Below are 55,888 nucleotides of genomic sequence, written 5' to 3'. Positions count from 1 at the left end.
ACGACGGGGCGGAAGCGGAACGCAAGCGGTCGCCGCTCGACTACGTCGCCTCCCATCCGGACACGCTGGAGCGCAAGCGCGTCATCGAGGCCGCCGCCGGGCCGCGGTCCGGCGACGCTGCCCCCTTGCTGACGCCCGCCGAATTCGCGGCGCTGAAGGCGGTGTGCGGCGCGAATCCGTCGAAGGACGACGACGCGTGAGCCTCGGCGCCATCGGCGTGCGGACGCCGCCGCCCCGCCGCTCCCGGCTGGCGCGATTCGCGCTCCATCTGGCGGTCTTCGCCGTGCTGGTCTGTCTCTATGCGATCGCGCTGATCCGGGCGGAGGCGCTCGAGCCGCTGCCGGGACTCGCGGCGTTCGGGGCCGGGCTGGCGCTGTCCGGGCTCGCCGCCCTGCTCTCGCTCATCGCCATGGCTGTGGTCTGGCGCACCGGCCTGCGCGGCGGCGTGCGCGCGCTGTTCGCGCTCGTCATCGCGGCGCTGACGCTGGCCGGACCAGCCTATATGCTCAGCCGCGCCGGGCTGACGCCCTCCCTCGACGACGTGGCGACCGATCCCTCCGACCCGCCGACCTTCGCCGGCGCCCCGAGCGCGCCTCTCGACGCCGCCCGCCAGCGCGCGGCCTATCCCGACCTCGCGCCCTTGAGGCTCTCGGTCCCTCCGGAAGAGGCGATCAACCTCGCCCTCGGCCTGATGGAGCAGCGAGGATGGCGCACGATCGGCCCCACGGCCTTTCCGCGCGGCGGCCCTCCCCGGCTGAGGATCGAAGCGGTGGCGCGCTCGGCCGTGCTCGGCCTGCCGGCCGACGTGGCGCTGCGGGCGCGGCCCGACGGCGACGGCGCGGTGGTGGACATGCGCTCGGCGTCCCGGCTCGGCGGTCTGGACCTCGGCGCCAACGCCGAACGGGTGCAGGCTTTCCTGGCCGATCTCGGCGCGGCGGCGCCCTGACGCCCGGCTACAGCGGCCCCAGGGCGCGGATCACGTCGTCTCTCGAAAAGCCTTCCGCCCGGAGCGCGCGCAGCGACGGCGCGCCGCGGGACTTGGACAGCTTCGCGCCGTCCGCGGCCGGGATCAGCCAGTGGTGGCGGTAGCGCGGCGCAGGCAGGCCGAGCAGCTCCTGCAGCAGCCGATGCACGTCGGTGGCGCGGCGCAGGTCCCGCCCCCGCACCACATGGCTCACCCCTTGGGCGGCGTCGTCCACCACCACGGCGAGGTGATAGCTGGTGGGCGTCTCCTTGCGCGCCAGCACCACGTCGCCCCAGTCCTCGGGACGGGCATGGACCGCCCCCTCGCCCTCCTCCTCGAAGGTCAGCGGCGCGCGCCCGAGCGCCGCGAGCGCCCGCGCCATGTCCAGCCGCCGCGCCGCCGGACCGGCGGGATCGCTTGGGTTCGCGCCCGGAACCGGCAGGCGCGGCGCGCCGTCCGGGTCGCGGGGCGCGTTCTCCCCGAGCGCCGCGGCGATGTCGGCCCGGGAGAGCCGGCAGTCGTAGAGCAGCCCACGCGCGTCGAGCCGGGCCAGCGCCTCGGCGTAGAACGCCATGCGCTCCGACTGGCGCGTCACCGGCCCGTCCCAGGCGAGGCCGAGCCAGGCCAGATCCTCCTCGATCGCGGCGGCGTAGTCGGGCTTCGAGCGGATGGGGTCGATGTCCTCGATCCTGAGCAGCACCCGGCCGCCGGCGGCCTCCGCCGCGCGCCAGACGCTGAGCGCCGACAGCGCGTGGCCGAGGTGGAGATGGCCGGTGGGCGACGGCGCGAAGCGGAAGGTCGGGATCATGCGGCTTCCTCAATCCCGCCCGGCGGTCTAAGCGTCAAGCATGACGGCGTGCGAGCGCATCCTCACCGAAGCCGACCTCGCCGCCGCGCTCGACCGGCTAACGGCGCTCGATCCCAAGATGGGCGAGGTGCGCGCGGCGTCCGTCACGCCGCCGCTGCGCACGATCGCGCCGGATCTTTCGGGCCTCGTCTGGGTGGTGAACTCCCAGATGATCTCCACCGCCGCCGCCCGCGCCATCCACGGCCGGCTGGAGGCGGCGCTCGGGCGCATCGACGCCGAAGCCCTCGCCGCCGCCTCCGACGACGCGATCCGCGCCGCCGGGGTGTCGCGGCCGAAGCTGAGGACGCTGCGCGCCATCGCGGGAGCCGTCGCGGACGGGCTCGACCTTCCCGGCCTCGCCGCGCTGCCGGAGCCGGAAGCCCGCGCCCGCCTCCTCGCCATCTCCGGCGTCGGCCCCTGGACGGCGGACGTGTTCCTGCTGTTCGCCCATGGCCGCGCCGACGCCTTTCCGGCCGGCGACATCGCGGTGCAGGAGGCGCTGAAGCGCGTGTTCGGTCTGGAGACCCGGCCCGACGCCCGGACCGCCGAACGCATGGCGGACGGCTGGCGGCCGTTGCGCGGAGTGGCGGCGCAGCTGCTCTGGGCCTATTACCTCACGAAGCGGGGCGGCCGCGACGCGGCTCCCGCCCCCAACCGTCCCGCCAGCCCGCAGGAGACCGCATGACCGCCATAGACGGCCCCCGCCTCGCGCCCGCTTCGGGCGTCGCCCGATCGCTCGTCGTGTTCCTGCACGGCTACGGCGCGGACGGGAACGACCTGATCGCCATCGGCCGCGAATGGCGGAACGCCCTGCCCGACGCGGCCTTCGTGGCGCCGAACGCGCCGGAGCGGCTGCCCGGCGCGCCCATGGGCCGGCAGTGGTTCCCGCTCACCTTCCGCGATCCGGACGAGCGCCGCCGGGGCGTGGTCGCCGCCCGTCCGGGCCTCGACGCCTTTCTGGACGCCGAACTCGCCAGCCACGGGCTGGGACCGGACCGGCTGGCGCTGGTGGGCTTCAGCCAGGGCACCATGATGGCGCTGCACGTGGGGCTGCGCCGCGCGATACCGCCGGCCGCGATCCTCGGCTATTCGGGCATGCTGGTGTCGCCGGAGGCGCTGAAGGCCGAGGCCACGGGCAAGCCGCCGATTCTGCTGATCCACGGCGACCGGGACGAGATCCTGCCCGTGGACGAGCTGTTCGCGGCCATCGACGGCCTCGGAGCGGCGGAGATTCCGGTGCAATGGCACCTGTCGCCGGGGCTCGGCCACGGCATCGACGGCGAGGGCCTGCGCCAGGGAGCGGCGTTCCTGACCTCGGCGCTGCGGGTTAAGAAAACTTAACGGGGCAGTCTTCACAAGGCTGACACAAGCTATGTAGAGTATCCCCCGGCGTCGGCTGATGGCCGACGCTGATGCAGGGAGTGCTCGGTGACGCTTGCCGTCTCACCAGATGCGTGTCCGGCCTTGGTGTTGAATGCGGATTACCGTCCGCTGAGCTATTACCCGTTGTCGTTGTGGTCCTGGCAGGACGCCATCAAGGCGATCTTCCTCGACCGGGTGAACGTGCTCTCCCATTACGACCGCCGGGTGAAGAGCCCCAGCTTCGAGATGACGCTGCCGTCGGTCGTCTGCCTCAAGACCTACGTCAAGCCGGCCCGCAACCCCGCCTTCACCCGCTTCAACGTGTTCCTGCGCGACCGGTTCTCGTGCCAGTACTGCGGCGCGCGGGAGGAGCTGACCTTCGACCACGTGGTTCCGCGCTCCCGGGGCGGCCAGACCACCTGGGACAACATCGTGGCCGCCTGCTCGCCCTGCAACCTGAAGAAGGGCGGACAGATGCCCGTGGATTGCGGCATGTGGCCGGCGCAGCCGCCGTTCCAGCCGTCGATCCAGGACCTGCACCGCAACGGCCGCGCGTTCCCGCCGAACTACCTGCACGACAGCTGGCTCGACTATCTCTACTGGGACACCGAGCTGGAGCCGTAAGCGCCCGTTTGGGAATGGCCGCAGCGCGCGATCGAAACTCCCGTCATGCCCGCCGCATGGCGGGAAACCACCACCTGAACGCTGAAGCCTTCGCCTCGCGAAACGTTCTCGAAATAGACGCGTCGCGGATCTCCTGACGCGTCGTCGAGCGCCAGCGACGGCCCGGTCGCATGGACAAGGCGTCCGGCGCCGCAACGGCCCGGACGCGGCGACGCCGCCGAGCCGCTTGGGCTTCAACGTCGGCGCCGCCCCGTCAGACCACCCGCACGCCCGGCGCGCCCTCGCGCAGTTCGCCGACGACGGCGACCTGCGCGAAGCCTGCGGCGCGGCAGCGCGCCAGCACGTCGGCCTCCGCGCCCGGATCGACGGCGATCAGCAGGCCGCCGCTGGTCTGGGGATCGCACAGCAGCGCCTGGCGCCAGGGGTCGAACGCGTCCGGCAGGCTCACCGCCGCGCCGTAGCTCGCCCAGTTGCGGGTCGCGGCGCCGGTGGAGAACCCCGCCTGCGCCAGCTCCGCCGCATGGGGGAGAATCGGCGCGCGATCGAAGGCGATCTCCGCGGCGAGGCCCGCGCCGCGGCACATCTCCAGAAGATGCCCGAGCAGGCCGAAGCCGGTGACGTCGGTCATGGCGCGCACGCCGTCGAGCCCGGCGAGCTCCGGGCCGACGGCGTTCAGCCAGGTGGTGGAGGCGATCATCGCGGCGTAAGCGTCCGCGCTGAGTTCGCCCTTCTTCAGCGCGGCGGAGAACACGCCGACGCCGAGGCCCTTGGTCAGGATCAGCCGGTCGCCGGGCCGCGCGGTGGCGTTCCTGAGCGCCCGGCCGGGATGGACGAGACCGATGGCGACGAGCCCGTAGATCGGCTCGGGCGTGTCGATGGAATGCCCGCCCGCCACGGGTATCCCCGCCTCCGCGCAGATGGAGGCCCCGCCGGCCAGGATGTCCTGGATCGCCTCCACCGGCAGGGCTCCGACCGGCATGCCCACCAGCGCCAGCGCGAACAGCGGCCGGCCGCCCATGGCGTAGACGTCGGAGAGCGCGTTCGCGGCGGCGATGCGGCCGAAGTCGTAGGGGTCGTCCACCACGGGCGTGAAGAAATCGGTGGTGGCGACGATCGCCTGATCGTCGTTCAGCCGGTAGACGGCGGCGTCGTCCGAGGTCTCGGCCCCGACCAGCAGATCGGGCGCCGGGAACGGAACCGGCATCTTCTTCAGGATGTCCTGCAGGACGGCCGGGGCGAGCTTGCAGCCGCAGCCGCCGCCATGGGCCATCGCAGTGAGGCGAATGGGCGTGTCTGACATGGCGCCATTGTCCATGGCGGCCATGTCCGGCGCAACCGCCGGCGCGCGGCTACTTGGGCAGCTCGGTGGCGATGCGCCCGTAATATTTCGAGAGCACCACGTCGCCGAGCTGGTAGACCGTGACCGCGATCGCGACCGCGATCCCCACCGCGATCATGGCGTATTCGATCGCTGTCGCCCCGCTGTCGTCCCGCGCGAACCGCGCCAGCCGCCGCAGCGCCGTCTCCCACGTCATGCCCATTCCCGCCCCCCTTCTCCGACGCCGCCTCGCGCCGGGGACGGATCAGAGCAGGGCGACGAGGTGCGCGATGAGCGGTTCGTCGGCGGGCGGCATCGGGTGGTCGCGGAGCGCGTTGGGACGGACCCAGCGCGTCGCCTGCCCTTCCCGGCCCGTCACGATCCCCGTCCAGCGCCGGCACACGTACAGCGGCATCAGCAGATGGAAGGTCTCGTAGCGGTGGCTCGCGAAGGTGAGCGGCGCAAGACACGGCTCCTCGACCACGACGCCGAGCTCTTCAGCCAGTTCGCGGATCAAGGTCTGTTCCGGCCGCTCGCCGGGCTCGACCTTGCCGCCGGGAAACTCCCACAGGCCCGCCAGAGACTTGCCTTCCGGCCGCTGCGCGAGGAGCACGCGGCCGTCGGCGTCGATGAGCGCGCAGGCGACGACAAGAACGAGTTTCAGTTGAGCGTCCGCCGACATCCCAGCACGTCACATCTTAAGAGCGGGTTGAGCCGATCGCCGAAATCAGGAACGGTAATCGGCGTTGATCGAGATGTAGACTTCGGTCAGGTCGCAGGTCCACACCCGCGCCCGGCCCTGGCCGAGCCCGAGTTCGACGCCGATCGTGATCTCCTCCCGCTTCATGTAGGCGGAGGTCACGGCCTCGTCATAGGCGGGATCGCGCTCGCCCTCATGGGCGACGCGGATGTCGCCGAAGCGGATCGACAGACGGTCGCGGTCGGCGGGCTCGCCGGCCTTGCCCACCGCCATCACCACCCGGCCCCAGTTGGCGTCCTCGCCCGCGACCGCGGTCTTCACCAGCGGCGAGTTGGCGATCGACAGCGCGATCTTCCGCGCCGAGGCGTCGCTGGCGGCGCCCTCGACCTCCACGGTGACGAACTTGCGCGCGCCCTCGCCGTCGCGGGCCACGAGCTGCGCCAGCTCCGCCAGCAGGTCTTCGAGCGCCGCGGCGAAGCCCTTGAGCGCCGGGTCGGCGGCGTCGGTCGCGGGCGCGTTGCCGGCCTTGGCCGTGGCGAAGGCGAGCAGCGTGTCGGAGGTGGAGGTGTCGCCGTCGATGGTGACGCAGTTGAAGGTGCGGTCCACCGCCGCGGCCAGCAGCCCCTGCAGGGCGGCGGGCGCGAGGGCGGCGTCGGTCGCGACGAAGGACAGCATGGTCGCCATGTCCGGCGCGATCATGCCGGCGCCCTTGGCGATCCCGTTGATCGTCACCGTGACGCCGCCGATCTCGGCGGTCCGGGTGGCGAGCTTGGGGAAAGTGTCGGTGGTCATGATGGCGCGGGCGGCGGCCTCCCAGCCGTCCGGCCCGGCCTCGGCGACCAGGCCCGCCATCACGTCGCCGAACCTCTCGGCCGGCAGCGGCTCGCCGATCACGCCGGTGGAGGCGAGAAAAATCTCGTCCTCGGAGCAGTTCAGCGCCGGCGCCGCGATTTCGGCGGTGAGCTTGGTCGCGGCGCGGCCCTTCTTTCCGGTGAAGGCGTTGGCGTTGCCGGAGTTCACCACCAGCGCGCGGATGCGCCCGCCCGCCAGCCGGTCGCGGCACCACTCCACCGGCGCGGAGGGGCAGAGCGAGCGCGTGAACACGCCGGCGACCGAGGTTCCCTCGTCGAAGGCCATGAGCAGCACGTCGGTCCGGCCCTTGTAGCGGATGCCGGCGGCGGCGGTGGCGAGGCGCACGCCGGCGATGGGCGGCAGGACGGGGTAAGACGTGGGCGCGAGCGGGGAGATGACGGAGGACATAGGGCGTCTCGGACGGCGGAGGATGCGGAACGCGCGCCGGGCCGCCAACGGGCCGCCCGCGCCGGCGTCCTATCCGCCAGCGTCACGACAGCCGTGCGACAGGCCGGCCCGGTCCGCGCCGCAAGCGTTCAGAGCGGCGCGGACCGGCGCGACGTGACGAGCCTTACTTCGGCGCGTCGGGCTTGGGCGCGTCGGGAGCGGCTGGAGCCGCGGGCGCGGGAACGACGGCGGGGGCGGCGGGCGCCTCCGCCGGCTTGCCGGCCTCGGTGCGCTCCACCTTGGACTGGCCGCGCAGCTTCAGCACCAGATCCTGCTGGGCGGTGCGCACGACGTACTGCTCGATCTGCGGCTTGACCTGCTCGAAGGTCGGGACCGGCCGCTCGCGCTTCTCCGTCACCTTGATGACGTGGAAGCCGAACTGGGTCTTCACCGGCTCGGAGACGACGTTCGGCTCCAGCTTGAAGGCGGCCTCGTCGAAGGCCGGCACCATCTGGCCCTTGCCGAAGAAGCCGAGGTCGCCGCCCTGCTTGGCGGAGCCGGGATCGGTGGAGACCTCGGTCGCGATCTTGGCGAAGTCCTCGCCCTTGGCGAGCCGCTCCTTGACCGACTTGGCCTCGTCCTCGGTCTTCACCAGGATGTGGCTGGCGCGCACCTCGGGCTCGGGCTTCAGGTTCTTGACGGTGTCGTCATAGAGCTTGCGCATGGCCTCGTCGGTGACGGCGGCCTTGGCGGTGCGCTGAAGCAGCTCCTCCATCAGCGCGCGGTCGTGCAGATAGGCCATGCGGCGCTTGAAGTCGTCGCTGTCGCCGACCTTCTCCTTCTCGGCGGCGTTGGCCGCGATCTTGAGGTCGATCAGGTAGTTGAGCGCGTAGTCGCGGCGCTGGACGTCGGTCATGGAGGCGGTGGACTGCTGCAGGTCCTCCTGCGCGATCTCCACCTCCCCGGCCGTCACCTCCTCGCCGTCCACCGTCGCGAGCACCGTCTTGGGATCGACCGCGGCCGGCGCGGCGGCGGTCGCCGGAGCGGGCTGCGCGAGGGCCGACGTGGCGAGCAGAGCCAGCGCAAGGGAGGCGCCGAGCGCGGCCGTCCGGCGGCCCGACGAAATGCAAAAAGCCATGAGAACCTTCCGATTTGAGCGTCGTTCCGCCCCGAGGCGCGGGAGAGTGTCCGAAAGGGCTCACATTGACAACCCTCGGGGTCCCTCTTATCTCGACCGCTGCCGCTGAAGACACGCGAAGCGTCTCGAAATCGAGGGAGTTTCGGGTCTTCGGGCCGGTCGACCGGGGAGGTTCGAGGCCGGGCGGCCACAAGACGCGCGCCAAAGCGCCAGAAGAAAGGTTCGCCCATGTTCGGCGGTCTCGCCCGACGCCTTTTCGGTTCGTCCAACGATCGCCGCGTCAAGGCGCTGCGGCCCCGCGTCGCCGCGATCAACGCGCTGGAGCCGGAGATCTCGGCGCTGACCGACGATCAGCTCCGCGCCAAGACCGCCGAGTTCCGCGCCGAGCTCGCCGCCGGCAAGACGCTGGACGACCTTCTGGTCCCCGCCTTCGCCGTGGTGCGGGAGGCGGCCAAGCGCGTGCTCGGCCAGCGCCACTTCGACGTCCAGCTCATGGGCGGCATGACGCTGCACGAAGGCCGCATCGCCGAGATGAAGACCGGCGAGGGCAAGACCCTGGTCTCGACGCTCGCCGCCTATCTCAACGCCCTCGCCGGCAAGGGCGTCCACGTGGTCACTGTGAACGACTACCTGGCCCAGCGCGACAGCGGCATGATGGGCCGGGTGCACGGCTTCCTCGGCCTCACCGTCGGCGTGATCGTCCACGGCCTCGACGACGACCAGCGCCGCGACGCCTACGCCTGCGACATCACCTACGCCACCAACAACGAGCTCGGCTTCGACTACCTGCGCGACAACATGAAGTACGACGTCGAGTCGATGGTGCAGCGCGGGCACTACTTCGCCATCGTCGACGAGGTGGACTCGATCCTGGTGGACGAGGCCCGCACGCCGCTGATCATCTCCGGTCCCATGGAGGACCGCTCCGACCTCTACGTGGCGGTGGACGCCCTCGTGCCGCAGCTCGTGGCGGAGGATTACGAGGTCGACGAGAAGCAGCGCACCGCGACCCTGACCGAGGCCGGCAACGAGCACATCGAGCGCCTGCTGGCCGAGGCCGGGCTGCTGAAGGGCGAGAACCTCTACGACGTGGAGAACGTCACCGTCGTCCACCACGTCAACCAGGCGCTGCGCGCCCACAAGCTGTTCTCGAAGGACAAGGACTACATCGTCCGCAACGACGAGGTGGTGATCATCGACGAGTTCACCGGCCGCATGATGCCGGGCCGGCGCTTCTCGGAGGGCCTGCACCAGGCGCTGGAGGCCAAGGAGCGGACCAAGATCCAGCCCGAGAACCAGACGCTGGCCTCGATCACGTTCCAGAACTACTTCCGCATGTACCACAAGCTCTCCGGCATGACCGGCACGGCGCTGACCGAAGCCGAGGAGCTGCTGGACATCTACGGCCTCGAGGTGGTCGAGATCCCGACCAACCTGCCGGTGGCCCGCAAGGACGACCACGACGAGGTCTACCGCACCGCCCGCGAGAAGGAGGGCGCCATCATCGCCCTGATCCGCGACTGCGCGGAGCGCGGCCAGCCGGTGCTGGTGGGCACCACCTCGATCGAGAAGTCGGAACAGCTCTCCGAGGCGCTCAAGCGCGAGAACGTGCCCCACCAGGTGCTCAACGCCCGCTACCACGAGCAGGAGGCCTACATCATCGCCCAGGCCGGCGTGCCGGGCTCGGTGACGATCGCCACCAACATGGCGGGCCGCGGCACCGACATCCAGCTCGGCGGCAATCTGGACATGCGGATCGAGAGCGAGCTCGCCGACGCGCCCGAAGGGCCGGAGCGCGAGGCGCGGATCGCCGCGATCAAGGCCGACATCGCCGAGAAGAAGCAGCAGGCGCTCGCCGCCGGCGGCCTGTTCGTCATGGGCACCGAGCGCCACGAGAGCCGCCGCATCGACAACCAGCTCCGCGGCCGCTCCGGCCGTCAGGGCGACCCCGGCCGCAGCCACTTCTTCCTGTCGCTGGACGACGACCTGATGCGCATCTTCGGCTCCCAGCGCATCGACGGCATGCTGCAGAAGCTCGGCATCCAGGACGGCGAGGCCATCGTCCACCCCTGGGTGAACAAGGCGCTGGAGAAGGCGCAGAAGAAGGTGGAGGCGCGGAACTTCGACATCCGCAAGAACCTCCTCAAGTACGACAACGTCATGAACGACCAGCGCAAGGCGGTGTTCGAGCAGCGGCTCGAATTCCTGTCCTCGCCGTCGATCTCGCCCCAGATCGCCGAGATGCGCCATGACGTGATCGACGACGTCGTCTCCAAGCACATCCCCGAAAACGCCTATCCCGAGCAGTGGAGCTCCGCCGAGCTGGAGGAGGAGGTGCGCGAGGTGCTGAACCTCGACCTGCCCATCGTCGCCTGGGCGGCGGAGGAAGGCATCGCCGACGACGAGATCCGCGAGCGCATCACCAAGGCGGCGGACGCCGCGGCGGAGGAGCGCGCCGAGCGCTTCGGGCCGGACATCACCAAACAGATCGAGAAGGCGGTGCTGCTGCAGACGCTGGATCATCTGTGGCGCGAGCATCTGGCGACCCTCGACCACCTGCGCCAGGTCATCGGCCTGCGCGGCTACGCCCAGCGCGACCCGCTGAACGAGTACAAGTCCGAGGCGTTCGAGCTGTTCCAGGCCATGCTGGCCCGGCTGCGCGAGACCGTCACGGCGCAGCTGATGCGGGTGGAGCTGGTGCAGTCGCCCCCGCCGCTCGCCGACGAGGCGCTGCCCGAGATGCACGCCATCCATCAGGACCCGCTCACCGGCGAGAACGAGATGGCCTACGCCGAACCGGCCTATGCGGACGAGGCGAACGGCCAGTGGCCGTCGGGCGTGAACCCGAACGATCCGACCACCTGGGCCGGCGTCGGTCGCAACGCCCCCTGCCCCTGCGGCTCCGGCCGCAAGTTCAAGCACTGCCACGGCAGCTTCGCCTGACGGTAGCTTTCGCGCCGCGCCCGGATGAGGGACGCGGCGCGGCCGGCCGTTTCGATCAGAGGGGGATTTCACAATCCACTCACGGAGATCGAAATGGATGTGACGGTCCGGGCCATGCGCGGCGAAGACGCCGCCGATGTTTTCGAGATTTACCGCCAGAGGTCGTTCCGCGAGGGCACGCTGGCGCTGCCTTACGAATCCTTCGAGGCGGTGCGGGCGTGGCTCGAGCCCAAGTCGCCCCGCGACCTGCAGTTTTCAGCGGAATGCGACGGCCGCGTCGTCGGCGCCTCGGCGCTGAAGCCCTTCTACGGGCGGCGCGCCCATGCGGCGGAGTTCTGGATCGGCGTGCGCGACGACGCCATGGGCAAGGGCGTCGGCTCCAAGCTGATGGCGGCCATGCTCGACACCGCCGACAACTGGCTGAACATCCTGCGGGTCGAGATGACCGTGTTCGTCGACAACGAGAGCGCCATCGCGCTCTACCGCAAGTTCGGCTTCGAGGTGGAGGGCACGCACAAGGCCGCGTCCTTCCGGGACGGCCGTTACGTGGACGCCCACTGCATGGCCCGGCTGCGCCCCTCCATCGCCTGAAACGGCGGGCCGCATGAAAACCCGGCGTCCGGGGGCGGAGCGCCGGGTTTTTCGCGTCTGCGGCTGGAGTTAGGGCGTCAGAACCCGTTTGAACGTCGCCTACGCGCGCAATCCAAGCTTCCGTCATGCCCGCCGCAGGCGGGTATCCGCGACTTTCCCTCGGTCGAAAGCTTGCGCATTCAAGTCGTGGATGCCCGAGACAAGCTCGGGCATGACGATGTGGGGGAAGCGCTCCGATCGTCTGTCAGCGGACGCCGAGCAGCTCCACGTCGAAGATCAGCGTGGCGTTCGGCGGGATGACGCCGCCGGCGCCCCGGGCGCCGTAGCCGAGTTCGGCCGGAATGATCAGCGTGCGCTTGCCGCCCACCTTCATGCCGGCGACGCCCTCGTCCCAGCCCTGGATGACCTGGCCGGCGCCGAGGCGGAAGTCGAACGGATCGCCGCGGTCGCGCGAGGAGTCGAACTTGGCGCCCTTCTCGCCGCCCTTGTCGAGCCAGCCGGTGTAGTGCACCTGCACGGTCTTGCCCGGCGCGGCTTCGGCCCCGGTTCCGACCGTCTCCTCCTGATACTTGAGGCCCGAAGGCAGGGTCTTGGTCTCGGCGGCGGCTGCGGACAGGGTCATGGCGAGGGTCAGGGCTCCGGTGAGTGCGCTCAAAGTGCGGATCATGGGTCGTGTCCTCCGGGAACGCGCCGGCCGTTCCCGGCGCGCCTTGGGGCCGGGGTTATAGCGCGGGACAGGCGCCGGGCCTATCCGCCGATCGCCCGCAGCACCGCATCGGACACCGTCTCGACGTGGGCCGACAGCGGCGCCCGCAGGCGGCCATAGATGCGGAACACCGCCGGCTGCAGCACCAGCCCGAGCGCGAGCGCGGTCGCGAGCTCCGGATCGCCCTCGGGCAGGTCGCCCCGCGCCATGGCGCCGGCGAACAGCGCGGCGAGCGCCGCCACCGCGTTCTCCGCCGGATCGGGCGGCACATCGCGCAGGTGGTCGTGCTGGCCGATCAGCACATAGACGAAGCCGTCCGGGTCCTGATCGAAGGCGGCGTAGAACATGGCCACCAGCCGCCGCGCCTTGTCCGCGAAGGGCGCCTCGCGGGCGTCGATCGCCGCGACCTCCCGGGCGAAGCGGGCGTAACGGTTCTGGAACAGCGCCCGCGCCAGCTCGTCCTTGGAGGCGAAATGGCGGTAGAGCGCGCCTTCGGTGACGCCGACCGCCTTCGCGATCTCGCGGGTGGAGGTCCCCTCCACCCCCTTCTCCGCGAACAGCTTCAGCGCCGCCGCCTCGATGCGGCCGCGGGTGTCGGCGGCTCTGGGCGCGCTCACGACGCGCCCTCCCCCGCCGCAGGCTCCGCCGCCAGCCGCTTCACGGCCACATAGTCGGTCTTGCCCGTGCCGAGCAGCGGCAGCCTGTCCACCACCTTGATCTCCGCCGGCGCCGCGAGGTCGGGCAGGCCGGCGCGCTTCACCGCCTCCTGCAGCGCGCGGCGGTCGGCGCCCGGCTGCGTCGTCACCAGCACCACCCGCTCGCCCTTGCGCGGGTCCGGGGCGGTGGCGGCGGCATGCGCCGCGTCCGGCCAGAGCCCGGCCGCGACCCCCTCCACCGCGGCGAGCGACACCATCTCGCCCGCGATCTTGGCGAAGCGCTTGGCCCGGCCCTTGATGGCCACGTAGCCCTCGTCGTCGATCGCCACGATGTCGCCGGTGTCGTGCCAGCCGCCTTCCGGCCGCTCCAGCACGCCGGGCTTCTCCACCTTGAGGTAGCCGGCCATGACGTTCGGGCCGCGGATGTGGAGACGGCCGCCGTCCTCGACGCCCTCCACCGGCTCCAGCCGGTGCTCCACGCCCGGCAGCAGCCGGCCGACCGTGCCGGGGCGGTTGAACATGGGCGTGTTGACCGCCGCGACCGGCGACGCCTCGGTGATGCCGTAGCCCTCGAAGATGCGCAGGCCGAACTTCTCCGCCCAGACCTTGCGGGTCTCGGGCTTCACCGCCTCGGCCCCCGCCACCACGAAGCGCAGCGAACGGAAGTCATAAGGATGCGCCGCGCGGGCGTAGCCGGCGAGGAAGGTGTCCGTGCCGAACAGAACCGTGGCGTTGGCGGCGTAGACCATTTCCGGCACGATCCGGTAGTGCAGCGGCGACGGATAGAGGAAGGTCTTCACCCCCGAGACCAGCGGCAGCAGCAGGCCGCCCGTCAGCCCGAAGGCGTGGAACACCGGCAGCACATTGAACACGATGTCCGCCGGGCCGAAGTCGATCCGCGCCGCCACCTGCGCCACATTGGCGAGCAGGTTGCGGTGGGTGAGAACCACGCCCTTGGGCGCGCCCTCCGAGCCCGAGGTGAACAGCACCGCCGCGGGCGCGTCCGGATCGCCGGCGCGCGCCTGCGCCGCGCGCCACAGCCCGCGCAGCCGGTCGGCGAGGCCGATCTCCGCCCGCACGTCCTCCAGATAGACCAGCCGCGTGGTCTCCTTCAGCGCCTGCTCCTCGCGGGTCAGGCGCGCCTTGTCGATGAAGGCGCGGGAGGTGAGCACGGTCTTCACCTCCGCCGCCACGCAGGCGGACACGAGGTTCGCGGGGCCGGCGGTGTAGTTCAGCATCGCCGGGACCCGGCCCGTGCGGTGGAGCGCCAGCAGCGTGACCGCGACGCCGGCGGCGTTGGGCAGCAGCACGCCCACCGTCTCGCCCTCGGCGGTGAAGCGCTCGATCTTCGAGCCCAGCGCCGAGGCGCCGGCCAGCAGCATGCGGTAGCTGAGCCTGGTCCCGAGCGCGTCCTCCACCGCGATCCGGCCGAAGCCTTCCGCGCGGGCGGCGGCCACCACGGCCTCGTCCAGCGTGCGGTCGATGGGCGTGGTGTCGAACGTCATCTTCGCCATCAGGTCGGTGAGCGCCGCGCCCGCGGCCCGGCGCCGCCTGCGCCCCACCAGCGTCTGGTCCACCTGCAGCTTCTCGGGCGGCAGGATGGTGACGCGCACCTTGGGGAACAGCCGCTTGGCGATCTGCCGGCGCGAGAGATAGGAGGCGGGCGAGCGGTCCAGCCCCTCGATCCGCACCGGGATCACGGGGGCGTCGGCCTTGTCGGCGATCAGCGCCGAGCCGTCGTAGACCTTCATCATCGAGCCGGTGACCGTGATGCGGCCCTCCGGGAAGATGACGAGGCGGTTGCCCTCCTTCACCAGATTGATGAGCGCGCGGGTGGCGAGCGGCCGGGTCGGGTCCATGGGGTAGGCCCGCACCATCTTGAGGAACGGCCGCACCCACCAGCGGGTGGCGATGCCGCTGTCCACCGCGAACACCGGATCGTCGGCGAGCAGCGACATCACCAGCGGCGCGTCCAGCAGACTGGTGTGGTTGACCGCGATCACCGCCTTCGGCCCGGCGTTGGCGAGGTTCTCCATGCCCTTCACCTCCACCCGGAACAGGATCTGGAACAGGAGATGCACGGCGTCGCGCAGCAGCGAGCCCGGCAGCGTGCGGCCGAGCAGCCAGGCCGCGACGAGGGTGGCGAGGCCGACCAGCACGAACAGCGCCGGCGTGCCCACGCCCGCGGCCTGCAGGCCGACCACCACCAGCGAGCCCGCCACCATGAAGGCGGAGTTCAGCACGTTGTTGGCCGCCACCACCCGGGCGCGCCGGGCCTCGCCCGCCTCCGCCTGCAGGAAGGCGAAGGCCGGCACCACGAACAGGCCGCCGGCGGCCGCCAGCAGCAGCAGGTCGCCGAGAATGCGCCAGCGCCCGGGCGATGACGCCACGTCCAGCCAGCCGAGCGGGTTCGGCCCCGGAACGCGGCCCCAGGCCGCCAGCCCGAGATCGAGCGCCGCAAGCCCGATGACGACGCCCGCGACCGGCGTCAGCGCCAGCAGGATGCGGCCGTGCGACAGCTTCGCCGCCGCCATGGAGCCAAGCGCGACCCCGACCGTGAACACCACCAGAAACAGGCTGACCACGCTCTCGGCGCCGCCGATCTGGTCCTTCACCAGCGGCGGCATCAGCGACAGCGTCACCGCGCCCACCAGCCAGAACCAGCTCACCGCCACCGAGGCGATCCAGGCGCGGGGCTGGGCCTTCAGGTCTTTCAGAAGCGCGAAGGCGCTCTTCAGCACGTTGCGCTCGATCACGAGGTCCGGCGCCCGCTCGCCCGTGGGCGGGATGAGCCTTGCGCAGGCGTAGGCCGCGACCGAGATGACGAGCGTCAGCGCGGCGATGGCCCAGGGGCTCGCATGGGCCACCATCAGCCCGCCGCCCACCGTGCCGGCGAGGATCGCCATGAAGGTGGCGGTCTCGATCAGGGCGTTGCCGCCGACCAGTTCCTCCCGCTTCAGATGGTCGGGCAGGATGCCGTATTTGACCGGGCCGAACAGGGCCGACACCACGCCGGTCAGCGTCAGCGCCACGAACAGCAGCGTTGTGGAGCCGAGGATGAAGCCGAGGCCGGCCAGCGCCGCGACCGCGATCTCCGCGAGCTTGGTGCGCCGGGCGACCAGCGCCTTGTCGTAGCGGTCGGCCAGTTCGCCGCCGAGCGCCGACACCAGGAAGAACGGCAGGATGAACAGCGCGCCGGCGAGCGTCACCAGCGCCGGGCCGTGCTCGCCGCCGATGTGGAACAGCACCAGGATGGCGAGCGCGTTCTTGACGAAGTTGTCGTTGAACGCCGCGAACAGCTGGCACCAGAACAGCGGCGCGAAGCGGCGGGAGCGGAGCAGGTCGAGCAGCATGGGGGCGCGCCTTGAGCGATCGTTTCGTGAGTAAACACTCACTTACGAAACGATCGCTGTCAACCGCCTATCTTTCCTGCGGACACGGCGCTGCAAGCCCGTTTGAGATTGCGGAAATTCGCGTCTCGAACCGCCGTCATGCCCGCGTCTTCGCGCGGGCATGACGGCGCCAGCGTCACTTTCCGGAAAAGGTCGTCAGTCCACGTCCTCGACGCCCTCGGGCGCGCCGCCATAGGCGCGCTGGGCGAGCGTCGCCTCCATGAAGCCGTCCAGATCGCCGTCCAGCACGTCCTGAGGCGAGGTGGAGGTGTGGCCGGTGCGCAGGTCCTTCACGAGCTGGTAAGGCTGCAGCACATAGGAGCGGATCTGGTGGCCCCAGCCGATGTCGGTCTTGGCCGCCTGGTCCGCCGCCGCCTCCGCCTCCCGGCGCTTCAGCTCCGCCTCGTAGAGCTTGGCCCGCAGCATGTCCCACGCCGTGGCGCGGTTCTTGTGCTGGGAGCGGTCGCCCTGGCTCACCACCATGATGCCGGTCGGGTTGTGCACGAGGCGCACCGCCGACTCCGTCTTGTTGACGTGCTGGCCGCCAGCGCCGCCGGAGCGCATGGTGTCCACGCGCACGTCGGCCTCGTTGATGTCGATTTTGATCGAGTCGTCGATGACCGGGTAGACGTCGATGGAGGCGAAGCTGGTCTGGCGCCGCGCGTTCGAATCGAACGGCGAGATGCGCACCAGCCGGTGGACGCCCGCCTCGGTCTTCAGCCAGCCGTAGGCGTTGTGGCCCTTGATCTGCAGCGTGGCGGACTTGATGCCCGCCTGCTCGCCGTTCTGATGGTCGATGACGTCGATCTTGAAGCCGCGCCGCTCCGCCCAGCGGGTGTACATGCGCAGCAGCATTTCGGCCCAGTCCTGGCTCTCGGTGCCGCCGGCGCCCGGATGCACCTCCAGGAAGGTGTCGAAGCCGTCGGCCTCGCCCGAGATCAGCGATTCGAGCTGGCGCCGCGCCGCCTCGTCCTTGAGCGCGCGTAAGGCCGCCTCGGCGTCGGCGACGACGCCCTGGTCGTCCTCCATCTCGCCGAGCTCGATCAGCTCCAGATTGTCCTTGAGGTCGGCTTCGATGCGCACGACGCCGGACATGGCGTCCTCGAGCGAGGTGCGCTCGCGCATGACCTTCTGCGCCCGCTCCGGGTCGTCCCAGAGGGTCGGGTCTTCAGCGATGTGGTTCAGCTCGTCCAGTTTGGCCCGTGAAGCATCCCAGTCAAAGATGCCTCCTCAGCAGCCCGACTGACTGCTCGATGTCCTGAACGAGGGTCTCGATCTCGGCGCGCATGGCCGTTCGTGCTCCCGGTGGATTGGGCCGCGACTGTTAGCGGCGCAGGGGCGCCCTGTAAACCGTGCGGGGCCGCCGTCGTGACCGCGACGCCCGCGGGCACTATGTCTGCCTCGCCGCCCGTGCGGCCACGAACCGAGAGGAAACGCCTGTGAGCAAGCTCATCGTCATGTACAAGACGCCCGCCGACCCGGCGCATTTCGACCGGCATTTCCGCGAGGTCCACATGCCGCTGGTCGAGAAGATGCCCGGCCTGCGCGGCTGCAGCTTCGGCCCCGCCACCAGCCTCGACGGCTCGGAGGGCGCCTTCTTCTGGGTGTTCGTCGGGACCTTCGACAGCCTGGACGCCATCAACGCCGCGCTCGGTTCGCCCGAGGGCCAGGCGGCGGTGGCCGACATCCCGAACTACAACACCGGCGGCGACGCCACGATCCTGCACCTCGATTCGACCGAGGGCTGACGCCCGTCCGCCCAACGAAAAGGCCCGCCCCCGGCGTCGGGAGCGGGCCTTTTCCGTCGCGTCGCCGGACAACGACGCCGGAGGCGTCAGAGGCCGAACGGCTCCTCGCGGCCGGTGCGGACGTTGGCGGCGTGAGCCTCCTCGAAGAAGGCTTGGATCTCGGCCCAGACGCGCGCCAGCAGGGTGGCGGGGGCGTTGGCGACGACGGAAACGGTGTGCGCAAGAGCGGTCATGACGGCGGTCCTTCGGGTCCGGGGGCGCGCTCTCCATGGGCGCGCGTTTCATGAGCCGGAATCTGGCATGCCAAATGCCAACAGACTACGCCTTAAGTCGCATACCCGCCTTGCTCCCGCGCATGGCCGCCTGAACGCGGCGTTCAGCTTTTCTGAGCGGACGAAAAAAGGCCGTCCCGGAGGACGGCCTGAAGTCTGGAAGCGCACACGAGAGAGAGAAAAGCAGAGAGTTCGTCCAACCTCCTCAGATCGGTTCGCGCCGGCCGGCGCGGCTCAGGCGGTCGCGGACCGCCCGGTTGGCCTGCGCGGCGCTGGCGAAGGACTGGCCCTCCAGCGGGAAGGCCTCCCGGATCGCCGCGAAGAAACGGAAACCGCCACGGTCCTCACGGACCACGACCCCGGCCTGACGGCCGCGCACCTCGATCACGAACGCAGAGCTCATCGGCCCGGCCTCCAACCCATCGTCCACATCTGAAAAACCGCCCGGCCCAGGCCGACAGCGGACCGATAACCGCGTCAGGCGCGGCCGCTACATCGGCCCGTCGCCGGCCGGAGCCGGGCGTGAAGTCGGGACAGGGGAGTCGAGATGACAGACATGACGATCCTTCGTGGAGACCACGAAGCGCTCGGCACGCGTCGTGGCGCTTTAGCGATTGGTGACGCGGCGCAAGCTGCTCCGTCAAAAGCCGCGGCCGGTTTCGCCATGAACCCGGCATGGGCTCACTGTGGCGCCGGCGAAGGGGCGGCGTCAACATAAATCTACTCAATCCATGTTTTTTATATTTTTATAGATCGAGGCCTCGTTCCCTTGTTCCCTGTCCACGCGGGCTTAGCTTGAGCGCGGGACGCTTCCAGCCTTCAGGAGGTCGAGATGACCGACGCCGCAACCCCGATCGAACTGTTCTACTGGCCGACCCCGAACGGCTGGAAAATCACCATCGCGCTGGAGGAGCTCGGCCTGCCCTATGCGCTCAGGGTGGTGAACATCGGCCGAGGCGACCAGTTCAAGCCGGAGTTCCTCGCGATCTCGCCCAACAACAAGATGCCCGCCATCATCGATCCCGACGGTCCCGGCGGCGCGCCGATCTCCGTGTTCGAGTCCGGCGCGATCCTGCAGTATCTCGGCCGCAAGACGGGCAAGCTCTACCCGACCGACGAGCGCGCCCGGGTCGAGACGGACGAGTGGCTGTTCTGGCAGATGGGCGGCTTCGGCCCCATGCTCGGGCAGACGCATCATTTCCGGCAATACGCGCCCGAGAAACTGCCTTACGCCATCGACCGCTACACCAACGAGACCCACCGGCTCTACGGCGTGCTGAACGAACGGCTCAAGGACCGGGAGTTCCTGGCCGGCGACTATTCCATCGCCGACATCGCGACGGTGGGCTGGGCGACCCTGTGGGAGCGGCAGGGCCAGGACATCGCCGAATTCCCCCATGTGAAGCGCTGGCTCGACACGCTGCTCGCCCGCCCCGCCGTGCGCCGCGGCCTCGACGTGAAGGTGGACGGCGAGAAGCCGCTCGATCTGTCGGCGGACAAGGAGGCCCAGAAGGTGCTGTTCGGCCAGCGCGCCCGCGCCTCCTGAGGCGCCCGCCGGTCATGTCCGGAAAAAACTGACCCGCATGATCCACCCGTCCCGCCGGGGCTGGTGGATCACTGCCTGTCGCGATCCGAACTCAGCGTCATGACGACCACGAAAGCCTGCCATGAACCAGACACCCTCACGATACGGGCGGACGGGACGACTTCGATGAGGCGCCCGGCGAAGGCTGCCCTGCTCGCCGTGTTCGCTACATGGGCGACCGTCATCAGCGTCAACCTGTACAACGCAATCGACAGCAAGGCCGCCGAGAGCATCGCCATTAAGAACTACTACAAGAATTATACAAAAAATTCATACTCAAGCCAGAAAGACGAAAACGATAATTCGGCCTCGGATTGCTGCTCTATAGTTCCAGTAATTGATTTATCCATTATCTTTGGGATATATCATTACAATGTTTCTTTTTCCACCGGAACCGAAAGAGTTTCAGTTTCGGTTGGATCGCTCGGTGGCGTATCAGACACTTACAGAATGCGATGAAGATGACGGGCGCAACAAGCCGCGCCTCCTGCGCGACCGAACGGTTCGGGAGGCTGCCTTCGTCAGCTCGCGCGGCGTCCCCGCTCACGGCTCCCGCCCCATGCGGCCGTCCTCCACGTTGGCCGCGCGATGAACCTCATCGTCGCCGCGCCGAAGCATCCCCGCGACAGCGCGCCGCCGCTCGACGAACGGACGGCGCGCCCCATCTTTCCATCCGGCGCGCCGTCGATGCGGCGCGGACGACCGCCGCACAGTTTCAGGAGAAGTCATCATGGCCGAGACCAACGGCTCCAACGCCGCCCAGCTCGAGAACGACATCGCGGCGCTGCGCGAGGACGTGGCGCGCCTGACCGAAACCCTGTCCACGCTGGTGGCCGACGGCGCCGCCACCGCGCGCAACGCCGCCGAGACCGCCGCCAACGTCGCCCGCGACAAGGCGGTGAACGCCGCCGACGAGGTCAGCGCCTCCATCGAGCAGAACCCCTTCACCGCCGTCCTGATCGCGCTCGGCGTCGGGTATGTGGTGGGCACCTTCGGACGCCGCTGATGTGGCGCACGCTGGTCAAGGCCGGCGTCGGCTTCGCGACGCTTGACGTCGGGCTGCGCATCCAGCGGCTCAAGCGGTCGATCGCCTTCTACGCGGTCGCGGGCGTGCTCGCCTTCTTCGCCGTCGCCGCCCTGCTGGTGGCGCTCGGCTTCGTGCTGGCGCCGCATCTCGGCGCGGCGGGCGCGGCGGGCGCGATCGGCGGAACGCTGCTGGCGCTGGCGGGCGTGTTCGCGCTGGTCGCCGGCTCCAAGCCGCGACGCGCCTCCCCGCCTCCGGTGATGGCGCAGGTGAGCTCCGGCCTGCGCGCCGCGCGCGACACGGTCTCGGACACGCTGTCGTCGGCGGCGCCGTCTCGCGGCCTGCCCGCCGGTCCGCCGTCCCGCGCGCGCAGCCTCAACGTGGTGCTGCTGGCCGCCCTGGCCGGCGTGGTGCTGGGCCGCAGGCTCTGAAAAGCCGCCTGCTCCGAACGGAAAACCCCCGCCGGATGGCCATCCGGCGGGGGTTTTTTATGTGCGGTTTACTGGTTCTGGGTCGGCGCCGGCGTCTTGGGCGCGGGCGTCATGGGCGCGCCCTGCTTTTTCGGGCCGCTGTCGGTCGCCGCGTCGCCGTTGCGGGACCGGGCGCCGGACTTGTCCGCCGCTTCGCCCCCCATGGACGATCCGGCGGCGGCCGGCGCGTCCTGACGGGCTTTGTCCATCTGCTCCCGATCCTTGCCGTGCTCGCGATCGCCGGTGGAGGTCGCCTTGTCGCTGGTCTGCGCCATCGCAGGGCCCGCAACGACCCCGGCCGCGCCGATCGCCAGCGCGGCGGCGAACAGCGGCGCCTTCATCCTGTCCTTGAGCATCCGTTTTCTCCCTGACGTTTTGGCCGACGCTTATGATCTTGTCGCCGGCGACGGCGAAACGACGCCGTACTATCTTAGATAAACGAGGGAAAACGCCGTTTGGATCAGTTCACGACAGGATGATATTTGCGACACTTCGTGGAACCTTTTCGCTATTACGGAAGACCGAACGGAAATCTCCATCATCTGCGGGCGGAACAGCCGCCGGCTCCGGATGAAGCTCGACAAGCCGCCGGTCGTCTCGAAGCCGAGACGCTTCACTGGATCGCTCTCAGGGTTGCGCGCAGGGTGGCCGCCCCCGATCGAGTGATGCGGTTGCAATGTTCGTTCATGAGCGCCGCTGACGCGAAGGTTGGGTGGCCGGCGGATGTCGTCCCGATCTGACTGCAAGCAGGCTGATGGCCGACACGCCATTTCCGCTCGATCGGCGGAGGCGACGCGAGACGTTGCGCGCAGTCTGATCAGGCGACACTCTTCTCGACGAAGCCGCCCGCGGACAGCTTTATTCCTTCCGCGTCCGGGTTCGGTGACTGTGCGCCCGAGCGAGATATCCGGGAGACCGCCGCGCCACCAAAAGGCCCGCGCGAGACTTCGGCGACGGAACTCGCCCAAATCTCCGTGGATCCGTCTCTGGTGAGCGAGGCTCAGCGGAGACGACCGCGAAAGTCGGGACAATCGAGGGAGCTTGCGCCCCTGAAGGCAAAAAAACGCAGCTATCGCAATAATTTAGGTCTTGGCGGTGGACGCAGTCACCTGCGAACGCGTCTCCAAGCCGAACCTCCCTGCAAACAGCGACTGAAACAGCGAACCACCCAGTTTCGTGCGTCTCCGCTGCCGCAACCGTGCACAGCGACCGTTGGAAACACAGGGCTTGCCGCGGTTCCTCCAGCCCAATTCCCTAAGCGTCCTAACAGGCAAAAACAGGGAGCAGGTTGTACGTCGAGCAGGTCGTCCAGCCGCTCGCCGACGACGGCTTATCAAAGTCGCCGACCAGAGGGATCGGACATGCAGAGTGGCGCAAGCCCGCACTCGTAGCTCTCAGCACGAGCGGCCGGCCTTCGCGAGGTTTGTCATCCTGAACCCGAGCGATAAGCTAGGCGCCAAGCCTGATTCGATTGGCTTGACGGAGGGGATTGAACGGCTTGTCAAGCCCCCGTGGTTCAGGCGCGATCATACCTTTAGAATGGAAAAGGCAGCATGGTCCGCAGAATGAGCCAGGCGGATTTTTCCCGGTTGCCTTCAGGTTCTGAGGCTCCGAAAATCGCCCTCGGTCGCTGACGCTTCGGCGTGAGTCGCACCAAACGACACTGCAGCACCAAGGAGGGTCGGCAGGGTTATTCGATAAGGTTGTCGCCGCTCGGATAGAGCGCGACGAAGTCGGATAATCCGCCACAGCCCTCGTTTGGATCGCCTCACTCCGGGACGGACGGATCGTCCACCGGTTGATGAGGCAAAAAATGGCAAAGTCAAAATCCAAGGATCGTGTCGCGAGGGCGGTAGGGCTGACGCCGTCGCTCAAGCGCAAAACTCGCGAACGTCGTGAGGCAGAGACCGCGCTTACGGAAACGTCCAGACACGCAATTTCACGCCGCAACGATCTAACTCCGGACCTCACCGTCCAACGGGTGCCAATCGACAGCCTGAAGCCAGCTCCTCGGCGCGTGCGGCGCAGCGGCAAGGTTCAAGCAGCGAAGATCGATGCGAGCGTCGGAAAGTACGGACAGTCGGTACCCGTGCTTGTCGACTGCAACCAGCGGATCGTGCACGGCCATGGTGTCTGGGAGGCTTTGCGTCGCGCTGGATCCTCGGACATTTCCGTCATTTGCGTCTCTCATCTCTCGGACGTCGAGCTACGCTCGCTCGCGATCGCCCTCAACCGGTTGGGTGAGACCGGAGGGTGGGACGAAGACGCGCTTGCGCTCGAGTTTTCCGAGTTGATGGACCTGGGCGAGGACGTCGTTCTCACAGGCTTCGACGTTGCTGAGATTGACGCCCTTTTGCTCGAAGCCGAAGAGCCGACAGGCGACGAAGAGGACAGTGAACTGCTTCCAGGGTCGGAAATTCCGACCTCGCGACCGGGCGATCTGTGGCTGCTCGGAGCGAACCGCCTTCTGCAGGACGACGCGCTGGCTGCCGAAAGCTATCGGCGCGTGGTCGGAGAGGGGGAGGAGGTCCGGGTCGTGATCACCGACCCGCCATACAACGTGCCGAACCGCGGCCACGTCACCTCTTCGCGTCACCACCGTGAGTTCGCGATGGCGGCCGGCGAAATGAGCCGCGCAGAGTTTCATGCTTTCCTTCGCGACTGGCTTCAGCACGCCTCTGCGTGGGTCGTCGACGGCGGGCTGGTGCTGATCTTTATGGACTGGCGCTCAATCGAGCTCCTCCTGACCGTAGGGCGGGAGCTCGGGCTTACGCTTTTGAACGTGGTGGTTTGGGCGAAAACCAACGCGGGACAGGGCAGCTTGTGGCGTTCGCAACATGAGATGATCGCGGTCTTCAAGAAGGGCGCCGCTGCGCACGTCAACAATGTGGAGCTCGGCCGTTGGGGTCGATGGCGCTCAAACGTGTGGACCTATCCCGGCGGATCGAGCCTCAATTCCGATGCTAGAGAAGGGCTCGCGCACCATCCGACCGTCAAGCCACGTGCGCTTCTTGCGGACGCTCTTCTGGACATCAGCAATCCGCAGGACGTCGTGCTCGACTGTTTTGCGGGATCCGGCTCAACCCTTCTCGCGGCCGAAGCCACCCACCGCGTCTGTCGGGCCATCGAGATCGACGGCCTCTACTGCGATGTCGCGATAAGGCGGTGGCAGGCGCTGACTGGAGAAAACGCCGTCCTCGAAGAGACGGGAGAGACGTTCGAAGAGGTTGGATTGCGACGCTCAGCGGAGGCTGGGTCTTCGGCCGCGACAGAGATTAACTCGGGCCCGGGAGCGGAGGCATGACCAAGGCAACCAACAAATTAAAAGGGGGCACCTACAAGGTTGGGTTCGGAAAACCTCCAAAGGAGCATCAGTTTAAGCCGGGCACGAGCGGCAACCCCAACGGCCGTCCCAAGGGGGCTCCATCCCTCGATGAGATTTTTGCTCGGGAGGCGGGTCGGCTGATCAAGCTCAAGCAGGGCGACGAGGTCGTCCACATCAGCAAGATCGAAGCGCTCGTCCGGAAGGTGCTCCACAAGGCGATCGAAGGCGACATGACGGCCGCCAAACTGGTGTTTCAGATGCGAGGGCAGGCGGCCTCGGCTGACGCACCCGACACGGAGCTCGAGCTCGAGCTCGGGCTGGACGAGGATGTGGTCAAGCGCATGTTGGCGCGCTTTCGATTCGAGCCTTCGAAATGAACGCCATCGGGGACTTGGGGGCCGGCACGCTTAAGCGCGTTCTTCGACCCACCGGGAGGGAGCTGTTTGCCCTCGCTCGGACAGACTTTTGGTGCTTCGTCGAACTTGTATTTTCGGTGTTACATCCGGGCAAACGGCTCGATTATGCGCCGTATCTCGGATTGATCGCCACGGTGCTGATGAAGGTCGCCTGCGGGGATGAAGATCGCGTGATCTTCAACCTGCCGCCACGGCACATGAAGTCGCTGCTGGTGTCCATCCTCTACCCCGCATGGCGTCTCGGCTGCGACCCGACCGAAAAATTCATCTGCATCTCGTACGGAGACGACCTCGCTCACGAGCATTCGGTGCTGACCCGCAAGGTCATGACGTCGCGGCTGTACCAGCAGATTTTCCCCAGAACGCTGCTGGATAAGAAAGCGCAAGATCATATCCGCACCACCAAAGGCGGTCAGCGCTACGCCACGGCCGTAGGTAGCGACATCACCGGGTTTGGAGCGGGCACGATTATCGTCGACGATCCGATGGAGCCGAACGACGCCGGCTCTGAGGCCGCCAAAGAGACAGTCCGGAAATGGATCAGCAATTCAGTCTTGACGCGTTTTGACGATCAGCGGACTGGAAGACTGCTGCTCGTGATGCATCGCCTTGCGCCGGACGACATTTGTAGCACCTACGAGGCCACTGGGGATTTTACGGTCGTCAAGCTGCCATTGGTGGCGGAAGAGGACCTTGAATACATCTACGACGATCTTTAGGAACAGCCGATCTATCGCCAGCGTAAAGGTGACATTCTGAATCCTGGCCGCTTCTCAGCGGAGGTCGTGCAGCGACTGAAAAACAGCCTGCCGCCCCACGTGTTCGCCTCGCAATATCAACAGCGGCCGGTCCCGGGCGGTTCTGGAATGCTGTCGATCGAGCGCTTCGGCCGCTACGATCGGGCCCGCCCCCCGAAATTCGAATGCGTGATTCATTCTTGGGATCTTGGCGCCACCACCAGCGGCAACAAGAGCGTTCTGACGTCCTGGGGTCTTCGCACCGAAGGAGCGTTGAACGTCGTGTATCTACTGGACGTCGCTCGTCTACAGCTCGAACTTCCTGAGGTGCTCCAGGCCATAAAGACGCGAGACCTACAGGACCGTCCCGACCTCATACTTGTCGATGAGCGCGGCGTAGGCCTTGGAGCCTTTCAGCGCCTTCACCGCGATGGCTATGTCCATGTCTACGGGTCGAACAAGACAAGGGACACGCTGTCACGGGAGGGCGTTCCTGAACCGAAACCGAGCGAGAGCAAGATCGATCGTTTCGGCCGGGCGGCCCTCGCAATCGCCGATGGTCAAGTCAGGATACCAACGAATGCGCCGTGGCTGGACGCGTTCTTGTATGAGGTCGCGGCGTTCCCGAATATCGCGGACGATGATCAGGTCGACTCCATGACCCAGCTCGTCGCCTACCTTGAACGCGCTGCACGTCTCGCCCGGCTGAAGATAAGGCCCCAGAGTTGACGTTGCTACCAGCCATGTCGAGGAGGTCCCGGCCTGCCGCCGCCTATTGTCGTCGCCGGCGAATGCTCTGAGCTACGGATCCGCCCGCCTGCTCCATCGCCGCCTTCTGATATATCTCCCGCGCGCGATCCTCGCGCGCTTCGAGGTCGATGCAGTTCGACGGGAGATAACCGTCTGCGGGGCCTAAGACCTGTCCGCAGCGCTCGCACACATCGCTGGGCTCGCGGTCGACGCACGAGCGGGTCGGAGGATCAAGCCGCGAGCCGTTCATCCTGTCCGCCACCGCTCGGCGAACCAGTCCATCGCGCGTAGGAAAACAGAGACGGCGTCGGGTGTGAGGGCAGTAAGTCGGGTCGTTTTTCGTCCGGACGCCGCCGCCATAGGGAGCGATATTCCCGGCGTCTCGTTGATCCTTCGGAGCAACTCTTCGCGCTCGTGCAGCTCTCCGAACACGGGCCGGTTCTTCATGTACTCGAACTGAACCCCAAAGGCGCCGTCCGTCCAGATCGCGAAGGGGCGGACCTCACCGTCCGGCCGAACGAATAAAGGCGAGACCGATCGCCAGCTCGAGTTGGTGTTAAATGCGAGGCGCTCGCCATTCGCTTTCATCCAGTCGATCATGCTTCTCGCATTAGCGATGCCCTGCTCGTCTGTAGTCATCGCGAGAGCGTCGAGGAACGACTGTTCGTCCCATTCGCGTTCGGGCGCACTTGCGGTCGAGCTCTTGGTTCGGATTGCTGCCTGGGTCTGACCGATGACCATGGGAACCAATGTCCGGAGGCCTTCCCCCTGATATTGCCGGAGCTCGATCGCTAGCACCTCGGCGGGGCTCATCTGAACGTTGAGAAACTCAACCACCCGTCGGAGCTCGCGCGGGATGATGTCCGCAACAAACAACAGCCGCACCTTGCCGGCTTGAAGGTTTGTGTCGACGCGGCTCCAAAACAAGTCGGCGTCACCGACCCATCCAAGGGTGTCGTGGAGCGTCTGAGCTGGCTCAATGCCGTCGCGCTGGCAGCGCGCTTCGTAGCGATCGCGGAGGTTCTGCACCGGCCAATGCACAACGGCGTTTGCCGCGTAGTCGAGCATCTGACCGATGACCTCGCGACGGATGCGCGTGTCGCTCGATCGCTTGACCTCCACCAGGGTCGGGATGCCGTCCTGATCGATGAACAGATGGTCCACCGACCAGCGTCCGCCGCCGCCCTCGTGATCGGCGATCGATTGCTCGCGCGAGACGAGGATGAAGCGGCGGGGGGATTGGCTGTTGATCTGATCGCCGACCAGAAGCTCGGGAAAGCTCGCGAGCAGGTTCTGGAACTCGTCCTCCGTGACAAAGCTCGCCTGCTTCATCGGGATCAGTGTGGCGGCGTCTGTCAGCACGAATACTCCAGCGGTCACGATGATCTCCGTCCACGCCGCACCTTGGCGCACCTCCGACATCGCTCCGTTCCGCACGGCAGTCCAGCGAAATGAGACTCATCGTCTGTAGATCGATAGGCGACGCGACCGCGACCGTCAGCTCATGGACGTGCGTCGCCGGGTCGGCCTCAACTTGAAGCGCTTCCGACAGGAAAAAGGCCTGTCGCAGGAGCAGCTTGCCTTCGAGGCGAAGCTTCACCGGACCTATGTCAGCGGCGTCGAGCGAGGCGTTCGCAATCCGACTGTAACGGTGCTCGAAGGAATCGCGGTCGCGCTGGGCGTGCCGAGCTCAAGGTTGCTTGATGAGCTCGAGGAGCCACGAACGAGCGCGTAAGGCTGCGGCCGTGTCGCTGGTCGGCCGTCCATATTGGGCTCCGTTACTTCCATGTGTCTCCGCCACGCTGGTCGCCGACGCACCAGTCGTACCGCAAGGCGGACAGGACCCCGGTTGGCGCGGCGAAAACCTGTGTTCAACGGTCTGGCGGCGTTGACGATTTTCGCGCGCCCGAGCAAACCCCGCTCCCCGTGAAAACGTCAGTGTGAGCGTGCGCCTTCCGTGCCCAGAACCCTCACTCCCCGCATGCTCGAAGCCTATTTCCGGCGCCGCCTTGATCAGAAGCTGTATCCCGACGACCGGCGAGCGCTGTACGACTATCTCCTGCTTCACCTCGAAGTCCGGACGTTTCCCGCGTACAGGGGACGTTGGATCGACGTCGTGGCGCTGGCGGAGAACACCGGGATTGCGTCAGCGCGCCTTTCCGAACTCCGTCCTGACTTCCAACCGCTATGCGACGCCATCTGCCGAGCGGCCGGCGACCCGCCGATGCGAACTCAGCGTGCCGATGCGGCGGCTGGCGCGCTCGTCACGAAAACACGCCGACCTTCCGCAGCCGCGAAGGCGAAGCGCGCGCCGAAAAACAAAGGCCAGCCGAGCCCCCTGTGGAGCACCTGGAGCGATCCTCAGAGCTTGGGCGAAGCCCTACGGCTGCACATGGCGCGGCATGGCGACAGTCTGCGGTCGCTTCATGCCTTCCTCCTCGCCGCTGGTCCCACTCCATCGCTGAACGCCTTGGCGACTTGGCGCAGGGGGTCCTCCATGCCCTCTAACGCCGTCAGCTTCACCGCCCTGCAAGCGATCGAGCGCCGCTATCGGCTGCCTGCCGGATATTTCGAAGCGAAGGTCGAGCGTCGCGGACGCACGAGAACGGCGAAGGGCGTAGCCCCGATCGCGCCGTCCGAGCGCCGACGGCTGGCATGGCATCTCCCCGACGATTTCCCACGCCGCTCCGCTGCGGAACAGGAGGAGATCTTGACCTGGGTCCGAGAGGTGGTCATCAGCGGGTCCACCGATTACCGCCGATTCCAGGCGGGGGCCAGCAAGACACGATACGCTCTTCGCTTCGTCGGGTTGAACGCCAAGCTTGTCGGTGCCGGCGTGACGCTTCCCTCCGCGCGCAGCAGCGCCCTGACGGTCGCGCCGGAACGTCTCCGATCGGAAATGGCCGATCTTCTTCGGTTCAAGACCGCGACCCTGACGGCTCGAGGCTTACGCCGGACGGGGGTGTGGAACGCCGAGACGGCGGCGCAGAAGGTCGAGCACTTCGCGTTGATGTTCGGCGCTCTCGCCGCCGATCCGGATGGCGAGATCGTAGGCTGTGGCGTCGATCTGGATAAGCTCACCCTTGCCCTGCTCGTCTTTCCGGCGGTCTGGGACTGGTACCTCTCGTGGCGCGAGAAGCGGCGCGGCTTCTACACGTCGTGGGAGGCGGACATGCTCTCCATCGCGCTGTCGCTCGTCAGGGCTGAGACCGGTTGGCTGCGACAGACGCCGAGCCTTGCGAACCATCTCGCGCCTATTTCCGGTCTGGTGTCCTCGGACGACATCGCGTCTGCGAAGGACGATTGGGACGCTGCATGCGACGCCATGCATCGGCACGGTCGCAGTCGGATCAAGGAGATCAGCCGCGTCGCCCGCGTGCATCGAGATCCCTTCGAGCCCATCATGCCGATCCTCGAAGCCGCCAAGCCGTTGGCGGAATACCGCAAGATCACGGACGAGATCGTGAGGCTGATGCCGAACGAAAAGACGCATCCGAAGGCGGCGGCCGAAGCCGTGCGGTCGTTCCTAATGCTCCGGCTCGGTCTGCACCTCGGCCTGCGCCAACGCAATCTCCGGGAGCTTCTTGTCTGTCCGCGCGACCGTATTCCGACCACCGAACGACGCCTTGAAGAGTTACGGCGCGGCGAACTGCGATGGAACGCGCGGGAATCAGGATGGGAGGTGCTGATCCCGTCGATCGCGTTCAAGAACGCGCATTCGTCGTTTTTCGGATCGAAGCCCTTCCGGCTCGTCCTGCCCGACCTCGGCGGTCTCTATGGAATGATCGAGGCCTGGATCACGCGCCATCGCCGACGTCTCCTGGGTCCCGCGTCCGATCCTGGCACGTTCTTTGTGAAGACCGTGAAGCGGACGAGCGCGCAAGCCGCCTACAATCAGACGACATTCTACGAAGCCTGGCGCCTCACGATCCAGCGTTACGGAATCTACAATCCCTACACCGGTCGTGGAGCGATCGAAGGCTTGCTCCCGCATGGCCCGCACAACGTTCAAGACGTGCTTGCGACGCACATCCTGAAACAGACAGGCTCTTACGAGCAGGCGAGCTACGCGATCCAGGACACGCCCGAGATGATCGCCAAGCACTACGGTCGCTTTCTGCCTCAGGACAAGGCGGCGATCGCCGCCAAGATCCTCAATCAGGTTTGGGCCGCGGCATGAGAGCTGCACTTGACCCTGGCTGTGTGAAAACGGACGAGTCGGACAGGATCATCTCGCTGCGAAGCGGGAGAACTGGATGGGTCGTTTCGTCGAAGGCGCCGGCGGCTCGCAGCTCTGTCTCCTGCCCGAATGCCTCGATGACTGGGTCCAAGAGGACAACCCGGTCCATGTCGTCGACGCCTTTGTCGAAGCTCTGGACCTTGGAGCGATCGACTTCGCCGGCGTGACGCCGGCCGCGCCCGGGCGCCCGGCCTATCACCCTGCCGTCCTGCTCAAGCTCTACATCTACGGCTACCTGAACCGCGCGCAGTCGAGCCGCCGTCTCGAGCGGGAGGCCGGGCGGAACGTCGAACTCATGCGGCTGCTCGGGCGGCTGGTCCCCGACCACAAGACGATCGCCGACTTCCGCAAGGACAACGGCCGCACCCTGCGCGAGGTCTGCGTTCGGTTCGTGGCGCTCTGCCGCGAGATGGGGTTGCTCGCCGGCGGCGCGGTCGTGGTCGACGGCAGCAAGTTCAAGGCGGTCAACAACCGCGACCGCAACTTCACCCACGCCAAGATGGCACGCCGCCTCGCCCAGATCGACGAGAGCATCGCGCGCTACCTCGCGCAGCTCGACAGCGCCGACCGGCGCGAGCCGAGCGAGGCGATCGCGACGAAGACGGGCCGCCTGCGCGACAAGATCGCCCGGCTTCGGCAGGAGATGAGCAGGCTGGCGGCGCTCGACGGGCTGATGCGCCAGTCGCCCGTCGACGGAAGCGCTCTCCACACGAAGCGTTGGCCCGAGCGCCCCCTGATGAACGACCTTCGCGGCATCGCGCAGAACCACGGGGTTCCTTTCGGATAACGCAGAACCAGAACCTCGTCATTGCCGACGTCGAGCCGAAGACGCGACGCGCGCGGCTAAGCCGCTGAAGGACAGGGGACTCGTGGCTGCCAATGATCGGACCGTCGGTCGCCTTCGTGATATCGCCCACCCAACGGCTGCAGTGGCGTATGCACTCCTATTCGACAGCGGATAACCTAAAAACTGGTTGTGTAATATACATAAAACGGCCGATGATTGCAGGATGGAGCTGGGATACCTTAATCACCGAGCACAATGAAGCATGCATATGAATCAGGCTGGAAAATCGCGCTGTCTATAGACTCAAGGCTCCTCTATCTCGTCCGCAACTATTCCTAATCCACCAGCGATCGACCGTTTTTCAGCGCGAGTGCGCGATGTGATCTGCAGTCGGTTAGCTCCTTGCGGTAAATAGGTATTTAATGTCCGAACACTTTCTGGCCCGTGCGAAGGTCGACATATTCCGCCCATTTACTGGGCGGCATAGAGCAATCTTCTTCGAAATCGTCGTCGAGCTTTACGAACGTACGCTCGGCGTCGCCGCCGACTACGATCTGGTGCTCGACAAGGCCGCGCTGACCGACATCATCGTCGGGGAGCTGGTCCGCAATCGCGACCTGGTCTTCGTCCACGAGGACGACGATCCGGACCTCGACAGCCCGTGGGACGACAAGGACTACGCCGACAAGGTGCGCAAGCGCCTCAAGGACTTCGGCATGATCGAGGACTTCACCGATTCCGGGCAGCTCAAGGTGCTGTGGCGCTTCACCCCAGAAGGCAAGCGCATCGCCAAGATGTTCTCCGACACCCGTCGCAAGACCGCCGCGGCGCGCCAACGTAGCGTCCGCGCCTGCAAGGCGGCGCTACGGGCGTTCGTAGAGGAGGGTAATCACGAATTCCTAGTCGACGCCTATGAATATGCCTCGACCATCTTCGATGACGTCTGCCAGGTCTCTGACCTGTTCGCCGAGCATCAGCGGCGGATCATGGCAAACGACTTCCCCGATTCCCGCGCGGCCCTCGAAGGCTACATGGAGGGCGTGCGCGACTTCGACCGTCGCGCCAAGCGCTACTTCAACGGCGACAACATCTTCAACCACGCCAGCGACCTGATTGATCTCGTCGAGCAGGTCGAGGCGATGGCGCCGCAGCTGCTGGGCAAGCTCGACAAGCGGATCGCCGAGGACCATCCCGCTCTTGAGGAGTCGGCGGATGGCGAGCCGATCCACGCTTGGATGCTCGACCGTATCCGTCGCGTCGTGCTCGCGACGCGCGACATCAAGCACAGCGAGCTCCACCGGCAGGTCGGCGAGTTCAACACCAAATACGCGATCCTCATCAACAGCCTAATGAAGATGAGCGACAACGACGGTGACGACCCACTTATCCGCTTCGCCGTCGTCTATGGCGATTCCGATGAGGAGACGCGCGAGTTTCTGGCGCGCGAGATGCTCCGGGCGCTAATCCCGCTCCGCGCCGACCTCGTCGATCCCGACCAGATCCGCATCGCTGAGCGAGCCGAGCGCAGCGTCGTGCCTACGAAGATCAAGCGGCGCAAGGTGACACGCGAGGAGCGGCTTGCGGTGGCCGTCCGCGACGCGCTGACCGAAGCCTTCGCGGTCCCGACCGCGGAGGTTATCCGCCGCGTGAAGGTCGCCGCAGCCGCGACCGGCGAGACGTCGCTGATCTCGCTTCCTGTCGTGACCGCGCATGACGTGCTGTCCGCGCTCTCGGCCCCCGAAATCGTCCGCAGCGTCGGCCCGACCAGCGGACTGATCATCAAGGAAAGTCGCGCGCGGCGGTCGAACGGCGTGTTCGAAGCCCCCGACCACAAGATCGTCGAGAGAGCCTGATGCTGGACATTCGCGAAAAGCTCGCCGCCAAGAACGTCCCGCTGGCTGACTTCCAGGCGATCAACGCCCTGCTGATCAGCAAGGGGTTCCTGTCACGCCGCGACGGCGGCCGGCACACCAAGCTCTACGATGTCGCCCATCGCGCCGAAGACGAGATCCGGGAGACGCTCGGCGTCGTCTACGGGGCCGAACTCCTTCACGACAGCCGGACGAAGCATTACCGGCTGCTTCCATTCGGAGAGCGCGGCGACGGCCTGCCGGACCCCGGCGAGGATATGGAGATCCGCCGCGAGCTGAAGGGCTCGGTGGTCAAGGACTTCGTCGTCGCCCTGCTGACGCTACGCATCCTTTACAACGAGCAGATCGGCCAGCGGCAGATCGAGGCGGACGGCCGGGTGTCGGTGCGCGTCACCGAATTCGTGACCACCATGAAGGTCAACTTCAAGAGCGAGCTCCCGGCCGCCGATTTCCATCGCAAGGCGATCTTCGCCAAGCTCAGGAAGCTTGGGGTCGCCGACCTCGACATCGAGAGCGTACGCGACCTCAGGAACGATGAGGTCGTGATCAGCATCCGCCCCGAGATCGAGACGCTAGTCTACGACAGCGTGCTCGCCCGCGCGCTCCGCGCGATCGAGGAAGCGGCTGCGGAAGCCGACGCAGGTCCTGTGCCTGACGACGCGGACGGGATGGACGGCGCCGAAGAGGCCGACGTCGACGGCGATGACGAGGTGGGGGACACCGCGCAATGAAGATGATCCAGGCTTCGGTGGTCAATTGGGGCCATCTCCCCCATCAGGACGTCAACTTCGGCGGGCTCACTCTGCTCGCCGGCGAGTCGGGTGCCGGCAAGACCTCCTTCATCGACGCCATCATCGCGGTCGCGACCGGCAACGATCCGCGATACGCGCGCTACAACGCGGCCCAGACCGAAGGCGCAAAGTCCGCGAAGAAGTCCAAGCGCACCTTCGCTTCCTATGTGCTTGGCGCCGACGACAGCGGACCTGCGCACCGGGCCGAGGGCGCCCACGGCTACGCGGCGATCGCGTGGGAGCCGGACGCCTCAGACGGCGACTATGGCGCGCCCTTTACGGCGATCGTCGGCGGCGAGGCACGCTCCGACAAGCTCGGCGAGCACGTCCACCTCAAGATGGTCGACGAGCAGCGCATCATCGTCATCGGTCACAGGATCGGCAGCGCCGACCTGATCGAGATCGTCGACGGCGAGGAGGAGGTGATCCGCGTTCGGGATCTGGCATTGGCGCTCCGCAAGCGGTTCGGCCGCGACGCCGTGCTCGACTTCGGCACCAAGTCGGCCTTTACGAGCATGCTCTATGCGCGGCTGAGGGGCTCGGACAAGGCCGTCACCAATGACGAAGCGGTCGGCTGCATGCGCGCCTTCGTCAACTCGGTGGCCTATCGCCAGCCCGACGACCTGCATGGCCTGATCCGCGACGAGATCCTCGAGGCCGAGGACAACAAGCGCATGATCACGGAGCTGACCGGGACCATCCGCGACGTCTCCAACCTGCGCATCCAGGCCGACCGGCTGCAGAACAACGTCTCCCTCCTCGAAGAGGCGCAGCGCTATCTGCTCGAGGAAGCGGGGCCGTCCTTCATGGAGGAGTGGACCTTCGTCGCGCTCGCCGCGTCCCGCCGGCTGGGCGACGCTACCGCCAAGCGCGATGCCGCCGTATCGATGCGAGACGAGGCATCAACCAAGCTCGATGAGGCCACGACCCGCGACGAGCGTGAGGAGACGCGCCTCAAGGAGACGCGTGAGCTCATCCGGACGCTCGGCGCCCAGATCGCAGCGAGCGACGTCGATCGCATCCGTCGCGATCTTGAGCGGGAGATCGAGAAGGGCGGAGACGTCGTCGACGGCTTCAGCCGTAAGCTGTCCAACGCCGGCCTCACCATGGGCGCCCTGCGCGCGCTCGTGACGTCCTCGGTGAACGCCCTGCGCTCGATCAACGGCATGGATGCGGTCAGCGCCCGTCTCGACGCGATCCGGGCCCGCATCGAGGCGGTCGACCTCCCCGCTCTCCAGGCGCACTTCATGGCGGTCAAGGACGGCCTCGGAGCCACCGCCGTCGAGGAGCTCGCCGAGGGCGTCTGGCGTGTGAACGCCGCCGTCGGCGCCGGCTGGAGCTCGGCGATCGAAGGCGACCAGTCCGTCCTGAACGACATTGGAATGGCGGCCGACCGGCTGCGCGCCGAGCTGAGGGTCAAGACCGAGCAGCGCGATGACCTCGAGCGCCGTCGCCAGAGCTTCGCAGCCGGACGCGCGCACTATCCGCCCGAGGTCTCGGCCTTCAGAGACTACCTCCAGGAGGTCCTGCCCGAGTCCCGCCCCCGCATCCTGTGCGACGTCGTGGAGATAGCCGACCTGGCATGGGCTCGGTCGATCGAAGGCTTCATCGGCGCCGATCGCTACGCCATCCTCTACGACAAGGACTACGAGACGCGAGTCATCGCGCTGCTGCGGCGCTATCAGTCCCCGGTCCGCAAGCGTCCGAGCGTCGTCCAGATCGGTGAGGCGTTGAAGGAGGCCGCCAACGCGCGTTCCGGCTCGCTGGTCGACAAGATCAAGACCTCCGATCCCGTCGCGATCGGCTATCTTAAGGCGCGCTACGGCCGCTCGATGTGCGTCGCCACCGAAGGAGACCTGCGCACCCAGCGAAGCGCGCTGCTTGTCGATGGGACCTCGGTCCACGCCTTCCAGTATCGCAATCGCGCCGTCGGTGACGAGGACCTGGTGTTCGGCGTCGAGGTCCGGCGACGGCACGCGGCCAGCATCGCGGCCAGGATTGAGGAGTTGCAAGGCGAGATCGGACGAGACCGTCTGGTCGAGAAGGCGGTGAAGGACGCCGAGACCGGCCTCGCCCGCGCCCGGCCGGCGGACCTCGCCGGCCTCGATTCTTCAGCGCTGTCAGAGGCGTCTGCCGTCATCCGGCGCGCCCGCATCCAGCTCGACGAGCTCGACCTTTCGAGCATTCAGGGGCTGGAGGACCAGCTCGCGGAGGAGAACGAGCGGGCCGACGAGATCGAGAAGTTGCGCATCGCGATCGCCAAGCAGATCGCCAACCACGAGCAGGTCTTTTACGCTCAGACCGCCATCATCGGCGAGCAGGAAGCCGAAATCGCCAAGCTCGCGCCGGGCGTCGCGAAGGCTCTCGAGGACATGGACGCCGCGCTGGTCCTGGCCGGCAGCCTGAAGCGGCCGCATTACGATCGGATGTTCCGGGAGGAGATGGAGAGCGGCCGCGAGGTGAAGTCCTTCGAGGATCGTCGCGCAGAGCGCCGCCTCGAGGTCGTTCGCAAGTACCAGCTCGTGCAGGAGACGCTGCGCGTCTACAACGCCGAGGCGCTCGACCACCAGAAGGTGCTCCAGCACAAGTGCGAGTACCCGACGCCGCATCCCGCGCCCATGGCGCAGTGGATCGAGGCCATCGAGCAGCAGGTCTACGATCAGTTGCGTCGCCAGCGGAACACCGGCCTGGTCGAGCTCCGCGCCGAGCTCAAGATGGCGGAGATCAACTTCACCTCGGCTTTCACGACTAACTTCTGCCAGCGGATCCTCGGCAAAGTCACCGGACCCATGCCGACCATCGAGGTGGTCAACAAGAACCTCGAGCACATCAGCTTCTCCGGCGACCAGATGCGGGTCACGGCGTCGCCCTCGCCCGAGTTCGAGGAGTACATCTCGTTGTTCCGCGCAGTCCAGGCCAAGGCGGAGGCCAACACCGCGCAGGAGCGCTCCGACGACGCCGGCAGGCTCGACCTCTTCAACGACGTCGAGTTCGACCCCACGGACCTTGAGACGCTTGAGAAGCTCAAGGCGCTGCTTTTGTCGAACGACGTCGAGCGTTCGATCGCCGAACTCGAGCGGATCGCGGACTACCGGAACTACAAGAAGTACGACTTCGCCAAGCGGTCGAAGTCAGGCGAATGGATCGACATGTCGACCTGGGGCACGGGCTCGGGCGGTGAGTCCGAGACGGCCTTCTACATCATCCGGGCTGCGGTCTTCGCGGCGGGCTTCAAGCTGTTCTCGAAGCAGAACTGCGCCCACTTCCGTACGATGTTCCTCGACGAGGTGTTCGGGAAGATGGACGAGACCCGAACCCGACGCGTCATCGACTTCCTGTCGGAGACGATCGGCCTGCAGCTCGTGATCTCGGCGCCTTCGAAGTCGACGGCGGCGGTGCTCGACATCTTCGACAAGCGCATTGGGTTCGCCAAGTCGCCTGAAGCCGGCTCCCAGAGCTGGATCAGCGAGGCCGATCTCGACCGCGCCAAGGTCGAGGCGATTTACGACCGACATCGCCGCGAGACCGAAAAGCGGGCCGTCGCGGCCTTCGATCGCGCGAACCCGGTCGATCGCTCGGGCGGCGCGATTGCCGCCGAATGAACATCGAAAGCGCCCTCGCCGATCCTCTGGCGAAACGCATCCTCGCGAAGGCTCTCGACCGTTTGGACAAGGCCGGGGCTGAGGCCCGGAGCCGTGTGCTGCGCATCGCGCTCGACGCCGGCACGGCACCGGAGATCTTCGCGGCAGGCTCCAACGACGACCGGGAGCTCGCATGGCATGTCCTCGAGCTGCTGCAGGCGAGCGGCTTCGGCGAGATCCACCTCCGCAAGGCGGCCCGCTACGGCACGCGTGAGGAGCGCGAGCCGGGCTTCGTGGTCTCGACCGATCCCGGCGCAGAAGATCGCCTGAGGGCCTTCTATGGCCGTCCCAGGCCTGGGCTGGGACGCTATGCAGAGTGGCGCGCCATCGTCGAGGCGAGCGATCTGCCCGACGACATCAAGCTCGTGCTGGCAGCGACGCCCATTGTCGTGCGCGACCGCGGGGCCTCCGAGGTCTTCGAGGCCCTCATGTCGATCCGTCGCGCGCATCACCCGGAGCTCAATCTCATGCTCCGCGAAGTCTCCAGTTCTGCGTTCTGGGGACTGTCGAAGGTTCTCGATGGCCGTTCGGACATTGTCGCCGCCCTTCTCGGCGAAAATGAATGCCCCTACCCCGAGCAGGCAGTTCACCTCGACGTCTATTTCGCCGGCGGCTGCTCTTGGCTACTGTTTATCGAAAACAGGACTTCTTTCGAGCGCGCGATCCACGAAGCGCGAATTGCAGCCCGAGACCGACGGTCATCCCTGTATCAAGGAGCCGCTCTGATCTACTGCAGCGGCTTCCTTGGTGCCGCCCGCCGTACTCGTCGGCCAGACGGCGCTCGGTTCTTTTTCAACTTCGATGAGTTGTCGGATTTTTCTTACTGCGCTGCGTTCCACGAGTTCGTCTATAGGCAGACCGACGCGCCAGCCGCTTTCTGGGGCGACCTCGACTATTCAGGGATGGCCATCCTCGCTGGGCTGCGGGAAATTTTTCCCGCCTGCAGGGCTTGGGAGCCAGGCTACGCTCCTATGGCGGCACAGTTGCTGAGTGGAGGTGGCCATTCACCTGAGGAGGCCGGCAAGAGTGGGCAGCGGCCCGTAGCGGCAACCGGCTGCGATTATGCTGATGGCGTGCTTATTCCCGCAATTATGAACACTCGTCGCTTTGTTGATCAGGAGTGGATCCACATCCAATGCGGTGCCGCTGATGACCATCGCTGACGTTCAGAAAGGCCACTATCGAGCGACACCGCGCGATCCGCATTCGAGCGGAACGGCGCCTTGCGACCGCTCGGCGCCAAAACCAGTCTTTCGATCGCGCGCGGAGAGCGGCGCTGGAAGTGCCGCTATCGCATTCGTTCTGTCGCTAGACTGGAGTCGCGCCTGTGAATGTCATGAAATCCGGACGCCATCCTCGCCGAACGCCATCACGCCGTAGGTCTCGGGATCGCGGCCCTCGACCTCCATCCCGGGCGAGCCGATCGGCATGCCGGGCACCGCAAGGCCACGGACCTTCGGGCGCTCGGCCAGCAGGCGGGCGATGGCAGCGGCCGGGACGTGCCCCTCGAGGACGTAGCCGTCGATCTCGGCGGTGTGGCACGACCTCATGCCGACAGGCACGCGGAGCTTCGCCTTGATCGCGTTCATGGCGGGGACGACCAACACCTTCGCCTCATAGCCGGCCGCCCGGACATGGTCGACCCAGGCTTCGCAGCAGCCGCAGTTCGGATCCTTGTGGACCGTCATCGTCGGACCCGCCGCCCGTACCGACCCGCAGGCGACCAACGACGCGCGGAGCGCCAGGGCGCCAAACGTCCTTCGGTCAATGACGTGCATCGGCGTTCCCTCCCTTTGCGGAAGCCGCCTCTGGCGACAGCGTCTCGATGATCCGACAGTCCCGCACCGTGCCGCAGCCGCACTGGTGGATCATGTTCTCCAGCTCGCCCTTGAGCGCGGTGAGGTCGGCGATCTTTCGCTCGACCTCGGCGAGGTGGGTCTTGGCGATCTCGTCGACCGCCTCGCACGGGCGGTCCTTCTGGTCGGCGAGCCCGAGCAGCGCCCTGACCTGGTCGAGCGAGAAGCCGAGGTCGCGCGAGCGGCGGATGAAGCTCAGGCGGTTCAGGTGGGAGCCGTCATAGGCGCGGTAGTTGCCCGACGTGCGTCTCGGCGCCGCGAGCAGGCCGATCCGCTCGTAGTAACGGATGGTCTCGACCTTGGTGTCGGTCGCGCGTCCCAGCTCGCCGATCGCGAGGATGTCCGGCATGGGCGATGGCTCCCGCTTGACCCTGTAGTTGCTACAGGGTCCATATCGTGCGTCACGTCGGAATTGTCGAGGTGACGAGATGGCTGCCGCGAGCGCGCTGAAGCTCCGCATCGAGGGCATGGACTGCGGCTCCTGCGCCGCGAAGATCGAGACCGCGATGCGCCGCCTGCCGGGCGTCGCCGACGTCGAGGTGAGCGTCGCCGCGGCCTCGATGTCGATCACGGTCGACGAGGACCGCACCAGCCGGGAGGCGATCCGGGCCAAGGTCGACAGCCTCGGCTTCAAGGCTCTCGATCCGGCTGCCCCCGGTTCCGTCTCTGCTCACGACCACGGCGGGCACGACGGCGCCTGGCACGCGTCCACCAAGGGCCGCCTTGTGCTCGCCACCGGCGCGCTGCTCGCTGCGGCGTGGGGCCTGTCCTTCGCCGAGCCCGGCTGGGCCGAGTGGCCCTACGTCGCCGCCGCGGCGCTCGGCCTCGTTCCCATCCTTCGACGCGCCGTCGCCGGCGCGCTGAACGGCACCCCCTTCAGCATCGAGACGCTGATGTCGGTCGCGGCCGTCGGCGCGATCGCGATCGGCGAGGCGCCCGAGGCCGCCGTGGTCGTGTTCCTGTTCGCTGTCGGTGAGCTGCTCGAGGGCGTCGCCGCGAGCCGCGCGAGGGCGGGCGTGAAGACCCTGGTCGACCTCATCCCGCGCACGGCGCGACGCATCCGCGGGGCGACGGTCGAGACGGTCGCCGCGGCCGACCTCGAGGTTGGCGACCTCGTTCTCGTCCGGCCCGGCGACCGCATCCCATCCGACGGTTCCGTGGTCGATGGGGCCTCCGAGGTGAACGAGGCGCCGATCACCGGCGAGTCCCGACCCGTCCTCAAGGAAACGGGCTCCAGCGTCTACGCGGGCAGCGTCAACGCGAACGGCGAGCTGCGCGTCTCGATCACCAAGGCCGCAGCCGACAACACCATCGCGCGCATCGTGCACATGGTCGAGGAGGCGCAGGCGACGAAGGCGCCGACCGCGCGCTTCATCGAGCGCTTCAGCCGCTTGTACACGCCCGCCGCGATGCTGCTGGCGCTCGCCGTCGTGGTTGGTCCGCCCCTGTTGGCGGGAGGCGACTGGCAGACGTGGATTTATCGCGGCCTCGCGGTGCTGCTGATCGCTTGCCCATGCGCGCTGGTGATCTCGACCCCGGCGGCGGTCGCGTCCGGTCTTGCCTCCGGCGCACGCCGCGGCCTGCTGATCAAGGGCGGCGCCGCGCTCGAGACGCTCGGCCGGGTGAAGACGGTGGCGTTCGACAAGACAGGAACTCTGACGGTGGGACGACCGAAGGTCGTCGAGGTCGTGGGCGTCGAGACCTCCGTCGAGACGGTTCTGGCGAAGGCGGCCGCGGTCGAGCGCGGCTCCAGTCACCCGCTCGCGGCGGCAATCGTCGAGGAGGCCGAGGCACGCGCTTTGGACCTGCCCAGGACGTTCGGCGGGAGCATCGCGACGCCCGGCAAGGCGATGACGGCGCGCCTGTCCTCCGGCTTCGTCTCGGTCGGTTCACCCCGCCATGCCTCGGAGGAAGGGTTTCTCACGCCCGAGGCCGCGGCGCGCGTCGCGCAACTGGAGGCCCGGGGCGACACCGTGGTGGTCGTCTCCGAAGGCAAGCGTCTTCTCGGCCTCGTCGCGCTCAAGGACCGTCCGCGTGAGGACGCGGCCGCAGGACTGGCGCGGCTTCGCTCGCTCGGACTGCGCACGATCATGCTGACGGGCGACAACGCCCGGGCGGCCGCGGCGATCGCGGGAGAACTCGGCGTCGAGGAGAGAGCCGAGCTCCTGCCCGCGGCGAAGCTCGAGGCCATCGCCGAACTTCGCGGCGCCGGGCCGATCGCGATGGTCGGCGACGGCGTGAACGACGCCCCGGCGCTTGCGGCGGCCTCCGTCGGGGTCGCGATGGGCGGCGGGACGGACGTCGCGCTCGAGACCGCCGACGCCGCGCTCCTGAAGGACCGTGTCGGCGGCGTGGCGGAGCTTGTCGTCCTGTCCCGCGCGACGCTGTCCAACATCTGGACCAACGTCGCGCTCGCGCTCGGCCTGAAGGGCGCGTTCCTAGTGGCGACGCTGGTGGGAGCGACCCCGCTCTGGATGGCGATCCTCGCCGACACGGGAGCGACGGTCCTTGTCACCGCCAACGCGCTCCGCCTGCTCCGCTTCGACCCGGCGAGGCCGGCCCGATGACGGCCCTGCGCGCCGTGCGTCTCGCACTCTGGGCGCTGGTCGCCGTGGCTCTCGTCGGACTGGGAGGGCTCGGCGTCGGGCTCTGGCGGCTGCCGGCGCCGGAGAAGACGCGGACGGTCTCCGTCGCCTCCCAGATCGGCGGTCCGTTCCGGCTCACCAGCCACCGCGGCGAGGCCGTCGCCGAGGCCGACATGCGGGGCAAGCCCTACCTGTTGTTCTTCGGCTTCACGCATTGTCCCGACGTCTGCCCCACCACGCTCGCGGAGCTGTCGCGCAGGCTCGAGCAGCTCGGCCCCGACGCCGGGAAGGTGCGGACGCTGTTCGTGACGGTCGATCCCGAGCGCGACACCCAGGAAGCGCTCGCGGCCTACATGACGAGCTTCGATCCGCGGATCGTCGCGCTGAGGGGCGACCAGGCCCGGACCGACGAGGTCGTGCGGTCGTTCAAGGCCGCCGCGCGGAAGGTGCCGACCAAGGACGGCGACTACACGATGGACCACAACGCCATCGTCTACATGATGAACGCCGACGGCACCTTCGTGGGCTCGCTCGACCCGCATGAGGCCGAGGAGATTCAGCTCCAGAAGCTCCGGCGGCTGATCGCGGACTGAGCCGTCCGGTCAGCTGAGCATCGGGTCGACGATCGCGCTGAACTCCGCGAGCGTCAGCGCTCCCTGGCGCTTCTGGCCGCCGTTGAAGAAGAAGGTCGGCGTGCCCGTCACGCCCGCCATCGAGCCGCTCCGGCCAACGGCGTTGATGTCGTCGAGGAGCTTCTGGTTCGACAGGCAGGCTTCGAACGCCTCCTTGCCCATGCCGAGCTGCCGCATGACCTTTTGGAGTTCCGCAACCGGATCCTGCGCGTGGCTCCACGTCTCCGCGGTGCGGTAGAGGACGTCGATCGCCGGATACCAGCGGTCGTCCGGCACGCAGCGGGCGAGCATGAAGCCGCCGGCCGCGAGCGGGTTCAGCGGGAACTCCCGCATGACGAAGCGGATCTTGCCCGTGTCGACGTATTTCGCCTTCACCTGCGGCCAGGTGTTGGCGTGGAAGTTCTGGCAGTGGTGGCAGGTGATCGAGGCGTACTCGATGACCTTCACCCTTGCGTCCTCAGGTCCGAAACCTTTCTCCGGGAGCGGGCCGGGATTCGCGAGCGCGACTTCGCCGCTTGCCTGCGCATTGGCGCGGCCTCCGAGGCCCGCGGCGAGAGGCGTGGTCGCGAGTGCCGCCACAAGCGTCCGGCGGTCGATGTGGGGCATGCGGATCTCCCAGTCTCTTGCGGGAGGCTGCACCCTGTAGCCGCTTCAGGCTCAAGTGCGAATTCTGTCACGAAAGGGTGAGCGAGCGCCTGCGCGAGAAGACCGCATTGGCCGAGCCGAGGACCCCGGCTAATGGCCGCATAAAGGGGCGACAGTAGTCGGAGACGGCATGGACGGAACTCGCAAAGGTCTCGTCGGAACAAGCGAAGAGCGCGGCTCCGTCGCCGAAGTCGCGGGAGCTTTCCTTAAGCTGGGACTGACCTCGTTCGGTGGCCCGATCGCCCATCTCGGCTACTTCCGCGACGAATTGGTCGTCAGGCGCAGGTGGCTCGACGAAGCGGGGTATGCGGACCTCGTCGCTCTCTGCCAGTTCCTGCCGGGTCCCGCCTCGAGCAAGGTCGGCTTCGCGCTTGGCCTAATGCGGGGTGGTCCGCTCGGCGCGATCGCGGCCTGGACCGCATTTACGCTGCCTTCCGCGGTCCTCATGGTCGCCATCGCCTATGGCGCCAACGCTTTTTCCGGGCCTCTCGGATCCGCGGTCGCCCACGGCCTGAAGCTCGTCGCGGTCGCGATCGTCGCCCAAGCGGTTCTCGGTATGGCTCGCTCGCTCCTTCCGGACAGGGCGACGGCGACGGTCGCGGTGGTCGCCGTCGGGGCAGTCGTCTTCGGCGGCCAGTGGGGCCAGATCGCCGCGATCGCGCTAGGAGCCGTGGCAGGGCTGCTGTTCCAAGGCCGTTCGGCCACGAGCGCCCCCCTTGCGCCGTCACCGTCGTTTGGCGTCAGCCGAGGCTTCGGAGTGATGTGCGCGGCCTCGTTCTTCGTGCTCCTGTTCGGTCTGCCGCTTCTGCGTGCCGTCACCGATGCGCAGTTCGTGGCGATGGCGGACTCGTTCTACCGCTCCGGCGCCCTGGTGTTCGGGGGCGGACATGTGGTGCTGCCGCTCTTGCAGGCTGAAACTGTCCCGCTCGGCTGGGTGGGAGCCGACGCCTTCCTGACGGGCTACGGCGCAGCGCAAGCTATGCCCGGCCCACTGTTCACCTTCGCGGCTTACCTGGGCGCCGCGATGGGACCTGAACCGAATGGTCTCGTTGGAGCTGCGATCGCGCTCATCGCCATCTTCATACCGGGAGTTCTGGTGCTGCTAGCGGCGCTGCCCTTTTGGGGGGCGATCCGGACGAGGCCGCACGCGCGTGCGGCGCTCAGAGGCGCCAATGCTGCAGTCGTTGGAGTGCTCGCCTCTGCGCTTTACGATCCCGTGTGGACGAGCGCGGTGCTGTCTCCGCGAGATTTCCTTGTCGTCGCCGCAGGGTTCGTCGCGTTGGTCGCTTGGCGAGCGCCGCCATGGACGGCGGTCGCCGGGATCGTCATCGCTACAGTCACCCTGACGCTTCTTGGCGCCTGATTGCTGCGGCTCGTCTCGCGATCGACTCACCCGGCTAGGCTCGCGTAGACAATCTTCCCTGCGGCTCCGAACAGCATCGCGAAGACCGCCGCGCTTTGGACGAAGAAGCCCGGGAACCGCCGCCCGGGCGCCGACACGTAGCCCATGAAGTAGACGATCCTCCCGGCGATCCAAACCGTCCCGAGGGCCGACGCCCACGCCGTGCTGCAGTAGACGGCGAAGACCCAGAGCGAGGGGAAGAAGATCGGTGTCCACTCGACGGTGTTGGCGTGGGCTCGGATCGCACGCTCGAGCACCGGGTCGCCCGTCATCGTAGGCGCGAGGATCCCCGTACTGGCGTGTGTCCGCGCCACGAACAGCGCCATGCCGAAGACCATGAGCGCGGCGGCGAGGGTCACCAGCGCGACGAGGGAATACTGCTCCATGGCGTTGCTCCGCTTGCAGCGCTCGTGGGAGGCGCCGGGCCAGACTGCTCCCTATCGATCACGCCTGAACAAGGCGCCGTAGTGGAAAGGCGAGACCTCGATCGTTCCCTCGTGGAGGAGGCCCGCGGCCTCGACGACCTCGACCGTCACGCCGCACGGCATCCGCATCTCGGTCGCCGGTCCCCGCGGCTGGCCGAGCACCGCCGTCTCGGCCCGGTCGAGCTCATGCCAGTTCACCACGGCGAAGAGCCCGCCGGGGGCCAGCGACTCCCGCACCGCCGCGAGCAGGCGCGGCTGGTCGGGAACGCCGTGGAACGCGTTCGCTAGAAGGACGTGGTCGACGGGGTCGGTGACGCAGCGGTGGAGATCGTAAGCGTCCGCCTCGAAAAGCGTGCAGTTGGCCGCGCCGGCTCCGTCCAGCCGTTCCCGCGCGACGTCGAGCAGGGCGGGATCGATGTCGATCCCGGTGACGTACCGGGCGCACGCTGCGATCGGCAGGGTGAACCAGCCGTCGCCGCAGCAGAGGTCGACGACGGCCATGCCGGGCCTCACGCCGACGGCCTCGATCACGGCGGCCGGGTCGGGCCAGAGAGCTTCCCACCAATCGGCGTCCGGCATCCCGGTGCCTTTGAAGAAGCCCTCGATCGCGAGCGTCACAGCGCGCGCTCCGCACTCTCGGTCGGAAGCCCCGCGGCCAGCCATTCGGGATAGCCGTCCTCGAGCCGGCGAACGGTGAAGCCCTTGCTCCGCAGGACGGCGACGGCCTCGAACGAGAGGACGCAGTACGGGCCCCGGCAGTAGGCGACGATCTCGCGGTCGGCGGGAAGCTCGGCGAGCCGCGCCTCGAGCTGGTCGAGCCGCACGTTGAGCGCGCCGGGCAGATGGCCGAGCGCGAACTCGTCTTCGGGACGGACGTCGAGAAGGGTGACGGCTCCCTCCTCGAGACGCCCGATGAGTTCGGACCTGGACACCGCCTCGAGCCTGTCGAGGCGGCCGAACGAGTCAGCGACGATCGCCCGGATCTCCGCCTGCGTGCGCTCGGCATGGCGGAACAGCCCGGCCACAAGCTCGGTCACCGAAGGATCGGCGAGCGAGTACATGACGGCCTTGCCGTCCCGGCGCGAACGGACAAACCCCGCCGCCCTCAGCTTGAGCAGATGCTGGGAGGCGTTCGCGACCGAAAGGCCCGCCGCGTCCGCCAGCCTCTCCACGGAGCGCTCGCCCTGCGAGACATGCTCCAGCAGCTCGAGACGTGGGCCGCTGCCCAGCGCCCTCACGACGTCGCCGACGCGTTCAAGAACGATCTTCTTCATGATCCGATTTCTACGTCAGACCGATGCTTCAATCAATCGCTTGAATGATTGAAGCAGTCGCGGCATAGGTCGCGCCTCAAACGAGAGGCGCCGCCTGGCTCGATCGCATTCCCATGGCCAGGTGCTGCTGCTCGCGGCCTGCCAAGGCCTGTTCCAGACCGCGTCGGTGCTGGTGATGACGGTCGGCGGCCTCGCTGGCGCGAGCCTCGCCGCCGATCCCGCGATCGCCACCGCCCCGGTCGCGTCGATGTTCCTTGGCACCGCCGTCGCAACCTTCCCGGCGTCGATGTGGATGGCGCGCGTCGGCCGTCGACCCGGGTTCGTGCTCGGGGCCTCGGCCGGAAGCCTTGGAGGCGTGGTCGCCGTGCTGGGGCTCTGGGCAGGAACGCTGTGGGTTCTATGCCTCGGCGCCTTCCTGGTCGGAGTCTACCAAGCCTTCGCGCAGTTTTATCGCTTCGCCGCCGGCGAGGTCTCGGACGACGCGTTCCGGCCCAAGGCGATCTCGCTCGTCCTTGCCGGCGGCGTGGTCGCCGCGCTCGCGGGTCCGCTGCTCGGCCGCTGGGGCGTCGACGCGCTTGCCGTTCCATACGCGGGCTCGTTCGCGATGTTGGCTGCGCTGGACGCCGCTGCGGCGATCGTCCTTCTGGCGCTGCGCGTGCCGCGGCCCACCGCGGCCGCGGTTGGCGAGGCCGCCGCTCGGCCGTGGCGCGAGGTCGTCTCCCAGCCCGCCTATCTCGTTGCGCTGTTCGGGGCGGCTACCGGGTACGGGATCATGATCCTCGCCATGACCGCCACGCCGATCGCGATGGTCGGCCACCACCACGATCTCGTTGCGGCGTCGACCGTCATTCAGCTCCACGTGCTGGGCATGTTTCTGCCCTCGTTCTTCACCGGATCGCTCATGGCGCGCTTCGGGGTCCTGAGGATCATGCTGGCGGGGGTCTGCCTGCTGGCGGGCCATGTGGCGATGACCGCGACAGGTCTCGGTTTCGGGTCGTTCGCGTCGGCGCTCGTCCTGCTCGGGATCGGCTGGAACTTCCTTTACGTCGGTGGCACGACGCTTCTGACTTCGACCTATCGGGCCGCGGAGCGCGGCCCGGCGCAGGCGACCAACGACATGACGATCTTCGTCTCGGATCTCGCCTGCTCGCTTGGCGCCGGCGCCCTGCTGAACTGGCTCGGGTGGCAGGCGCTGAACCTTGCGCTGCTGCCTTGGCTCCTTATCGCCGCAGTCGCGATCGGCTGGCTGAACGGAAAGCAGCGGTCATCGCCGCCGAGCGATTGACGGGGACCGACCCGCCCCTCGGCTTGTCGGTCGCCCTGGCCAACTCCGGAGTTAGAGACACGAAGGACGGTTGCCGCATATAGCGCTCCGCTCTGGTGGAGAGACCTTCGCCGCGCGTGCGGCGAGCCGTCGCCCACTCGCAGGCCACCCGGCGTTGCGCCCTTCAAGCAGCAGCGACCCGGCGATCGGGATGCAGCCTCGGCACGAGGCGGATGTAAGCGAGCTCGCTCAGCAGCTCGACGATCGTCTGGGTGACGATGACGGCAGGGAGGATTGGTGCGCCGCCTGGCACCGCGAAAGCGAGCGGCAGGACGACGAGCGAGTTCCGCGTCGCCGCGCTGAAGGCGACCGCGCGCCCGGCCGGGGCGTCGAGGCCGAACAGGCGGGCCCCGGCAAGGCCCAGCAGCGGCGCCAGCACGGCGAACGCCACATAGACGGGGGCCGCGGCGAGCGCCGACGGCAGCGCCTCGCCGATCCTCGGGGCGACCGCCGCCAGCACCAGAACGAGCACCAGCGCGGTCGCGGGCGCCGGGAGCAGGCCGAGCGCCGCCGACGCCCAGGCCCCAGCACGGGATCGGTTTGCCCAGAACTGCACCGCCGCGGCAAGCAGCAAGGGCAGAGCGATCAGCCAGACGAAGGCATGGACGAACGGTCCTGGCTGGACGAGGGCCGAGGCGCCGTCGCCGAGCATCGCTCCGAGCTGGACGGGCAAGAGCGCCATCTGGGCGATCAGCAGGATCGGGGTCGAGGCCAGCAGCAGTCGGGCGTCGCCCCGGCCCCGAGGTGGGCGAAGGTGACCACGTAGTCGATGCACGGGGTCAGCAGCACGAACAGGACGCCGAGCCGAAGCAGCGGGTCGTCCGGCAGGAGCTGGACGAGGCCGAAGGCGAGCAGCGGGACGGCGACGAAGTTCACGCTGAGGAGCGCGGCGAGGAAGCGTCCGTTCCTCAGCGCCGCGCCGAGCTCGACCAGCGGGACCTGGAGGAAGGTGACGAACAGCATCAGTGCGAGAGCCGGGTTGATTGCGGCCTCGAGCGCCTCGGCGCCGCCGAGCGCCATTCCGGCAAGTCCGCCCAGGACGATCGCCGCGAAGTAGATCGCGACCTGTCGCGCCTCCAGCACCTCACGCCCCCGGTTCACTCCAGCTCCTCCCATGTCAGTTGCCGCAGCCGCAGTCCGATCGCGCGAGGTGTCCAAATCACACAATCGTTCCCGGGTCCTATGCTAGCGCTTTCGCTTGCATGGCCATGGCCTCGAAAGATCCTCGTCGAGGCTGTTTGGGGTCCCAAGATATCGACACTCATCGATATTTCGATACAAATGCCTCCCATCAACGGAGGCGACATGCCCGACTCCACGACCGACCGCGAAGCCTCGGCCCTCGACGCCCTCTCGGCGCTGGGCCAATCCACGCGGCTCCGCATCTTCAAGCACCTCGTCACGACGGCCCCCGAGCCGCAGCCCGCGGGCGGGATCGCCGAGGCGCTCGGCTGCCTCCAGAACACGCTGTCGACCCACCTCGCCATCCTCGCCCGCGCCGGGCTTATCACCGGGGTCCGCGACGGGCGCTCGATCCTCTACGCCGCCAACTTCGACGGCATGCGCGGCCTCGTGAACTACCTGCTCGAGGACTGCTGCAAGGGCCATCCCGACGTGTGCGCGCCAGTGTTCGAGCAGCTCGAGAAGGGCTGCGGCTGCGATACGGCCGCGAGGGCCTGACCGTGTCGTTGTTCGAGCGCTACCTGACCGTCTGGGTCTTTCTCTGCATCGTGGTCGGCGTCGCGCTCGGTTACGTCGCGCCGGGCATCTTCCACGCGATCGGCTCGCTTGAGGTCGCGAGCGTGAACCTGCCCGTCGCGGCGCTCATCTGGCTGATGATCGTCCCCATGCTCGTGAAGGTCGACTTCGGCGCCCTGCGTAAGGTCGCGGCTCACTGGCGGGGCGTGTCGGTGACGCTGTTCGTCAACTGGGCGGTCAAGCCGTTCTCGATGGCGCTGCTCGGATGGCTGTTCGTCGGCTGGCTGTTCCGGCCCTGGCTGCGCGCGGACCAGATCGACAGCTACATCGCCGGGCTGATCCTGCTCGCCGCGGCCCCCTGCACCGCGATGGTGTTCGTGTGGTCGAACCTGACGAGGGGCGACCCCCTGTTCACGCTGAGCCAGGTGGCGGTCAACGACGCGATCATGATCGTCGCCTTCGCGCCGCTCGTCGGCCTGCTGCTGGGCCTGTCGGCGATCTCCGTGCCTTGGGACACGCTGCTCCTGTCGGTCGGCCTCTACATCGTCGTGCCGGTGATTGCGGCGCAGGTGCTGCGCCGACGGATTCTGGCATCTAGCGGACAGGCCTCGCTCGACCGCCTGCTGGCGAAGATCCAGCCGCTCTCGCTCGTCGCCCTGCTCGCGACGCTCGTCCTGCTGTTCGCCTTCCAGGGGGAGCAGATCGTCGCCCAGCCGCTCGTCATCGCCCTGCTGGCGGTGCCGATCCTGATCCAGGTCTACTTCAACTCCGGCCTCGCCTACCTGCTGAACAGGGCTTCGGGCGAGGCCCATTGCGTTGCCGGCCCGTCGGCGCTGATCGGGGCGTCGAACTTCTTCGAGCTCGCGGTCGCCGCGGCCATCAGCCTGTTCGGATTCAAGTCCGGGGCCGCGCTCGCCACCGTCGTGGGGGTGCTGATCGAGGTGCCCGTCATGCTGTCGGTCGTGTGGATCGTGAACCGCTCAAAACCCTGGTACGAGGCCCGCGGCGTTCGCGCGGCCGCTCCCGAATCCCGTTCCTGAGGACGCCGCGATGACCGAGGCCGTCACCATCTGGCACAACCCCGCCTGCGGCACGTCCCGCAACACGCTAGCGATGATCCGGGCCGCGGGCGTTGAGCCGACCGTCGTCGAGTACCTTAAGGCGCCACCTTCGCGCGACGAGTTGGCGAAGGCGTTCGCCGCCGCCGAACTGACCCCGCGGGAGGCCGCCCGGGCGAAGGAAACGCTCTTCGCGGAGCTCGGCCTCGGCGATCCGTCGGTCACCGGCGACGCGATCCTCGACGCCATGCTCAAGCACCCGATCCTGATCAACCGCCCGTTCGTGTTCACCTCGCGCGGCGTTCGGCTCTGCAGGCCGTCGGAGGTCGTGCTGGAGATCCTGCCAGCGCCGCTCGCGGGCGACTTCACCAAGGAGGACGTCTAGGTCGTGAAGGCGGGAGCGGAGTCGTGAGCGATCTGCCGAACCTCGACGAGAGCTCGTTCCGCCCGACCGACCTTTCGCGGCTCCACGGTCCGCGTTCGACCCATCCGCCGCGGGTCCTTCTGCTCTACGGCTCGCTGCGGCCCGTCTCCTACAGCCGCCTGCTGACCTTCGAGGCCGAGCGCCTGCTCAGACGCCTCGGCTGCGAGACGCGCGTGTTCGATCCAACGGGCCTGCCGCTGCCGGACGGCGGCCCCGTGGATCACCCCAAGGTTCAGGAGCTGCGCGAGCTGTCGCTCTGGTCCGAGGCGCAGGTCTGGACGAGCCCCGAGCGGCACGGCGCGATGACCGGGGTGATGAAGTCGCTGATCGACTGGATCCCGCTCTCGGTCGGCTCCGTCCGCCCCACGCAGGGCCGCACGCTCGCGGTGATGCAGGTCTCCGGCGGCTCGCAGTCGTTCAACGCCGTGAACCAGATGCGGGTGCTCGGCCGCTGGATGCGGATGCTGACGATCCCCAACCAGTCATCCGTCGCCAAGGCCTACCAGGAGTTCGATGAGGACGGCCGGATGAAGCCGTCGCCCTATTACGAGCGCGTGGTCGACGTGATGGAGGAGCTGGTGAAGTTCACGCTCCTCACGCGCGACGTTTCCGACCACCTCACCGACCGCTACAGCGAGCGGAAGGAGAGCGCGGCGGCGCTCGAGGCGCGGGTGAACCTCAAGCAGGCCGTCTGAGGCGTGGAGACGGCTTCGGCGCCGCCGGGCGGCAGGATCGCCGTCCCGCTGCTCGGGATCGCGCAGATCGTCTCGTGGGGCTCGAGCTTCTACCTGCTCGCGGTGCTGGCGACGCCGATCTCGGCCGACACCGGATGGCCGCTCGCCTGGGTGGTCGGCGGTGGGTCGATCGGGCTGCTCTGCTCCGGGATCGCCGCGCCGTTCGTCGGCCGTATGATCGACGGCTTCGGCGGGCGGCCGACCATGGCCGTGGGCTCGCTGCTGATGGGCGCGGGCCTCGCTGCGGTCGGCTCATCAACGGGCCTCGCGAGTTACCTGCTGGGCTGGGCCGTGCTCGGCGTCGGAATGGGCGCCGAGCTCTACGACGCGGCGTTCTCGACGCTCGGCCGGATCTTCGGGGCGTCGGCCCGGCGCGCCATCACCAACCTCACCCTGTTCGGCGGCTTCGCCAGTACCGTCTGCTGGCCGCTCTCGGCGCTCGCCGTCGAGCACGTCGGCTGGCGCGGCGCCTGCTTCGCCTACGCCGCCGCGCAGGTGCTGGTCATGGCCCCGGCGCTGTTCCTGCTGCTGCCGCGGGAGGCCCCCAAGCCTCCGATTACGACCGACAGTGCCGGGGCCGGCACGATGTCGTCGCGTGAGCGAGGGACGTTCCTGCTGCTGGCGGCGATCTTGATGGCCAACGGCGCGGTCCAGACGACGGTCTCGGTTCACCTGCTCACGATCTTGCAGGACCAGGGCATGGCGCTCGCGGCGGCCGTCGCGGTCGGGGCGCTGATCGGCCCATCGCAGGTCGGCGCACGCGTCGTCGAGATGCTGGTCGGCGACCGCCTGCATCCGACCGCCACGCTCGCCTGCGCGGGCGCGCTCGTCTCGGTCGGCACGGTCCTGCTCGCGCTCGGAGCCGGGCCCGCCGCCGTCGCGGTCGTGCTTTACGCCGCGGGGAACGGCGTATGGTCGATCTCCCGCGGCACGGTCCCGCTCGCTCTGTTCGGTCCGGCCCGCTACCCGGTCGTGATGGGACGGCTCGCCGCGCCCAAATTGGTTGTTCAGGCGCTCGCCCCGTTCATCGCCGGGCTAGTGATGGCTCAGGCTGGGCCAGGAATGACGCTTAAGGTGCTTGCGGTGGTCGCTGCTGCGAACGCGCTGGTGGCAGCGGCACTCGCTCAGAAGCGCTAGATCGTTCGCGCCCACAGCCGATCTGCGGACCCCAGCAACGTCGGTTTAGGGTCGATTTCGTTGAAAAACTCCGTCGTTGAAGCGTGACGCCGCCGCTGATTCACTAGGCCCTACAGGCGGAGGGCGACGGCGATGATGGGCGAGCGGCAGGTCGACCAGGCGACGCTGTTCTATGAGTTCTCTCTCGAGCGGCATGTGCCGCAGGACCACCTGCTGAGGGCGATCGATCGTTTCGTCGACCTGTCTGAGGTGCGGCGGGATCTGGCTCCCTTCTACAGCTCGACCGGTCGTCCTTCGATCGACCCGGAGTTGCTGATCCGGATGCTGCTGATCGGTTACTGCTTCGGCGTCCGGTCTGAGCGGCGACTGTGCGAGGAGGTTCATCTGAACCTCGCCTATCGCTGGTTCTGCCGGCTCGGCCTCGACGGCGATGTGCCGGACCACTCGACCTTCTCGAAGAACCGCCATGGCCGCTTCCGCGACAGCGACCTGCTGCGCAAGCTGTTCGAGACGGTCGTCCGGCGCTGCATGGCTGAGGGGCTTGTGGGCGGCGACGGCTTCGCGGTCGACGCCAGCCTGATCCGGGCCACGCCAACCGTCAGCGCTCGGCGGACGGCAGGGACGAGGTCGACTGGGAAGAGTTGGCCGCGACGCGGCGCTCAGTCCGCGAGTACCTCGACACGCTTGACGATGCGGCCTGGGGCGCGGCGAGCGAGACCCGGCCGAAGTTCGTGTCGCGGTCGGATCCGGCCGCGCAGTGGACCGGCGCACACAAGGGCCACGCCTTCTTCGCCTACGCGACCAACTACCTGATCGACCTCGACCACGCGGTGATCGTCGACGTCGAGCCCAGCCGCGCGATCCGGCAGGCCGAGGTCGGCGCCGCGCAAACGATGGTTGAGCGAGCGCAGGACCGCTTCGGGCTGTGGCCCGAGCGGCTCGCCGCCGACAGCGCCTACGGCTCGGCCGAGATGCTCGCCTGGCTGGTCCATGATCGCGGGATCGAGCCGCACATCCCGGTGTTCGACAAGAGCGCCCGGACCGATGGCACGTTCAGCCGCTCGGACTTCCCGTATGACCACGTCCGCGACCTCTACACCTGCCCGGCCGGGAAGGAGCTGAGACCCCGCCAGAGGGTCTACCGAAGCTCAGCTCTGCTCGTCGACGACGACGGCATGATCCGCTACCGCGCAAGCAAGTTCGACTGCGACGCCTGCTCCCTTAAACCGCAATGCTGCCCCAACACGCCGGCCCGGAAGATCCCTCGCTCGATCCACGAGGGCGCTCGCGACATGGCGAGGGACATCGCGAAGACCGACGCCTACGCCGCCTCCCGGCGCGAGCGGAAGAAGGTCGAGATGCTGTTCGCGCACCTGAAGCGCATCCTGCGGCTCGACCGTCTAAGGCTTCGAGGTCCATGCGGCGCCCGCGACGAGTTCCTGCTCGCCGCCACCGCCCAAAACCTCAGGAAGCTGGCGAAGTTGGTCCCGGCGCCGAGCCCGATCCCGGCCTGAAAAGGCGAAAGGCCGCTCGCCGCCTGGCCAGTTGCTCCCATGCGTCGTCGAACAACCGACTTCTTCAACGCAATCGGTCATGAGCGGAAGTTGGGTCAACGCCGACTAGCGGCCGTTCGGCAGGCTCTCTGAATGGCCGAAGCCGACCCTACGCGGATCTTCTCAATTCTGCTTTGGGTTATGCTGATTGCTGGCCCTGACGCGCTAAAGGCATCATCCGTTGCCGCATGGCCTCGTCTCGGCGGCTGCCAAACCACCTCAAACGCTAACCCAGATGGACAATGGGCGAGGAAGAGTCTGTGACAATGGTCAACTGATGGGTGGCGCGGCTCATAGCGACATAAAGCAGGCGCGCGCCATACGCGCCCGCCGGAAACTGCTGGGCGTCGCCCGGACAAACCAGGACGCGGCGAAACTCAAGCCCTTTGGCTTTGTGAACTGTGCTCGTGCTCAGGTGCGGCAAGTTTCGACGGCGGCGCAACCGGCTCAGCGCATGAAGGTGGCCGCGCGGATCGTCGGTCCGTCCAATCGCCCGAAGCGCTGCGGCGTGATCGCCAAAGCGGACGCGATACCCGGCTGGTGGACTCGCGACCAACCGATCCATCGCCCCGGCGAGGCCGCGGTGGCTGGGGTCGGCGTAGATCAACTCAAGCGCATGGAGCCAGGGCAACTGCTTGGCCCCGGCCTGGTTACGATTGAGCTGGATGCCCGCCCGATTGCTGATGGCCTCGCGCAATGCCTTCGGGAAGCCTGACCCTATGTCGGTCGCGAAGGTCAAAAATCCGGCCGCGAGCTTAGCGGCGGTCGCCGCTTCTTCCTCTGCGTCCGCGAGAAGCCGGTCGAGATATTCCAGCACGGCCCCCTCATTCACCCCGGCTCGCCAGTTCGCACCCTGAGCCAGGGCGCGCACCATATCGCTCAGGTGAGCGATTACGACGGCCCGGCCCTGTCCGTCGTCGAGGAAGGCGTGCAGGATTTCTCCGGCCAGTCGGGGGTTCTTGAACTTCTTGCGGCCTGCTAAACCAGCCTCCGCGCGGACCCGG

The 55,888-nt window shown here is 67.8% G+C and carries 54 protein-coding genes and 2 pseudogenes (2 of these 56 only partly in view); 33 read left to right on the top strand and 23 right to left on the bottom strand.

Annotation, left to right across the window (positions count from 1 at the left end):
* Both PKE85_RS17110 and PKE85_RS17105 read left to right on the top strand, forming a co-directional pair.
* Positions 1-200, top strand: the 3' end of a protein-coding gene (locus PKE85_RS17110) for a M48 family metallopeptidase (protein WP_271205970.1). Its footprint begins 964 nt before the window's first position; only the last 200 of its 1,164 coding nucleotides appear in the window; the start codon falls outside the window, past its left edge; the stop codon is at positions 198-200.
* Positions 197-946, top strand: coding sequence for a DUF1499 domain-containing protein (locus tag PKE85_RS17105; protein ID WP_271205969.1), 750 nt, complete (start codon positions 197-199; stop codon positions 944-946). The genes PKE85_RS17110 and PKE85_RS17105 overlap by 4 nt, the downstream gene beginning before the upstream one ends.
* Before the next feature lie 7 nt (positions 947-953).
* Here the strand turns inward: PKE85_RS17105 and gluQRS are convergent, their stop codons facing one another.
* Complete coding sequence (gene gluQRS, locus PKE85_RS17100; RefSeq protein ID WP_271205968.1) at positions 954-1,772, bottom strand: tRNA glutamyl-Q(34) synthetase GluQRS; 819 nt, start codon at positions 1,770-1,772, stop codon at positions 954-956.
* A gap of 40 nt (positions 1,773-1,812) precedes the next feature.
* Here gluQRS and PKE85_RS17095 point away from each other — a divergent pair, with 40 nt between their 5' ends.
* From PKE85_RS17095 to PKE85_RS17085, 3 genes are all read left to right on the top strand, one after another.
* A complete protein-coding gene (locus PKE85_RS17095; protein WP_271205967.1) occupies positions 1,813-2,496 on the top strand; it encodes a DNA-3-methyladenine glycosylase family protein in 684 nt (227 codons plus the stop codon).
* Positions 2,493-3,152: an alpha/beta hydrolase gene (locus tag PKE85_RS17090; RefSeq protein WP_271205966.1), complete on the top strand. Its 660-nt coding sequence runs from the start codon at positions 2,493-2,495 to the stop codon at positions 3,150-3,152. Before PKE85_RS17095 ends, PKE85_RS17090 begins: the two co-directional genes overlap by 4 nt.
* Positions 3,153-3,239: 87 nt before the next feature.
* The gene (locus PKE85_RS17085; RefSeq protein WP_271205965.1) at positions 3,240-3,797 is read left to right on the top strand and encodes an HNH endonuclease; all 558 of its coding nucleotides are present in this window, start codon (positions 3,240-3,242) and stop codon (positions 3,795-3,797) included.
* Positions 3,798-4,050: 253 nt separating this feature from the next.
* Here the strand turns inward: PKE85_RS17085 and selD are convergent, their stop codons facing one another.
* From selD to PKE85_RS17060, 5 genes are all read right to left on the bottom strand, one after another.
* Entirely contained in the window at positions 4,051-5,097 is a 1,047-nt protein-coding gene (gene selD, locus PKE85_RS17080) for a selenide, water dikinase SelD (protein ID WP_271205964.1), read from the bottom strand.
* Positions 5,098-5,146: 49 nt separating this feature from the next.
* Complete coding sequence (locus PKE85_RS17075; protein ID WP_271205963.1) at positions 5,147-5,332, bottom strand: Flp family type IVb pilin; 186 nt, start codon at positions 5,330-5,332, stop codon at positions 5,147-5,149.
* A gap of 48 nt (positions 5,333-5,380) precedes the next feature.
* Positions 5,381-5,797: a (deoxy)nucleoside triphosphate pyrophosphohydrolase gene (locus PKE85_RS17070; protein WP_271205962.1), complete on the bottom strand. Its 417-nt coding sequence runs from the start codon at positions 5,795-5,797 to the stop codon at positions 5,381-5,383.
* A 45-nt stretch (positions 5,798-5,842) separates the two neighbouring features.
* Positions 5,843-7,075 carry a bifunctional glutamate N-acetyltransferase/amino-acid acetyltransferase ArgJ gene (gene argJ / locus PKE85_RS17065; protein ID WP_271205961.1) on the bottom strand — a complete coding sequence of 411 codons (1,233 nt, stop codon included), beginning with the start codon at positions 7,073-7,075 and terminating at the stop codon, positions 5,843-5,845.
* 163 nt (positions 7,076-7,238) lie between these two features.
* A complete protein-coding gene (locus PKE85_RS17060) occupies positions 7,239-8,192 on the bottom strand; it encodes a peptidylprolyl isomerase (protein ID WP_271205960.1) in 954 nt (317 codons plus the stop codon).
* A 228-nt stretch (positions 8,193-8,420) separates the two neighbouring features.
* On the opposite strand from PKE85_RS17060, the gene secA reads away from it, so the two are divergent.
* Together secA and PKE85_RS17050 are read left to right on the top strand one after the other, a co-directional pair.
* Positions 8,421-11,135, top strand: coding sequence for a preprotein translocase subunit SecA (gene secA, locus PKE85_RS17055; RefSeq protein ID WP_271205959.1), 2,715 nt, complete (start codon positions 8,421-8,423; stop codon positions 11,133-11,135).
* Between the two features lie 93 nt (positions 11,136-11,228).
* Entirely contained in the window at positions 11,229-11,726 is a 498-nt protein-coding gene (locus PKE85_RS17050) for a GNAT family N-acetyltransferase (RefSeq protein WP_271205958.1), read from the top strand.
* Between the two features lie 244 nt (positions 11,727-11,970).
* On the opposite strand, the gene PKE85_RS17045 is transcribed toward PKE85_RS17050, so the two are convergent.
* From PKE85_RS17045 to prfB, 4 genes are all read right to left on the bottom strand, one after another.
* Positions 11,971-12,393 (bottom strand): FKBP-type peptidyl-prolyl cis-trans isomerase, encoded by a 423-nt coding sequence (locus tag PKE85_RS17045; RefSeq protein ID WP_428981371.1) that lies wholly within the window; start codon positions 12,391-12,393, stop codon positions 11,971-11,973.
* 80 nt (positions 12,394-12,473) lie between these two features.
* Positions 12,474-13,049, bottom strand: coding sequence for a TetR/AcrR family transcriptional regulator (locus PKE85_RS17040; protein WP_271205957.1), 576 nt, complete (start codon positions 13,047-13,049; stop codon positions 12,474-12,476).
* Positions 13,046-16,441: an acyl-[ACP]--phospholipid O-acyltransferase gene (locus PKE85_RS17035; RefSeq protein WP_271205956.1), complete on the bottom strand. Its 3,396-nt coding sequence runs from the start codon at positions 16,439-16,441 to the stop codon at positions 13,046-13,048. The genes PKE85_RS17040 and PKE85_RS17035 overlap by 4 nt, the downstream gene beginning before the upstream one ends.
* Before the next feature lie 195 nt (positions 16,442-16,636).
* Positions 16,637-17,768, bottom strand: a protein-coding gene (gene prfB, locus PKE85_RS17030; RefSeq protein WP_271205955.1) for a peptide chain release factor 2 whose coding sequence is annotated in 2 segments (ribosomal slippage) — positions 16,637-17,698 and positions 17,700-17,768 — 1,131 coding nt in all. Because the reading frame shifts where the segments join, the coding sequence is not laid out codon by codon here.
* 151 nt (positions 17,769-17,919) lie between these two features.
* Between prfB and PKE85_RS17025 the strand changes: the two genes are divergently transcribed.
* Complete coding sequence (locus tag PKE85_RS17025) at positions 17,920-18,228, top strand: EthD family reductase (RefSeq protein WP_271205954.1); 309 nt, start codon at positions 17,920-17,922, stop codon at positions 18,226-18,228.
* 86 nt (positions 18,229-18,314) lie between these two features.
* Here PKE85_RS17025 and PKE85_RS17020 read toward each other — a convergent pair whose 3' ends face one another.
* Both PKE85_RS17020 and PKE85_RS17015 read right to left on the bottom strand, forming a co-directional pair.
* Positions 18,315-18,461, bottom strand: a complete 147-nt coding sequence (locus PKE85_RS17020; RefSeq protein ID WP_271205953.1) for a hypothetical protein — start codon at positions 18,459-18,461, stop codon at positions 18,315-18,317.
* 244 nt (positions 18,462-18,705) lie between these two features.
* On the bottom strand, positions 18,706-18,903 hold the full coding sequence (locus tag PKE85_RS17015; RefSeq protein ID WP_271205952.1) for a hypothetical protein: 198 nt from the start codon (positions 18,901-18,903) through the stop codon (positions 18,706-18,708).
* A 429-nt stretch (positions 18,904-19,332) separates the two neighbouring features.
* On the opposite strand from PKE85_RS17015, the gene PKE85_RS17010 reads away from it, so the two are divergent.
* The 4 genes from PKE85_RS17010 (at position 19,333) to PKE85_RS16995 (ending at position 21,540) form a co-directional block, all read left to right on the top strand.
* Positions 19,333-20,046, top strand: coding sequence for a glutathione S-transferase N-terminal domain-containing protein (locus PKE85_RS17010; RefSeq protein ID WP_271205951.1), 714 nt, complete (start codon positions 19,333-19,335; stop codon positions 20,044-20,046).
* Between the two features lie 99 nt (positions 20,047-20,145).
* On the top strand, positions 20,146-20,544 hold the full coding sequence (locus tag PKE85_RS17005) for a hypothetical protein (protein ID WP_271205950.1): 399 nt from the start codon (positions 20,146-20,148) through the stop codon (positions 20,542-20,544).
* A gap of 271 nt (positions 20,545-20,815) precedes the next feature.
* Positions 20,816-21,091, top strand: a complete 276-nt coding sequence (locus PKE85_RS17000; RefSeq protein WP_271205949.1) for a hypothetical protein — start codon at positions 20,816-20,818, stop codon at positions 21,089-21,091.
* Positions 21,091-21,540 (top strand): phage holin family protein, encoded by a 450-nt coding sequence (locus PKE85_RS16995; protein ID WP_271205948.1) that lies wholly within the window; start codon positions 21,091-21,093, stop codon positions 21,538-21,540. The genes PKE85_RS17000 and PKE85_RS16995 overlap by 1 nt, the downstream gene beginning before the upstream one ends.
* Positions 21,541-21,608: 68 nt before the next feature.
* Here PKE85_RS16995 and PKE85_RS16990 read toward each other — a convergent pair whose 3' ends face one another.
* Positions 21,609-21,935, bottom strand: a complete 327-nt coding sequence (locus PKE85_RS16990) for a hypothetical protein (RefSeq protein WP_271205947.1) — start codon at positions 21,933-21,935, stop codon at positions 21,609-21,611.
* A gap of 1,457 nt (positions 21,936-23,392) precedes the next feature.
* Between PKE85_RS16990 and PKE85_RS16985 the strand changes: the two genes are divergently transcribed.
* The 4 genes from PKE85_RS16985 (at position 23,393) to PKE85_RS16970 (ending at position 26,786) form a co-directional block, all read left to right on the top strand.
* On the top strand, positions 23,393-24,883 hold the full coding sequence (locus PKE85_RS16985; RefSeq protein ID WP_271205946.1) for a DNA modification methylase: 1,491 nt from the start codon (positions 23,393-23,395) through the stop codon (positions 24,881-24,883).
* Complete coding sequence (locus PKE85_RS16980; RefSeq protein ID WP_271205945.1) at positions 24,880-25,281, top strand: DUF5681 domain-containing protein; 402 nt, start codon at positions 24,880-24,882, stop codon at positions 25,279-25,281. Before PKE85_RS16985 ends, PKE85_RS16980 begins: the two co-directional genes overlap by 4 nt.
* Positions 25,278-26,039 carry a hypothetical protein gene (locus PKE85_RS16975; RefSeq protein ID WP_271205944.1) on the top strand — a complete coding sequence of 254 codons (762 nt, stop codon included), beginning with the start codon at positions 25,278-25,280 and terminating at the stop codon, positions 26,037-26,039. The genes PKE85_RS16980 and PKE85_RS16975 overlap by 4 nt, the downstream gene beginning before the upstream one ends.
* A 66-nt stretch (positions 26,040-26,105) precedes the next feature.
* On the top strand, positions 26,106-26,786 hold the full coding sequence (locus tag PKE85_RS16970) for a hypothetical protein (RefSeq protein ID WP_271205943.1): 681 nt from the start codon (positions 26,106-26,108) through the stop codon (positions 26,784-26,786).
* 267 nt (positions 26,787-27,053) lie between these two features.
* Here PKE85_RS16970 and PKE85_RS16965 read toward each other — a convergent pair whose 3' ends face one another.
* Positions 27,054-28,229: a PDDEXK family nuclease gene (locus PKE85_RS16965; RefSeq protein ID WP_271205942.1), complete on the bottom strand. Its 1,176-nt coding sequence runs from the start codon at positions 28,227-28,229 to the stop codon at positions 27,054-27,056.
* An 82-nt stretch (positions 28,230-28,311) separates the two neighbouring features.
* On the opposite strand from PKE85_RS16965, the gene PKE85_RS16960 reads away from it, so the two are divergent.
* The 7 genes and pseudogenes from PKE85_RS16960 (at position 28,312) to PKE85_RS16930 (ending at position 39,300) form a co-directional block, all read left to right on the top strand.
* Entirely contained in the window at positions 28,312-28,542 is a 231-nt protein-coding gene (locus PKE85_RS16960; protein ID WP_271205941.1) for a helix-turn-helix domain-containing protein, read from the top strand.
* Between the two features lie 246 nt (positions 28,543-28,788).
* Positions 28,789-30,987 carry a hypothetical protein gene (locus PKE85_RS16955; protein ID WP_428981370.1) on the top strand — a complete coding sequence of 733 codons (2,199 nt, stop codon included), beginning with the start codon at positions 28,789-28,791 and terminating at the stop codon, positions 30,985-30,987.
* Between the two features lie 76 nt (positions 30,988-31,063).
* Positions 31,064-31,735: pseudogene (locus PKE85_RS16950) on the top strand (transposase); the annotation flags it as partial.
* A 521-nt stretch (positions 31,736-32,256) separates the two neighbouring features.
* Positions 32,257-33,687 (top strand): Wadjet anti-phage system protein JetA family protein, encoded by a 1,431-nt coding sequence (locus tag PKE85_RS16945; RefSeq protein ID WP_271205940.1) that lies wholly within the window; start codon positions 32,257-32,259, stop codon positions 33,685-33,687.
* A complete protein-coding gene (locus PKE85_RS16940) occupies positions 33,687-34,436 on the top strand; it encodes a DUF4194 domain-containing protein (protein ID WP_271205939.1) in 750 nt (249 codons plus the stop codon). The genes PKE85_RS16945 and PKE85_RS16940 overlap by 1 nt, the downstream gene beginning before the upstream one ends.
* Complete coding sequence (locus PKE85_RS16935; RefSeq protein WP_271205938.1) at positions 34,433-38,098, top strand: SbcC/MukB-like Walker B domain-containing protein; 3,666 nt, start codon at positions 34,433-34,435, stop codon at positions 38,096-38,098. Before PKE85_RS16940 ends, PKE85_RS16935 begins: the two co-directional genes overlap by 4 nt.
* Positions 38,095-39,300 carry a Wadjet anti-phage system protein JetD domain-containing protein gene (locus tag PKE85_RS16930; protein WP_271205937.1) on the top strand — a complete coding sequence of 402 codons (1,206 nt, stop codon included), beginning with the start codon at positions 38,095-38,097 and terminating at the stop codon, positions 39,298-39,300. Before PKE85_RS16935 ends, PKE85_RS16930 begins: the two co-directional genes overlap by 4 nt.
* Before the next feature lie 171 nt (positions 39,301-39,471).
* On the opposite strand, the gene PKE85_RS16925 is transcribed toward PKE85_RS16930, so the two are convergent.
* Positions 39,472-39,915, bottom strand: coding sequence for a DUF411 domain-containing protein (locus PKE85_RS16925; RefSeq protein WP_271205936.1), 444 nt, complete (start codon positions 39,913-39,915; stop codon positions 39,472-39,474).
* Entirely contained in the window at positions 39,902-40,342 is a 441-nt protein-coding gene (locus tag PKE85_RS16920; protein WP_271205935.1) for a MerR family transcriptional regulator, read from the bottom strand. Before PKE85_RS16920 ends, PKE85_RS16925 begins: the two co-directional genes overlap by 14 nt.
* 79 nt (positions 40,343-40,421) lie before the next feature.
* Between PKE85_RS16920 and PKE85_RS16915 the strand changes: the two genes are divergently transcribed.
* Positions 40,422-42,560, top strand: a complete 2,139-nt coding sequence (locus PKE85_RS16915) for a heavy metal translocating P-type ATPase (RefSeq protein ID WP_271205934.1) — start codon at positions 40,422-40,424, stop codon at positions 42,558-42,560.
* Positions 42,557-43,171 (top strand): SCO family protein, encoded by a 615-nt coding sequence (locus PKE85_RS16910; protein WP_271205933.1) that lies wholly within the window; start codon positions 42,557-42,559, stop codon positions 43,169-43,171. Before PKE85_RS16915 ends, PKE85_RS16910 begins: the two co-directional genes overlap by 4 nt.
* 9 nt (positions 43,172-43,180) lie before the next feature.
* Here PKE85_RS16910 and PKE85_RS16905 read toward each other — a convergent pair whose 3' ends face one another.
* A complete protein-coding gene (locus PKE85_RS16905) occupies positions 43,181-43,816 on the bottom strand; it encodes a thioredoxin domain-containing protein (protein ID WP_271205932.1) in 636 nt (211 codons plus the stop codon).
* Positions 43,817-43,985: 169 nt separating this feature from the next.
* Between PKE85_RS16905 and chrA the strand changes: the two genes are divergently transcribed.
* Positions 43,986-45,218 carry a chromate efflux transporter gene (gene chrA / locus PKE85_RS16900; RefSeq protein ID WP_271205931.1) on the top strand — a complete coding sequence of 411 codons (1,233 nt, stop codon included), beginning with the start codon at positions 43,986-43,988 and terminating at the stop codon, positions 45,216-45,218.
* Positions 45,219-45,244: 26 nt separating this feature from the next.
* Here the strand turns inward: chrA and PKE85_RS16895 are convergent, their stop codons facing one another.
* From PKE85_RS16895 to PKE85_RS16885, 3 genes are read right to left on the bottom strand one after another with little or no spacing between them, the layout of a single operon-like run.
* On the bottom strand, positions 45,245-45,643 hold the full coding sequence (locus PKE85_RS16895; protein ID WP_271205930.1) for an MAPEG family protein: 399 nt from the start codon (positions 45,641-45,643) through the stop codon (positions 45,245-45,247).
* Between the two features lie 51 nt (positions 45,644-45,694).
* Positions 45,695-46,300 carry a class I SAM-dependent methyltransferase gene (locus tag PKE85_RS16890; RefSeq protein WP_271205929.1) on the bottom strand — a complete coding sequence of 202 codons (606 nt, stop codon included), beginning with the start codon at positions 46,298-46,300 and terminating at the stop codon, positions 45,695-45,697.
* Positions 46,297-46,956, bottom strand: coding sequence for an ArsR/SmtB family transcription factor (locus tag PKE85_RS16885; RefSeq protein WP_271205928.1), 660 nt, complete (start codon positions 46,954-46,956; stop codon positions 46,297-46,299). Before PKE85_RS16885 ends, PKE85_RS16890 begins: the two co-directional genes overlap by 4 nt.
* Before the next feature lie 121 nt (positions 46,957-47,077).
* Between PKE85_RS16885 and PKE85_RS16880 the strand changes: the two genes are divergently transcribed.
* A complete protein-coding gene (locus PKE85_RS16880; RefSeq protein WP_271205927.1) occupies positions 47,078-48,241 on the top strand; it encodes an MFS transporter in 1,164 nt (387 codons plus the stop codon).
* 163 nt (positions 48,242-48,404) lie between these two features.
* Here the strand turns inward: PKE85_RS16880 and PKE85_RS16875 are convergent, their stop codons facing one another.
* On the bottom strand, positions 48,405-48,962 hold the full coding sequence (locus PKE85_RS16875) for a bile acid:sodium symporter (protein ID WP_271205926.1): 558 nt from the start codon (positions 48,960-48,962) through the stop codon (positions 48,405-48,407).
* An 8-nt stretch (positions 48,963-48,970) separates the two neighbouring features.
* Positions 48,971-49,381, bottom strand: a complete 411-nt coding sequence (locus PKE85_RS16870) for a hypothetical protein (RefSeq protein WP_271205925.1) — start codon at positions 49,379-49,381, stop codon at positions 48,971-48,973.
* Positions 49,382-49,585: 204 nt separating this feature from the next.
* On the opposite strand from PKE85_RS16870, the gene PKE85_RS16865 reads away from it, so the two are divergent.
* The 6 genes and pseudogenes from PKE85_RS16865 (at position 49,586) to PKE85_RS16840 (ending at position 54,845) form a co-directional block, all read left to right on the top strand.
* Positions 49,586-49,960 (top strand): ArsR/SmtB family transcription factor, encoded by a 375-nt coding sequence (locus PKE85_RS16865; RefSeq protein WP_271205924.1) that lies wholly within the window; start codon positions 49,586-49,588, stop codon positions 49,958-49,960.
* A gap of 2 nt (positions 49,961-49,962) precedes the next feature.
* Positions 49,963-51,018, top strand: a complete 1,056-nt coding sequence (gene arsB, locus PKE85_RS16860; RefSeq protein WP_271205923.1) for an ACR3 family arsenite efflux transporter — start codon at positions 49,963-49,965, stop codon at positions 51,016-51,018.
* 10 nt (positions 51,019-51,028) lie between these two features.
* Positions 51,029-51,421: an arsenate reductase (glutaredoxin) gene (arsC, locus tag PKE85_RS16855; RefSeq protein WP_271205922.1), complete on the top strand. Its 393-nt coding sequence runs from the start codon at positions 51,029-51,031 to the stop codon at positions 51,419-51,421.
* 23 nt (positions 51,422-51,444) lie between these two features.
* On the top strand, positions 51,445-52,155 hold the full coding sequence (gene arsH, locus PKE85_RS16850; protein WP_271205921.1) for an arsenical resistance protein ArsH: 711 nt from the start codon (positions 51,445-51,447) through the stop codon (positions 52,153-52,155).
* Positions 52,156-52,158: 3 nt separating this feature from the next.
* Entirely contained in the window at positions 52,159-53,331 is a 1,173-nt protein-coding gene (locus tag PKE85_RS16845) for an MFS transporter (RefSeq protein ID WP_271205920.1), read from the top strand.
* A 132-nt stretch (positions 53,332-53,463) separates the two neighbouring features.
* Positions 53,464-54,845, top strand: a pseudogene (locus PKE85_RS16840) (IS1182 family transposase).
* A 265-nt stretch (positions 54,846-55,110) separates the two neighbouring features.
* Here PKE85_RS16840 and PKE85_RS16835 read toward each other — a convergent pair.
* Positions 55,111-55,888: the 3' portion of an ATP-dependent helicase gene (locus PKE85_RS16835; RefSeq protein WP_271205919.1), read on the bottom strand. The gene runs 701 nt beyond the window's last position; only the last 778 of its 1,479 coding nucleotides appear in the window; its start codon lies off the right edge, out of view; it ends in the stop codon at positions 55,111-55,113.

The organism is Methylopila jiangsuensis (assembly GCF_027922305.1).
Taxonomy (GTDB): domain Bacteria; phylum Pseudomonadota; class Alphaproteobacteria; order Rhizobiales; family Methylopilaceae; genus Methylopila; species Methylopila jiangsuensis.
This window is presented reverse-complemented; position numbering and strand designations above follow the sequence as displayed.

Coding starts and splice junctions, on each gene's coding strand:
- secA (WP_271205959.1), top strand. CDS start 8,421: ATGTTCGGCGGTCTCGCCCGACGCCTTTTCGGTTCGTCCAACGATCGC.
- PKE85_RS17075 (WP_271205963.1), bottom strand. CDS start 5,332: ATGACGTGGGAGACGGCGCTGCGGCGGCTGGCGCGGTTCGCGCGGGAC.
- PKE85_RS16965 (WP_271205942.1), bottom strand. CDS start 28,229: ATGTCGGAGGTGCGCCAAGGTGCGGCGTGGACGGAGATCATCGTGACC.
- PKE85_RS17095 (WP_271205967.1), top strand. CDS start 1,813: ATGACGGCGTGCGAGCGCATCCTCACCGAAGCCGACCTCGCCGCCGCG.
- chrA (WP_271205931.1), top strand. CDS start 43,986: ATGGACGGAACTCGCAAAGGTCTCGTCGGAACAAGCGAAGAGCGCGGC.
- PKE85_RS17005 (WP_271205950.1), top strand. CDS start 20,146: ATGACGACCACGAAAGCCTGCCATGAACCAGACACCCTCACGATACGG.
- PKE85_RS17060 (WP_271205960.1), bottom strand. CDS start 8,192: ATGGCTTTTTGCATTTCGTCGGGCCGCCGGACGGCCGCGCTCGGCGCC.
- PKE85_RS17045 (WP_428981371.1), bottom strand. CDS start 12,393: ATGATCCGCACTTTGAGCGCACTCACCGGAGCCCTGACCCTCGCCATG.
- PKE85_RS16985 (WP_271205946.1), top strand. CDS start 23,393: ATGGCAAAGTCAAAATCCAAGGATCGTGTCGCGAGGGCGGTAGGGCTG.
- PKE85_RS16945 (WP_271205940.1), top strand. CDS start 32,257: ATGTCCGAACACTTTCTGGCCCGTGCGAAGGTCGACATATTCCGCCCA.
- PKE85_RS16930 (WP_271205937.1), top strand. CDS start 38,095: ATGAACATCGAAAGCGCCCTCGCCGATCCTCTGGCGAAACGCATCCTC.
- PKE85_RS16990 (WP_271205947.1), bottom strand. CDS start 21,935: ATGCTCAAGGACAGGATGAAGGCGCCGCTGTTCGCCGCCGCGCTGGCG.
- PKE85_RS17070 (WP_271205962.1), bottom strand. CDS start 5,797: ATGTCGGCGGACGCTCAACTGAAACTCGTTCTTGTCGTCGCCTGCGCG.
- PKE85_RS16915 (WP_271205934.1), top strand. CDS start 40,422: ATGGCTGCCGCGAGCGCGCTGAAGCTCCGCATCGAGGGCATGGACTGC.
- PKE85_RS17015 (WP_271205952.1), bottom strand. CDS start 18,903: ATGAGCTCTGCGTTCGTGATCGAGGTGCGCGGCCGTCAGGCCGGGGTC.
- PKE85_RS17090 (WP_271205966.1), top strand. CDS start 2,493: ATGACCGCCATAGACGGCCCCCGCCTCGCGCCCGCTTCGGGCGTCGCC.
- PKE85_RS16875 (WP_271205926.1), bottom strand. CDS start 48,962: ATGGCGCTCTTGCCCGTCCAGCTCGGAGCGATGCTCGGCGACGGCGCC.
- PKE85_RS16910 (WP_271205933.1), top strand. CDS start 42,557: ATGACGGCCCTGCGCGCCGTGCGTCTCGCACTCTGGGCGCTGGTCGCC.
- PKE85_RS16925 (WP_271205936.1), bottom strand. CDS start 39,915: ATGCACGTCATTGACCGAAGGACGTTTGGCGCCCTGGCGCTCCGCGCG.
- argJ (WP_271205961.1), bottom strand. CDS start 7,075: ATGTCCTCCGTCATCTCCCCGCTCGCGCCCACGTCTTACCCCGTCCTG.
- PKE85_RS16955 (WP_428981370.1), top strand. CDS start 28,789: ATGCTCGAAGCCTATTTCCGGCGCCGCCTTGATCAGAAGCTGTATCCC.
- PKE85_RS16940 (WP_271205939.1), top strand. CDS start 33,687: ATGCTGGACATTCGCGAAAAGCTCGCCGCCAAGAACGTCCCGCTGGCT.
- PKE85_RS16935 (WP_271205938.1), top strand. CDS start 34,433: ATGAAGATGATCCAGGCTTCGGTGGTCAATTGGGGCCATCTCCCCCAT.
- PKE85_RS16980 (WP_271205945.1), top strand. CDS start 24,880: ATGACCAAGGCAACCAACAAATTAAAAGGGGGCACCTACAAGGTTGGG.
- PKE85_RS16905 (WP_271205932.1), bottom strand. CDS start 43,816: ATGCCCCACATCGACCGCCGGACGCTTGTGGCGGCACTCGCGACCACG.
- gluQRS (WP_271205968.1), bottom strand. CDS start 1,772: ATGATCCCGACCTTCCGCTTCGCGCCGTCGCCCACCGGCCATCTCCAC.
- PKE85_RS16920 (WP_271205935.1), bottom strand. CDS start 40,342: ATGCCGGACATCCTCGCGATCGGCGAGCTGGGACGCGCGACCGACACC.
- PKE85_RS16995 (WP_271205948.1), top strand. CDS start 21,091: ATGTGGCGCACGCTGGTCAAGGCCGGCGTCGGCTTCGCGACGCTTGAC.
- PKE85_RS17010 (WP_271205951.1), top strand. CDS start 19,333: ATGACCGACGCCGCAACCCCGATCGAACTGTTCTACTGGCCGACCCCG.
- arsC (WP_271205922.1), top strand. CDS start 51,029: ATGACCGAGGCCGTCACCATCTGGCACAACCCCGCCTGCGGCACGTCC.
- PKE85_RS17020 (WP_271205953.1), bottom strand. CDS start 18,461: ATGACCGCTCTTGCGCACACCGTTTCCGTCGTCGCCAACGCCCCCGCC.
- PKE85_RS16895 (WP_271205930.1), bottom strand. CDS start 45,643: ATGGAGCAGTATTCCCTCGTCGCGCTGGTGACCCTCGCCGCCGCGCTC.
- PKE85_RS16975 (WP_271205944.1), top strand. CDS start 25,278: ATGAACGCCATCGGGGACTTGGGGGCCGGCACGCTTAAGCGCGTTCTT.
- PKE85_RS16960 (WP_271205941.1), top strand. CDS start 28,312: ATGGACGTGCGTCGCCGGGTCGGCCTCAACTTGAAGCGCTTCCGACAG.
- selD (WP_271205964.1), bottom strand. CDS start 5,097: ATGTCAGACACGCCCATTCGCCTCACTGCGATGGCCCATGGCGGCGGC.
- PKE85_RS17050 (WP_271205958.1), top strand. CDS start 11,229: ATGGATGTGACGGTCCGGGCCATGCGCGGCGAAGACGCCGCCGATGTT.
- PKE85_RS17000 (WP_271205949.1), top strand. CDS start 20,816: ATGGCCGAGACCAACGGCTCCAACGCCGCCCAGCTCGAGAACGACATC.
- PKE85_RS17035 (WP_271205956.1), bottom strand. CDS start 16,441: ATGCTGCTCGACCTGCTCCGCTCCCGCCGCTTCGCGCCGCTGTTCTGG.
- PKE85_RS16865 (WP_271205924.1), top strand. CDS start 49,586: ATGCCCGACTCCACGACCGACCGCGAAGCCTCGGCCCTCGACGCCCTC.
- PKE85_RS16885 (WP_271205928.1), bottom strand. CDS start 46,956: ATGAAGAAGATCGTTCTTGAACGCGTCGGCGACGTCGTGAGGGCGCTG.